Below are 54,981 nucleotides of genomic sequence, written 5' to 3'. Positions count from 1 at the left end.
GAGGCGCTCGAAGGCGGCCTGAGGAAGATCGTCCTCTGGACCGAGCGCCACGGGGCCGGCATCGCGGAATTTTCCTCCGACCCGTTCGATCCCTTCTTCAACATCAACACGCCCGAGGATATCGGCGAGGCCGAGCGGATCGTGGGGGCGGCATGAGGGTCTACGGCGTTACCGGCTGGAAGAACTCCGGCAAGACCACGCTGATGGAGCGGCTGGTGACCGAGATCACCGGCCGGGGTTTCTCGGTCTCGACCGTCAAGCACGCCCACCACGCCACCGAGATCGACCACGAGGGCCGCGACAGCTATCGCCACCGTCAGGCCGGTGCGCGCGAGGTTCTGGTCGCCTCGCCCGTCCGCTGGGCGCTGATGCACGAGCTCAGGGAGGCCAAGGAGCCGCCCCTGGCCGAACTGCTGACGAAGCTCTCCCCGGTCGATCTGGTGCTGATCGAAGGCTACAAGCGCGAGCCGCATCCGAAGGTGGAGGCGCACCGGCGCGAGACCGGGCGGCCGCTTCTGGCGGGCGAGAACGCCTCGGTTCGGGCGGTGGCGTCGAATGCCGCGCCCGAGGGGCTGTCGGTGCCGGTTTTTCACCTCGACGATGTGGGCACCATCGCCGATTTCATCCTGAAGGAGGTCGGGCTGTGAGCGAGCTGATCCCGCCGCGCCTACGCGACGATTGTTTCGCCATGCCGCAGGGCGTGGAATGGGTGCCGGTCGACGAGGCGCTCGCCCGGCTCCGCGACGCGCTCGCGCCGGTCACTCAGACCGAGCGGGTCGCCAGCGCCGCCGCCTCGGGCCGGGTGCTGGCGGCGGATGCCGTAGCCCGCCGTTCGAATCCGCCGCGCCCCAATTCGGCGGTCGACGGCTACGGCTTCGCGCATGAAGCGACCGGGGCCGGCGTGCAGCGCCTGCCGCTCGCCGCGGGTCGCGCCGCCGCCGGGCAGCCCTATGATGGCGCCGTTCCGGCGGGCCACGCGATCCGCATTCTCACCGGCGCGATCCTGCCCGAGGGCGTCGATACCGTGGTGCTGGAGGAGGATTGCGCGACCGATGGCCGGATCGTCGCCTTCGACGGGCCGGTGAAGCCGCGCGCCAATACCCGCAAGGCCGGCGAGGACGTGGCCGAGGGCGCGTTGGCGCTGCCCAAAGGCCACCGGCTCCGCGCACCCGATCTCGCGCTGCTGGCGGCCCTCGGGATCGCCGAGGTCGAGGTCGTGCGACGGCTCCGGGTCGGTGTGCTTTCGACCGGCGACGAGATCGTGGGTGAACCCGCCGAACCCGCCCTGCCGCACCAGATCTACGACGCGAACCGGCCGATGCTGCTGGCGCTCGCCGCCGCCTGGGGCGTGGTACCGGTCGACCTCGGCCATGTCCGCGACGACCCGGCCCTGATCGAGGCGGCGCTCGTCCGCGGCGCGGCGGAGGCGGACGTGATCCTGACCTCGGGCGGCGCCTCGGCCGGGGACGAGGACCACGTCTCGGCGCTTCTGCGCGCCAAGGGCACGCTGTCGAGCTGGCGGATCGCGATGAAGCCGGGGCGGCCCCTGGCGCTCGCGCTCTGGTCCGGCGTGCCAGTCTTCGGACTGCCGGGCAACCCGGTCGCGGCCTTCGTCTGCGCCGCGGTCTTCACCCGTCCCGCGCTCAGCCTGATGGCCGGTGCGGGCTGGGCCGAGCCCTTGGCGGTGACGCTGCCGGCCGGATTCACCAAGTCGAAGAAGGCCGGGCGGCGGGAATACCTGCGCGCCCGGATCGGCGCCGACGGGCGGGTCGAGGTCTTCGCCTCGGAAGGCTCGGGCCGGATCAGCGGGCTCGCCTGGGCTACCGGCCTCGTCGAGCTGCCCGACGAGGCGATGAACGTGGCGCCCGGAGATCCGGTGCGGTTCCTGCCCTACTCCGGGCTCGGGCTCTGAACGGGACACAAATTTTTGGCGAAAATTTGCACGATTCTTCGCCAAAAAATCGCGGCGCCTAACGGCGGCGGATAAGGTAAACTTGGGCACCATCCTGCTCGTCGGTGGCAAGCAGCACATGGCCGGATTCATTGCAGAAATGCGGCACGTCGATCACCGCGGCCGGGTCGGTCGCGATGAGCCGCAGCACTGTGCCGGGCGCCATGCCGATCAGCCGCTTGCGCGCCTTCAGGACCGGCAGGGGGCACAGAAGCCCGGTCGCGTCGATTTCCTGATCCCACTCCATGACGTCGGAGATATGCAAAACGCCGCATCCTGTCCATCACCCTCGCGTGGATCATGAGAAGTATATTCACTGGAATCTGAGCGTTTTGATAGAAGATGCCTATCGGTTGACGGGATCGCGGAATTGATCCGGTCGCGTCGATCTGAGAAAACCGGCGCTCAAGACAGTGGACTGGCCAATCTGGCGGGCAAAGGACGGAAGACGGCTATGGCTTTGGACGACAAGGGCGGTGTCTGGAAATCGGGACGCGGCAAGGGGCGCAAGACGCCGAAGGGGCGGCAGCTCGAGGATCAGGCCTGGGCCGAGGTCCGCGCGCTTCTGGGCGAGGGCCCGCGCCGGCGCGATCTCCTGATCGAGTATCTGCATCTCATCCAGGACAAGTACGGCTGCCTCTCGGCGCCGCATATCCGGGCGCTGGCCGAGGAGCTTGGCACCGGCATGGCCGAGATCTGGGAGGTCGCGACCTTCTACGCCCATTTCGACCCCGTGAAGGAGGGCGAGACGCCGCCGCCCGACCTGACGATCCGGGTCTGTGAATCGCTTTCCTGCGAGCTGGCGGGCTCCGAGCAGCTCATCGCTGCCTTGGAAAAGGGCATGGACCCGAAGAAGATCCGCGTGCTGCGCGCGCCCTGCATGGGCCGCTGCGACACCGCGCCGGTTCTCGAGATCGGCCACAAGCATATCGACAACGCCACGCCCGAAAAGGTCGAGGCGGCGCTGAAGGACGGCCATTTCCACGCCGAGATCCCCGCCTACGAGGACTTCGCCGCCTACCGCGCGGCGGGCGGCTACGAGAAACTCGCCGAGCTTCGCAAGTCCGGCAACTGGGAGAAGGTGCAGGAGACCGTGCTCGCCTCGGGGCTGCGCGGGCTTGGCGGCGCGGGCTTCCCCTCGGGTCGCAAATGGGGCTTCGTGCGCGCCAATCCCGGCATCCGCTACCTCGCCGTGAACGGCGATGAGGGCGAGCCGGGCACGTTCAAGGACCGTTACTACCTCGAGCGCACGCCGCACCTGATGCTGGAAGGCATGCTGATCGCTGCCTGGGCGGTCGAGGCGGAACGCTCGTTCATCTACATGCGCGACGAATATCCGGCGGTTCTGGAAATCCTCCGCCGCGAGATCGCGGCGCTGGAGGACGCGGGCATCATCCTCAAGGGCGAGGTCGAGCTGCGCCGCGGTGCGGGCGCCTATATCTGCGGCGAAGAATCCGCGATGATCGAATCGATTGAGGGCAAGCGCGGTATCCCGCGCCAGCGCCCGCCCTACGTCGCCGCGGTCGGCGTCTTCGACCGGCCGACGCTCGTCCACAACGTCGAGACGCTGCACTGGGTCACCCGGATCGTCCGCGAGGGGCCGGAAGTTCTGAACTCGACCGAGAAGAACGGTCGCAAGGGCCTGCGGTCGTACTCGGTCTCGGGTCGCGTCGCGAAGCCGGGCGTCTACCTCCTGCCGGCGGGCTCCACGATCACCGACATCATCGAAGCCTGCGGCGGCATGGCTGAGGGGCACGCCTTCAAGGCCTACCAGCCGGGCGGTCCGTCCTCGGGCCTCCTTCCCGCCTCGATGGCCGATATCCCCTTGGACTTCGACACGCTCCAGCCGCACGGGACCTTCATCGGCTCCGCCGCCGTCGTGGTGCTGTCGGACAAGGACTCGGCCAAGGCGGCCGCCCTCAACATGCTGCGCTTCTTCGAGAGCGAGAGCTGCGGCCAGTGCACCCCCTGCCGGGTCGGCTGCGAGAAGGCCGTGAAGCTGATGCAGGCCGACAAGTGGGACGCTGACCTCTTGGAAGACCTCTGCCAGGTCATGGGCGACGCCTCGATCTGCGGGCTCGGGCAGGCTGCCCCGAACCCGATCCGCCTGACGATGAAACATTTCCCGGATGAGGTCTGACATGACCGACGCAATCAAGTTCACCCTCGACGGCAAGGACGTCACGGCCCAGCCGGGCGAGACGATCTGGGAAGTCGCCAAGCGCGAAGGCACGGTGATCCCGCATCTTTGCCACAAGGACCAGACCGGCTACCGCCCGGATGGCAACTGCCGCGCCTGCGTGGTCGAGGTGGAGGGCGAGCGCGTGCTCGCTGCCTCCTGCTGCCGCAATCCGGCGAACGGCATGGTCGTCAAGACCGACACCGAGCGCGCGAAGAAGTCGCGCGAGATGGTCATGGAGCTCCTGCTCGCCGACCAGCCGGAACAGGCGAAGGCGCACGACAAGTCGGCGCATCTTTGGGACATGGCCGAGGCCAACGGCGTCTCCACCAGCCGCTTCCCGAAGGTGGAAAAGGAACGGATCCCGCTTCTCGACGACAGCCATGTGGCGATGCGCGTCAACCTCGACGCCTGTATCTCCTGCGGGCTCTGCGTCCGCGCCTGCCGCGAAGTGCAGGTCAATGACGTGATCGGCATGGCCGGTCGCGGCCACGATGCCTACCCGGTCTTCGACATGGCCGACCCGATGGGCCAGTCCACCTGCGTCGCCTGTGGCGAATGCGTGCAGGCCTGCCCGACCGGCGCCCTGATGCCCGCGACGGTAGTCGATGCGGCACAGGTCGGCGACCGCGCCGATTTCGACTCTGAGACCACCTCGATCTGCCCGTTCTGCGGCGTCGGCTGCCAGGTCTCGCTGAAAGTGAAGGACGGCAAGGTCAAGTATGTCGAGGGCATCAACGGCCCCGCGAACGAGGGCCGGCTCTGCGTCAAGGGCCGCTTCGGCTTCGACTACATCCACCACCCGCACCGGCTCACGAAGCCGCTGATCCGGCGCGAGGACGCGCCGGCCAAGGGGCTGAACGTCGATCCGGGCAATTGGCAGAAGCACTTCCGCGAAGCCTCGTGGGAAGAGGCGCTCGACGCCGCCGCGAACGGGCTGAAATCGCTCGCCGACAAGAACGGCGGCCGCGCCATCGCTGGCTTCGGCTCGGCCAAGTGCTCGAACGAGGAAGCCTATCTCTTCCAGAAGTTCATTCGCCAGGGCTTCGGCCATAACAACGTCGACCACTGCACCCGGCTCTGCCATGCCTCCTCGGTGGCGGCACTCTTGGAAAACGTCGGCTCCGGCGCGGTGACGGCGACCTTCAACGAGATCGAGAATGCCGACGTCGCGATCGTCATCGGCTGCAACCCGATCGAGAACCACCCGGTCGCGGCGACCTACTTCAAGCAGTTCACCAAACGCGGCGGCAAGCTGATCGTCATGGATCCGCGGGGCGTTGGCCTGCGCCGCTTCGCCACCCACATGCTGAAGTTCCGCCCCGGCGCCGATGTCTCGATGCTCAACGCGATCATGCATGTCATCGTCGAGGAGGAACTTTACGACCGCCAGTACATCGAGGCCTATACCGAGAACTGGGAAGCCGAGAAGGCGCATCTGGCGAACTTCAGCCCTGAGAAGATGGAGCCGATCTGCGGCATCCCGGCGGACACTTTGCGCCAGGTCGCGCGCGAGTTCGCGGGCGGCAAGGCGGGGATGATCTTCTGGGGCATGGGCGTTTCCCAGCACATCCACGGCACCGACAACTCGCGCTGCCTGATCTCGCTCGCGCTGATGTGCGGTCATGTCGGGCGGCCCGGCGCGGGGCTTCACCCGCTCCGCGGCCAGAACAACGTGCAGGGCGCGTCCGACGCGGGCCTCATCCCGATGTTCCTGCCGGACTACCAGACCGTCACCGACGACTCGATCCGGGGCAAGTTCACCGGCGTCTGGGGCTCGGGCGACTTCTCGAACGAGAAGGGGCTGACGGTCACGGAAATCCTCGATGCCGTCCATCACGGCGACATCAAGGGAATGTACATCCTCGGCGAGAACCCGGCGATGTCGGACCCCGACCTCAACCACGCCCGCGAGGCGCTGGGGATGCTCGAGCATCTCGTCGTGCAGGACATCTTCCTGACCGAGACCGCGAACTTCGCCGACGTGATCCTGCCCGCTGCCGCCTTCTACGAGAAGAACGGCACGGTCACCAACACCAACCGGCAGGTGCAGATCGGCCGAGCCGCCGTGACGCCTCCGGGCGAGGCGCGCGAGGATTGGGCCATCACCACCGCGCTCGCCAACCGGATCGGGCTGGGCTGGACCTATGAGCACCCGTCCGAGGTCTTTGCCGAGATGAAGCAGACGATGAAGTCGCTCGACAACATCACCTGGGAGCGGCTGGAGCGCGAAGGCGCGGTGACCTACCCGTCGCTCTCGCCCGAGGATCCCGGCCAGCCGATCGTCTTCGGCTCGGGCTTCCCGCGCGCCGGCGGCCGGGCGAAGTTCACCCCCGCCTCGGTCATCTCGCCGGCCGAACTGCCGGATACCGAGTACCCGATGATCATGACCACCGGCCGCCAGCTCGAACACTGGCACACCGGCTCGATGACCCGCCGCTCGACGGTCCTGGACGCGGTGGAGCCCGAGGCCAATTGCTCGCTCCATCCCGACACGCTGAAGCGTCTCGGCGTGGCGCCGGGCGAGCGGGTGCGGCTCTCGACCCGCCGCGGCTCGATCGAGATCATGGCGCGGGCCGACCGGGCGATCGCCGAGGACATGGTCTTCGTGCCCTTCGCCTATGTCGAGGCGGCGGCGAACGTACTGACGAACCCGGCACTCGACCCCTACGGCAAGATCCCGGAGTTCAAGTTCGCCGCGGTGAAGATCGAGAAGGCGGATCAGGGCATCGCGGCCGAGTGAGGCCCGCGGGGCGGTGATCGGACCAAGGTCCGGTCGCCCCGTCCGACCATCGCCGCAAGGCTGTGGCGAAGAAGTCCGAAGGCTGCCGGCACCAGTCCCGGCGGCCTTTCCCTATCCGGGCCGCTCATGCGACCAAATCCCTGACGCCGGCACCACGGCGCGCGTTTCAGGGAGACCAGCCATGCAACACGACACCTTCAAACCGGCCCGGTTCGCGGTCCTCTTCGGCGCGGCGGCGATGCTCGTCGCGCTGCCCTTCCAGTTCGGCGTCGCGCCAGAGGGTGGCCTCGTCGCCCTGAAGCCGTCGATGGCGCTCGCCAAGAGCGGCAGCGGCAAGGACGGCGATGGTCGCGATGACGACAACGGCGGCTCCGGCCGCGACGACGACGACGACCGGAGCGGATCGAGCGGCAGCGACGACGACCGTAGCGGATCAAGTGGCAGCAGCGATGACAGCGACGACGATCGCGGCCGGCGGCACGGCGGTCACGGCATCGACGACACCGCGGCCGGCGCCGGCACGGGCGGCGTTACGGGCGGCGGCGCGGGCGGCGGCGGCGTGACGAAGTTCGAGGTGTCGGCCACCGGCGTCGAGGTCACCTTCTCCGACGGCACCAAGCAGGAGATCGAGAACGGCCGCTTCCAGCGCAAGAACTCGGCCGGACGGACGGTGGAGGAACGTCCCGCGACGCAAGCCGATCTCGACCGGCTTCTCGGGCTGAACTGACGGCACGAAATCGCGTATGATTGCCCCGGGCTCCGGCCCGGGGTTTCGCAGGTCCGGCAACGCCGCGGCCCGGGGCCGACAGGAGACAGAAGTGCGCCAAGTCGCGATCCTCATTCTCACCGCCGCGCTCCTCTGGGGTGGGGCGGCCCTTGTCGGCGACCTGACCGGGGCGGCGGTGGGCAGCGCGATGGCCAAGAGCGGTTCGAGCGGCGGCAACAGCGGGCCGGGCGGCGGCGACTCGGATGATGACGGTTCAGACGACAACTCCGGCAGCGGCAGTTCCGGATCCGGCGACAATTCGGGCCCCGGCGGCGGTTCCAGCTCGGGTTCTGGCTCCAGCGGCAGTTCCGGTTCCGGCGGCAACTCCGGTCCGGGCTCCGGCTCCAGCGGCAGTTCCGGCTCCGGGGGCAATTCCGGCCCCGGCGGCGGATCGCCAAGCGGCCGTTCGGGCGGTGGCGTCACGGTCTTCGGCGGCGACGGCATCCATATCCAGTTCGACGACGGCCGCATCGAGCGCATCCGCAACGGCCGCTTCGAACGGCTCGATGCGCGCGGCCGGCTTCTCGACAGCCACGCCGCGCGGCGCAGCGAATTGCGGCGGCTCAGGGCGCTTGGCGCCGAGGTCAAGTCTCGCGGCCGCAAGGGACGGGTCCAGAACGTGGTCGAGGTGAACGAGACCCGCGGCGCGATCGAGATCACCGATTTCCGCGGTTGGCGCGAGAGCCTGTCGAAGGGCTCCTATGTGCTCAAGGATCCGAACGGCCGCACCGTGGCGCGGCGGCCGGTCACCGCCAAGGACGTCGCCCGAATCCGCGCCATGCTGGCGCTCGACTAGGGCGCCTCACTTCTTCCAGCGGTCGCGCGCCATAACCGCCGCCTCGACCCGGTTGCGCACATGCAGCTTCTGCAGGATCGAGGTCATGTAGTGCTTCACGGTCTTTTCCTGCAGGTCGAGCTCGCGCCCGACTTCCTTGTTCGACTTGCCGGCGGCGACGAGGCGCAGGATCTCCTCCTCCCGCTTCGACAGATCGTCGAGCGGATCGGCGGTGGCGGTCGCCCCACCCACCTGCATCGCGCCGAGGATGCGCGCGGCGAGCGAGGGCGAGACATAGGACTGCCCGCGCGCCACGTCCTTGACGATCGCCACCAGCTCCCGCGCGCCGACCCCCTTCAGCACATAGCCGACCGCGCCGGCCTTCAGCGCCTGCATCACGTCGTCGTCCTCCTCCGACACGGTCAGCATCGCGACCTTCGGCGGCGCGTCCTGTGCCATGATCCGGCGCAGCGCCGCGATGCCGCCGCCGCCCGGCATCGACAGGTCGAGGAGCACGACATCGGGCCGGATCCGCTCAACGATCTCCACCGCGCTGTCGGCGTCGTAGCCCTGACCGACGACCGCGATGCCCGAGTCGTCGGAGAGGCTGCGCGCCACCCCCTCGCGGTAGAGCGGGTGGTCGTCGGCGATTACCACGCGAATTTCCTGCATCATGCCCCTCTCATGTCCAATTCCATCCCGATCTCGGCCCCCGCGCCGTCCGCCCGGTTCCCGGCCGTGAAGCTGCCGCCGAGGCTTTCCACCCGGTCGCGCAGCCCGGCGAGGCCGATGCCGCTGAAATCTTCCGTCTCATGCCGTTCCGCGCCCTCGGGCGGGAACCCTGGCCCGGCATCGCGCACCCAAAGGACAAGACGCCCGTCACGGCAGTCGAGACGGATCTCCTGCCCCCTGCCGCTGCCATATCGCCAGGCGTTGTTCAGCCCCTCCTGCACGAAGCGGTAGAGGCAGATCTTCTCCGCCTGCGACAGCACGAACCCCTCGCGCAGGTCGCAAGTGACCTCGACCTTGGTGCCGGTCCGCGCCTCATGCGCCTCGGCGACGCCTGTCACGATCTCGTACGGTCCGCGGTCCTCGATGTCGGGATGGCTGAGTCCCTTGGAAATGCCGCGCACCTCGCGGATCGCGTCCTTCACCGCGCGCTCGACCGCGTCGATCTCCCCGGTCTCGGCAAGCTGGCCGCGCAGCGCGTCGAGCCGGAGTGCGGCGAAGCTCAGAAGCTGGGCCGGGCCGTCGTGGAGGTCCGCGCCGATCCGCCGCAGCGCCCGGTCGTTGGCCGCGGAGGCGCGCGCGGCGGCCTGCTGCACCCGCTCGCGGAGTGCGGTGTTGCGGGTCGAGAGCGCTTCAAGCTCGCCAAGCTGGCGGGTCAGCGCGGCGCGCTGGCGGTCGATGGTGCGGCTGCCGCGCAATACGATGAGGAAGAGCACCCCGCCGATCGCCACGAAGACCAGCGCGACCGAGATCCAGCTGTTGCGGGTGGCTTCGGCGAGGTCGCGTTCGAGCCCGGTCGCGACCTCGTAGAACTCCGCGACGCCGATCACCTCGCCCGACCAGACCTCGCGCACCGGGCTGTAGATCTCGAGTAGCGGCAGGCCGAGCGCGTTCTCGCCCCGGTCCTCCTCGTCGCTGAGGTTCTGGAACTCGGCCCGGACCTCGCCGGCGAAGGCGCGGGCGAGGCTGTCGGTGACCTCGAACCGGCGGCCGACGATGGTCTTGTCGGTGGCCTCGACCACCAGCCCGCCGGGCTTCCAAAGCTTAAACGAGGCGACCCGCTCGCCAAGAGGCGTGTTGGTGAAGATCTCGTCGAGTGCGCGTCTTGCGCCGGGCGGCAGCGTGTCCGCCTCGGCGATGTCCTGGCTCAGCGGCGAGATGATGCTGTCCATGTATTGCGAGGTCGCGAGCGCGCTGTTGCGCACCACGCTCTCCTCGATCCGTGCGGCGACGACGCGGCCGATGAGGAGCATCGACAGGACCATCACCACGCCGCCCGCCAGCGCGAACTGCGCGGCGAGGGAGCGGTCGCTCCAGGACAGGATGGATCGCGGCATGGCTCGTCCGGGTCCCTGGTTTCGCTTCCTTTCTAGGCATTTGCGCCCGGTTGCGAAACGGTCTTTGGTCGTACGACTTGGGTCCGATGCTCAGCCGCCGGCGCGGATCCGGGCGGCGACCTCCTGGACCTTCGCGATCGCATCCCCGATCGGCGCGGTCAGCCGGTGGTCGGAGACGACCCGGCGGCCCCGGGCGAGGACATGGGCCACGTCCTCGCGCCCCGCTGCGTAGACGAGCGCCGAATAGGGATCGTAGAGCGGTACGAGATGCGGCCGGGACGTGTCGATCACAATCAGGTCGGCATCCATGCCGGGGGCCAGCATGCCCTTCCGCGCACCCTGCCCCGCCGCCGCCGCGCCGCCGCGCGTCGCCATGGCGACGATCTCGCGCGCGGGCAGCACCTCGGGCTCGCCGGTGGCGAGGATCTGCAGGAAGGCCGCCTGCCGCATCGCCTTCCACATGTCGAGATCGTTGCCGCTCGACGCGCCGTCGGTGCCCAGGGACAGCGTCACGCCCGCCGCCCTCAGCGCCTTGAGCCGCGCGGTGCCGGAGGCGAGCTTGGCGTTCGAAAGCGGACAGTGCGAGACCGCCGCGCCGCGCTCCGCGAGCAGCGCGATCTCGTCGTCGTCGAGATGGACGGCATGGGCAATGAGAAGGCCGGGCGCGATCAGCCCGGCCGCATCGAGCGCCCGGACCGGCGTCGTGCCGTGTTGATCGGCGACGAGCCGCATCTCCGAGAGCGCCTCGGCCGCGTGGATGTGGACCGGCACGCCGAGCCGGTCCGACATCGCCCTGACCTCGCGGAGTTTGCCCGCATCGAGCGTATAGGCCGAATGCGGCATCAGCATGAGGTCCACGCCCTCGGCGCCGCGATACTCGGCGACCAGGTCCTCGGCGAAGCGGAGCCGGTCCGGCCAGGGCAGGCGGTCGATGCCATCGAAGCCGATGAAGACCGGGCCGGTGGTGAGCCCGAGGCCGACCGCCGCCGCCGCGCGCACCGTCGCGGCGGGGTGGAAATACATGTCGACGACATGGGTGACTCCGCCCAAGGCCATCTCGGCGAAGCCGAGCGTAGCGCCGGCCTCGACCGTCTCGGGCGTGACATGCGCGGCCTCCGCCGCCCAGACCGTCTTGAGGAACCCGTCGAGCGGCCGGTCGTCGGCAATGCCGCGAAAGAGCGTCATCGCGGCGTGGCAATGGCTGTTGACGAAGCCCGGCAGGAGCAGCCCGCCCTTCGCGTCGATCACCTCCGCCGCCCGCGTTCCGGCGGCGTCCGTCATCGGACCGAGTGCCGCGATCTTGCCGTCCGCCACGGCGAGCGAGCCCGACGCGTGTTCGGAGAAGCCCTCGTCCATCGTCAGGATGCGGGCGTTGGTGATCAGCGTGTCGGCGGTGTTCGGGAAGGCGGTCATGGCATTCCTTTCGGCAGGGCGGGGATCAGCCGCTCCAAGAGCGCGACGAGGCGCGGACGGATGGATTTCGCCGCCTCCCAGACCTCGGCCTCGTTGGTCACATGGTCGTCGGCGACGCTCGCCACCGCGATGTTCGTCACCGCCGAGACCGCGAGCACCCGCATCCCCAGATGCCGCGCCGCGATGACCTCGGGCACGGTCGACATGCCGACGAGATCGCAGCCCGCGAGCCGCAGGAGCCGGATCAGCGCCGGCGGCTCGAAGGAGGGGCCGACGACGTGGGCATAGGTGCCGCGCCGCAAGCCTCCGAGTGTCGCCGCGAGTGCCGCAAGCTCGGGATCGTAGGCGCGGTTCATCGAGACGAAACGCTCGCCCATCGCGGGGTCATTCAGCCCGCGCAGAGGATCGAGGCCGGAGGCGACGGCGAGCGACAGGTGATCCTCGATCACCACCAGATCGCCGGTGCGGTACTCCGGGTTCATGCCGCCCGCCGCATTGGTGAAGACCACGGTACCCGCGCCCAGCGCGGCCAGCACGCGCGTCGGGAACACCACCTCCTGGGGCGTATAGCCCTCGTAGAGGTGGACGCGGCCCTGCATCACCGCGACCTCGCGGCCGAAGAGCCGGCCCAGGATCAGCCGCCCCTCGTGGCCCGGCGCGGTCGAGACCGGGAAATGCGGGATCTCCGCGAAGGGGATCGTCACGCCCTCGACCGCCTCGGCCAAGGGCCCGAGGCCCGATCCGAGCACCAGCGCGATTTCCGGCCTGAGCGGGGTCCGGGTCCGGATGAACTCCGCCGCCGCCTCGATCCTGTCCTTCAGCATCCACGCCTCCCCCTTCCTGCGCCCGTCATCGCATCCGGGCTGCACGCCGGCAAGGCTCACAGCACCCGGCGCAGGAATTCACGGGTCCGCGCCTCGCGCGGGGCGGTGAAGATCGCCGAGGGCGGGCCCTCCTCGACGATCCGGCCCTGGTCGAGGAAGCAGACCTTGTCGGCCGCCTCGCGGGCGAAGCCCATCTCGTGGGTCGCGAGCACCATCGTCATGCCCTCGGCCCGGAGCCGCCGCAGCGCGTCGAGCACCTCGCCCACCAGCTCGGGATCGAGAGCCGAGGTCACCTCGTCGAAAAGCATCACCTCGGGCTTCATCGCGAGCGCCCGGATGATCGCCACCCGCTGCTGCTGGCCGCCGGAAAGCTGGTCGGGGTAGTGCCCCATCCGGTCGGCAAGGCCGAACCGCTCGAACAGGGCTTCGACCTCGGGGCGAAGCGCGGCGCGGCTGAGGCGGTGGATGCGGCGCGGGGCGAGCATCACGTTCTCGGCCGCGGTCATGTGGGGGAAGAGGTTGAAGCTCTGGAACACCATCCCGATCCGCTGGCGGATCGGCTGCGGGTCCTGTTCGGGATCGCTGATCTCGACGCCGTCGAGAAGGATCCGCCCCTCGTCGACGGGTTCGAGGAGGTTCATGCAGCGCAGGAGCGTCGACTTGCCCGAGCCCGAAGCGCCGATCAGGCAGACCAGCTCGCCCTCGTTCACGGCAAGGTCGATGCCCCTGAGCACCGGGTTGGAACCGAAGCTCTTCCAGACTTGGGTGAGTTCCAGCTTCGCCGTCACGCCGTCAGCTCCGCGCCCTGTTGGCCTTGGCGATCAGGTGATCGACATAGCGCGTGGCCGGGACCGTCACGCAAAGGAAGATCACGGCTGCGCCGAGATAGGGGGTGAAGTTCGCCAGAAGCGACTTGTAGACGCCGGCCTGGCGCAGGATCTCCACGGGGCCGATGAACGACAGCAGCGCCACGTCCTTCTGGAGCGCGATCAGGAGGTTCATGTTGGCCGGGATCACCCGGCGGATTGCCTGCGGCAGGATCACGTCTCGCATCACATGCCAGTGCGACAGCCCGAGCGACTGCGCCGCCGCGCGCTGGCTCTCGTGGATCGACTCGATCCCGGTGCGGTAGACCTCGGCGACATAGGCCGAATAGGTCAGGACCACCGCGACCGTTCCCCAGATATAAGGACTGTTCCACGGCCGCGGCAGGCCGAGGCCGGGAACGCCGAAGCCGATCAGGTAGATCACCAGTATCACCGGCACGCCGCGGAAGATGTCGTTGTAGAGCATCCCGAAAAGCCGGAGCGGATAGAGCGCGGGCGACCGCGCGTCGCGCGCCAGCGCGATGACGAGGCCGAGGACGGCGATCATCGGCGCGCACCAGGCGAAGATCGCGACATCGAGGAGGAACGCCTTCAGGAGGCCCGGAAAGGTCTCAGCGAAGATCTCGGCGTTGAAAAAGGATTTCTTCACCCGCTCCCAGCCCGGCGCGAGCGGCACCAGCGTCACGACCGCGGCCAACGCGACGGCGGTGCTCGACGCGGCGATGAGGTTCGACCGCCGCCGCAGCCGCCGCTCGCGGATCTGCCGGCGGCTCATCCCCGGCGCGGCCGGCATCGCGCCGGCCGCCTCTCCGTCGGTTCCGGGCATCGGCCGGCTTACTCGACCAGCGGGACGCCGGTCGCCTCCTGCAGCCATTCCGCCTCGATCTTCGCGAGCGCCCCGTCCGCCGCCATCGCCGCGATCGCCTCGTTGGCGCAGTCGCGAAGCGCATTGCCCTCCTCGAAGACCAGCCCGAACGCGTCCGGCGCCTCGCCGCCCTTCGGGAACTGGCCGAGCACCACGCCGTCATCGAGCACCACCGCCGCGGTGTAGAGCGCGGTCGGCAGGTCCATCAGCGTCGCGTCGATCTGGCCCGCCTTCAGCGCCTCGGCGGCGTCGGCGGTGTCGTCGTAGAGGAGCGGGTCCTTCTCGGGGCCGATCAGGCTGCCGATCAGGGCCGGCGCGGTCGTGCCCGCAGCGAGCCCCCATTGCAACGTCTTGAGCGAGGAGGCGGTCGGCGCTGCGCCGGCATCGACCGTGGGCTGGCGCACCAGCACCGCCTGCGCGGCCTCGTAATAGGGGGCCGAGAAGTCGATGGTCTGGTCCCGCTCGGGCGTGATCGAATATTGCTGGAGGTTGAAGTCAAACTCCTTCGGGCCCGGCTGAATTGCCTGGTCGAAGGAAGTCGTGGTCCACTCAACCTCGTCGGCCGCGAAGCCCATGCGCGCGGCGATCTCGTAGGCGACGGCCGCCTCGAAGCCCTTGCCCGAGGCCGGGTCGTTGTCGATCACCCAAGGAAAATAGGCCGGGTTGCCGGTCGCGACCGTCAGGACGCCGTCCTTGAGCGTCTTGCCGGCGGCGCAGTCGCCCTGCGCCAGCGCGGGTCCGGCCGCGAGCGCCATCCCGGACAGGGTGGCGAGGCAGATCATGTTGATTTTCATTTCATTTCCTCCCGTTGTTCCGGTTCCTCCGAGGCCGCGCCGCGCCCGAATCCCGGACGGCGGCCCGCGCGGCGGGGCCGGTTACCGTTGCCACCAGACTTGGCAGGGGCCGGGTCTGTCAATATCCGATCGGCGGCCGTCCCCGCGGTCCGGCCGGACTTCCGTGGCGTCGCCACCGGCAATTCGGCACGCAGATGCCTCGACGTCGGGTGAGGATTTGTTAGGCTCGGCGTTTCGGCGGAGTGCCGAGCACGCCCGGAGGTGAAGCGATGTCCCTGTCCCGCACGGCCGCCCTGATCTGGCTCTGCGCCGCCCCGGCCGTGGCCGAACCGCTCACGGTCGAGATCGTCACGGCGCGGGCAGAGACCGATGTCCGGGTCTACTCCCTGACCGGCGAGGTGCGCGCCCGAGACCGGCTGTCGGCAGCCTTCCCGCTAAGCGGCCGGATCGTCGAGGTGATGGTAGATGCCGGAGCGCGCGTGGCGAAGGGCGCGGTTCTGGCGCGGATGGATTCGGTGCAGCAGGAACAGGCGCTGCGCGCCGCCGAGGCCGGGCTCTCGACCGCGGCCGCCGACCACCGCCAAGCGATCGAGGATCTCGAGCGTCAGGAGGCGCTGCTCACGCGCGGCGCGACGACGCGGGCCAGTCGCGACAGCACCGAGGACGCGCTGAGCGTCGCCGAGGGCGCGCTTGCCCAAGCCAGGGCCGAGCTTGACCGGGCGCGGACCGCGCTCGACGACACCCTGCTCCTGGCCCCCGAGGAGGCGACGGTAACGCGGCGCATGGTCGAGGTGGGCCAGGTCGTCGGCGCAGCGCAGCCGGTCATGGAACTGGCACTCGGAACCAGGTTCGACGCGGTCTTCGACGTGCCGGAGGTGCTGATGACCGTCGGCGCGACGCCCGCGTTGATCGGGCTGAACCGGATCGACCGGCCGGGCGAGCGGTTCGAGGGCCATATCTACGAGATCTCGCCGGTGGTCGATCCGCAGACCGGGACGGTCGCGGTGACGGTGGCGGTCGACGACCCGCCCGCGGGGCTCGACTACGGCGAGGCGGTGCGCGGAACCGCCGAGGTGGTGGGAAAAGCGCGCGTCGTGCTGCCCCATAACGCCATGAGCGCGACCGCCGAGGGGCCGGCGATCTGGACGGTCGACCCCGCGACGATGGCGGTCGCCCTGCGGCAGGTCCGGATCGAACGGTTCGAGACCGGCCGGATCATCCTGGCCGAGGGCATCGAGGAAGGCACGCTCGTGGTTGCGCGGGGCGCGCAGCTTCTCTATCCGGGCCGGATCGTGCAGGCGGCGGAGGTGGTGCAATGAGGTGGATCGCCCTGACCCTCGCGCTGGCGCTGGCGCTTCCCGCGGCAGCCGAGGACGCGCCGGCGCCGGACACCGCCGCGCCGCGGCCGGTGGTCTCGGTCATCGTCAATCCCGAGACCGGCCTGCCGATCAGCTATGTCGGCACCATCGTCGCCCGGATCCGGGCCGATCTCGGCTTCCCGCTGATCGGCACGGTGGCGGAACGACCGGTCTCGGCCGGCGATACCGTCGCAGGGGGCGAGGTGCTGGCCCGGCTCGACCCCGAGGAGCTTGACGCCGACCTGCGCGCCGCCGAAGCCGGCGTGACCGTGGCCGAGGCGCAGCTCAACTCCGCCACCGATGCCCGCGACCGTGCCCGCGAACTGGCCGCCCGCGGTGTCGGCAGCGAGACCCGGCGCGAGGATGCCGAACGCGCCTACGTCGCCGCCGAGGCGCGGCTCGAGCAGGCGCGCGCGGCACTGGCCCGCGCCGAGGACATGCGCGGCCTCGCCACCCTCACCGCACCGCAGGACGGCGTGGTGACCGAGGTCTTCGCCGAGCCAGGCACCCCGCTTGACGCCGGGCAGCCGGTCCTCCGCCTCGCCGCGACCGGCGAGCGCGAGATCGTCATCGACATCAGCGATTCCGACGCCGCCGCCATGAGGACCGGCATGGCGTTCGACGTGACGCTCGCCGCCAATCCCGCGATCACCGCCGCCGCGACTCTGACCCGGATCGATCCGGTGGCCGAGCGCAGCACCCGCACGCGGCGCGCGCATTTGACGCTGACCGAGCCGCCCGATGCCTACCGCCTGGGCGCGCTCGCCCGCGTCACCCCCAGCATCGGCGTCGAGGCAGGCGTCGTCCTGCCGCTCAGCGCGGTGCTTGATCCCGAGGGCGCGGCCGCGGTCTGGACCGTCGACCGCGACGACCACAGCGTGCGCCGCGTGCCGGTGACGCTCGGCCCCGGAACGGGCGACTACGTGCTGATCGCGGACGGCCTGTCGCCGGGCGACGAGGTCGTCGTGAAGGGCATCCATTCTCTTGAGGACGGGCAGATCGTCGGCCCGCGTGTGGCCGAATGAAACGCTTCAACCTGTCCGACTGGGCGCTCAACCACCGCTCCTTCGTCTGGTTCCTGATGATCGTCTCGCTCGCCGCGGGGGTGCTCGCCTATGTAAGCATCGGCCGCGAGGAGGATCCCGACTTCTCGATCAAGACGATGATCATCTCCGCCGCCCTGCCCGGCGCCGACACCGCCGAGACGCTGCGCCAGGTCACCGACAGGATCGAGAAGAAGCTCGAGGATATCGACGAGCTCGACTACACCCGCTCCGTCACCGCGCCGGGCCGGTCCATCGTCTATGTCGAGCTCCTGCCGACCACGCGCCCGGACGAGATCCCGCGGATCTGGCAGCAGGTGCGCAACATGATGGCCGACATCCGGCCCGAATTCCCGGCCGAGTTCGCGGGCTTCCAGTTCAACGACTCGTTCGGCGACGTCTTCGGCAATCTCTACGCCTTCACCTCCGACGGCTTCAGCCCGCGCGAGGTGCGCGATTATGTCGAGCGCATCCGCCGCGCGGTGCAGGCGCTGCCGGATTCCGGCAAGGTGGAGATCTACGGCACCCGCGACGAGGTGATCTATCTCGAGTTCTCGACCGAACGGCTCGCGGCACTCGGGCTGAACCAGCAGGCGGTGCAGGCGACGCTCGCCGCGCAGAACGCGATCCTGCCCTCGGGCGTGATCGACGCCGGCCCGGAGCAGGTGCTGGTGCGGATCGGCGGCCAGTTCTCCGGCACGGAAAGCCTCGAGGACATCAACCTGCGCGTCGGTGACCGCTTCTTCCGGCTCACCGACGTCGCCAATATCCGCCGCACCTACGAGGACCCGCCCGCCGAGATCTTCCGCTACGAGGGGCAGGAGGCGGTGGGCCTCGCCGTCGGCATGAAGACCGGCGCCAACATCCTCGAATTCGGCGCCGAGCTCGACCAGGTGATGGCCATCGCGGCGGCCGAGTTGCCGATCGGGATCGAGATCCACCAGGTCGCCGACCAGCCGCATGTGGTGGACGAGGCGGTGGGGCATTTCCTCCAGGCGCTTCTCGAGGCGGTGCTGATCGTGCTGGCGGTCAGCTTCATCAGCCTCGGTATGCGGGCGGGCTTCGTCGTCACGCTGACGATCCCGCTCGTGCTCGCGATCACCTTCGTGATCATGCATTATTCGGGCTTCACGCTGCAAAGGATCTCGCTCGGCGCGCTGATCATCGCGCTCGGGCTTCTGGTCGACGACGCGATGATCGCGATCGAGACGATGATCGCGCGACTGGAGAAGGGCGACAGCCTGACCTCGGCGGCCTCCTATGCCTGGACCTCGATCGCCTTCCCGATGCTCACCGGCACGCTCGTTACGGTGGCGGGCTTCATCCCCGTGGGCCTCAACGACTCGGCGGCGGGCGAGTTCACCTTCTCGCTCTTCGTCGTCATCGCGGTGTCGCTCCTCGTCTCGTGGATCGTCGCGGTCCTGTTCGCGCCGCTTCTCGGCGTGACCTTCCTGCCTGCGAAGATGGCGCATCACACGGGCGAGCCGGGCCGGGCGCGGCGTGTGTTCCACCGGGTCCTGCGCCAGGCTATGGCGCATCGCTGGATCACCATCGGACTGACGGTCGCGGTATTCGGCCTGTCGATCTGGGGTATGCGCTACGTCGAGCAGCAGTTCTTCCCGAATTCCGACCGGCCCGAGCTGATCATCGACGTGGCCCTGCCGCAGAACGCCGCGATCTCGGCGACCGCGGCCGAGATGGACCGGATCGAGGCGCATCTTGAGGGCAACGAGAACGTGCTCTTCTGGTCCTCCTATGTCGGCCGCGGGGCGCCGCGCTTTCTTCTCGCCTACGACGTTCCGACGCCGGGGCCGAACACCGGACAGATCGTGATCCAGACCCCCTCGGTCGAGGCGCGTGACGCGCTTCGGGCCGAGCTGAACGCGATCGCCGCACGCGACTTCCCCGGCATCGATACCTTCGTCAAGCTTCTGGAAATCGGCCCGCCGGTCGGCCGCCCGGTACAGTACCGCATCTCGGGCCCCGACATCGCGGTGCTGCGCGACCAGGCGCGCGACCTCGCCGCACTGGTCGCGACCGACGACCGGCTTGCCAACCTCGTGATGGACTGGAACGAGCCCGCCCGCGTGGTCCGGGTCGAGATCCTGCAGGACAAGGCGCGCCAGCTCGGCATCACGCCGGTAGACATCGCTGCGGCGCTGAACGCGATCTACGACGGCGCCGGCGTCACCGAGTTGCGCGACGCGGAGTATCTCGTCGACATCCTCGCCCGCGGCGATGAACGCTCGCGCGAGTCGGTCGAGGCGCTCGCGGGCCTGCAGCTCTCGGCGGCAAACGGGCTCACGATCCCGCTCCGCGCCGTCGCCACCTTCCGCTACGAGACCGAGCAGCCGGTGATCCACCAGCGCAACCGGATGCCGACGATCACGGTGAAGGCGGCGATCGCCACCAAGGACCAGCCCGCGACCATCGTCGCGGCGCTCGCGGAGAAGATCACCGCCTTCGACGCCGCACTGCCCTTCGGCTATCACGTCGAACTCGGCGGCGCGGTGGCCGAAAGCGCCGAAAGCCAGGCGCCGATCGCCGCCGTCGTGCCCCTGATGGCGCTGATCATGCTGACGCTGATCATGGTCCAGATGCAGGGCTTCCGCCTCAGCTTCGTGGTGCTCTGCGTGGCACCGCTCGGCCTCATCGGGGTCGTCGCGGCGCTGGTGCCCTCGGGCGCGCCTCTGGGCTTCGTCGCGATCCTCGGGGTGCTGGCGCTCGTCGGCATCCTCATCCGCAACTCGATCATCCTCGTCGACGAGATCGAGGTGCTGCGCGGAAAGGGCCGCCCGGTCTGGGACGCGGTCTTCGAGGCCTCCGACGCGCGCGCCCGGCCGATCCTCCTGACCGCGGCGGCGGCGAGCCTCGCGCTCATTCCGATCTCGCGGCAGATCTTCTGGGGGCCGATGGCCTATGCGATGATGGGCGGCATCATCGCCGGCACGGTGATCACGCTGGTCTTCGTTCCGGCACTCTATCTCGCGGTGTTCCGGGTCCGCCGCCCGGACGGAACCCGATGACCTCCGGGGCCGGGGCGGTGACGCCCCCGCCCCGGCGACTTCGTTCAGCCGAGCACCGTCCTGACCGCCCGGGCGGTTGCCGCGACCACGGTGTCGGCCTCGGCCTTCGTCAGGCAGAACGGCGGCGCGAAGCCGAGGATGTCGCCCTGCGGCATCGCCCGCGCGATGACCTTGTCCTGGGCGAGAAGCGTGGCCGAGACCTGCGGCCCGATCTTCTTGGCCGGGTCGAAGAAGCGGCGCTCGGCCCTGTCCTCGACGAACTCGACCGCGCAGAGCATGCCCTCGCCGCGAATGTCGCCGACATTGGCGTGGTCGCCCAGCGCCTCGGTCATCGTCTTCTTAAGATAAGCCCCGACCTCGCCCGCGTTCTGGACGAGCTTCAAATCGTCGATGAGCTTGAGGTTCGCCACCCCCGCCGCCGCGCCGATCGGATGGGCGGAGTAGGTCCAGCCGTGGCCGATGGCGCCGTTCTCGTCGGTGCCCTTCTCCAGCACCTTCCAGACCTTGTCGGAGACGATCGAGCCCGACAGCGGCGCATAGGCCGAGGTCATGCCCTTGGCGATGGTGATGATGTCGGGCTCCATCCCGTAATGATCCGAGCCGAACATCGTGCCAAGCCGCCCGAAGCCGGTCACCACCTCGTCGGCGATGAGGAGGATGTCATGCTTCCTCAAGACCTTCTGGATCGCATCCCAGTAGCCGGCCGGAGGCGGCACGATGCCGCCGGTGCCGAGTACCGGCTCGCCGATGAAGGCGGCGATCGTGTCGGCGCCCTCGCGTTCGATCAGAGCCTCGAGCTCGGCCACGCAATGGGCGACGAACTCGGCCTCGGACTGGTTCAGATCCTTGCGGCGGTAGTAATAGGGCGCCTCGGTATGGATCACCTGGGCGAGCGGCAGGTCGAACTTCTTGTGGAAGAGCTCGAGCCCGGTCAGCGAACCCGTCACCAGCCCCGAGCCGTGATAGCCGCGCCAGCGAGAGATGATCTTCTTCTTCTCGGGCCGGCCGAGAATGTTGTTGACGTACCAGACGAGCTTGACGTTGGTCTCGTTCGCATCCGAGCCGCCGAGGCCGAAATAGACCTTCGACATGTTCTTCGGCGCCCGGTCGAGGATCATCTTGGCGAGCGTGATCGAGGCTTCGGTGCCGTGGCCGACATAGGCGTGGTAATAAGCGAGTTCCTTCGCCTGCGCCGCGATGGCCTCGGCGACTTCCTGCCGGCCATAGCCCACGTTCACGCAGTAGAGCCCGGCGAAGGCGTCCAGGAGCCGGTTGCCGTCGCGGTCCTCGATGAAGACGCCGGAGGCGGTCTTGATCACCCGGTTGGGGCTTTCGCCCCGCGCGTGCTGGGCGAGATGGGTCGAGGGATGGAAGAAGTTCTCGCGGTCCCACTGGTCCAGTTGGTCGTTTTTCAGCATCTCAGTTCCCCTTCTCCGTCTCGGCCGTAGCGGCCGAGAATTTTTCGAAAAATTCTCGCAAAATCCTTCAAAGGATTTTGCCCGTCAGGCCCAGTCGCGGCAGACGTACTTGATCTCGGTGAATTCCTCCATCCCGAGCCGCGACCCTTCGCGGCCAAGCCCGGACTGCTTCATGCCCCCGAAGGGGATCGGCGCGCCCGTGACCTTGGTGCGGTTCACCGCGACCATGCCGAACTGGAGCGCCCGGGAAAGCCGGTAGATCCGGCGCGGGTCCTGGGTATGGATATAGGCGACGAGCCCGTATTCGGTGGCGTTCGCCCGCGCCGCAACCTCATCCTCGGCATCGAAAGGCAGGACCGCCGCGACCGGACCGAAGGTCTCCTCGCTGAGGATCTTCGCCTCCGCCGGCACGTCGGTCAGCACCGTCGGCTCGTAGAACAGGGGCCCGAGCGCGTGGCGCCTGCCGCCGCAGGCGAGCGTCGCGCCTCTGGCGAGCGCGTCGGCCACATGCTCCTCCTGCTTGGCCACGGCCTTCTCGTTCATCAGGGGGCCGAGGTCGCGATCCTCGAGGCCCGGCCCGATGGTCAGAGCCTGCGTCGCCTCGGTGAAGCGGCGACAGAACTCGGCGTAGACGGGGCGTTCGACGAAGATGCGGTTGGCGCCGAGGCAGTCCTGCCCCGAGGTCGCCCATTTCGCCTTCATCACCTCGGCCACGGCATTGTCGAGATCGGCATCTGCGAAGACGAGGACCGGCGCATGGCCGCCAAGTTCCATCACCAGCCGCTTCACCGTGTCGGCCGACTGCCGGTAGAGAAGCCGCCCGACCTCGGTCGAGCCGGTGAAGGAGAGCGCACGGACGCGAGTGTCCTTCGTCCAGGGTTCGACGATCACCGGCGCGATGCCGGTGACGACGTTGAAGACCCCGGCGGGCACGCCCGCGCGCTCCGCCAACTCGGCCAGTGCCAGCGCCGAGAAAGGGGTCTCGGCCGAGGGGTGGCAGACGACGGTGCAGCCCGCCGCCATCGCCGCCGCCGCTTTGCGGGTCAGCATCGCCGAGGGGAAGTTCCAGGGCGTGATGAGAGCGGCGACGCCCACCGGCTCACGCCAGAGCTCGACCTCGGCATCGGCGAGGTGGCTGGTCACGCCCTCGATGTTCGGGCGTTTCGCCTCCTCGGCGTAGAACTCGACGAAGGCCGCGCCGTAGTCGATCTCGCCCCGCGCTTCCGAAAGCGGCTTGCCCTGCTCCAGAACCATGATCCGGGCGAGGTCCTCCTTGTGGGCGAGGATCAGCTCGAACCAGCGCCGGAGGATCGCCGCGCGCGCCTGCGGCAGAAGCGCGGACCAGCCGGGAAACGCCGCCTGTGCCGCGTCGACGGCGGTGATCGCCTCCGCGGCGGACAGGCTGGCCACCTCGCCGACGATCTCTCCGGTCGCCGGGTCGGTCACGCCGACCGTGGCGCCGGACACGGCGGCGCACCACTTGCCGCCGATATAGGCGAAGCTGCGGACAAGCCGTTTGTCGGCAATGTCCATGCGCGAAGAGAGGGCGGTGTCCAACATCTTGTCCTCCAGCGGGAATGTCCCCCGAAGGATCGGCGAAATCGCCAGCCGAAGAGACTGAACTTCGCCGGACGGGCAGAGGATTCCTCTGCCGTGGGCGGATAATTCAGGCGATCCCGGCGCCGCCACCGGCACGGGACGCGTGTCGCACCGCGCCAACCTGCCGCGTGATCTGGCCAATGTGGCGCCCGTCGGTGCCGCAGCAGCCTCCCCAGACGTTGATGTGCGGAAAGCGCCGGGCGAGATCGGCCATCTGCCCGCCCAATTCCTCCGGGTCGCCGTCCTCGAGATGACCAAGCTTGCAGAGGGACAGCGTGCCCATCGCGACCGCGTTCGGCATGAAGCCGCCAAGCCGCCGGGTCCAGTCTCCGGGGGTCAGGGCGGACTCGAACTCGGTCGGATGGGTGCAGTTGATCATGAAATAGGCCGGTGCGCTGCCGGTCGCGGCATCGACCCTGGCGATCGCCTCCTCCAGCGTCTCGCCGCCCGAGAGGCGCCCGCCCTGCTTGACGAAGAAGGAAATGACGACGGGCATCCCGGCGGCCTTCGCGGCGAGCGCGACACCGATCGCCTCCTCGACGCTCGAAAAAGTCACCGCAGAGACCTGGTCGATGCCGGCCTTCCTGAATGTCTGGATCTGCTCGGAGTGGTAGTCCTCGGCCTCCGCGGCACTCGGCGTGCGCCCGACGTTGTAGGCGTCGCCGCGCGGTCCGATGACGCCGCCGACGCGCATCGGGGTTTCGGGGCTGTCGTATTCTCGGGCGAAGTCCCTGTAGAACTCGATGCCGCGGATGTTGATCTCTTCGAGTCCCTCGCGCGAAAATCCGATCAGTTCGCCCCAGTCGCGGCTCGCGCGGTAGTGCAGGCCCTCGTTGATCACGCCGAACCCGTTTTCCACCGCTGCCTCGACGAGCCTGCGATGATAGTCGGCTAGGCAGGCATGACCGCGCGCGTCGTCGAGAAGCTCGAAGGCGCAGAAGTGGCGGAGAACGAAGCCGTCGACATATTGCAGCCAGGTCTCGAACCCACCACCGCATGTCATCGCGTGCCCGTTCATCTGCGGAAGCTGGCTGTGTTTTGTCATGTCCATCCTCCTCGATCGCTCCGGAGCATGTTAACAGCCGAGCGCCCATGTGTCGCCCAGATCGCAGTCACGCCCCCAGAAGCACGTCGAACGGCGGCGCGCCCCGCCCCTTCACCGGCTTCGTCACGACATAGGTGAAGTAGCGCGCGAGCCCGATCCGCGCGTCGAGCATTTCGTCGATCAGCCGCTGATAGGCGTCGATATCCCGGGTCACGATCTGCATCAGGTAGTCGAAGCCGCCACCGAGCGCCCAGCAGGCGACGACCTCGTCATAGCGCCCGACCGCCGCCTCGAAGGCGCGGAAGCTCGCCGCGGTGTGGTCGGCCAGCTCGGCGGCGACGAAGACCGTGACGTGGGGGCCGAGCTTCTTCAGCGCGATCTCGGCCCGGTAGCCCTCGATCAGCCCGGCTTTTTCAAGCTTCTTCAGCCGGTCCCAGCAGGGCGTCGGCGACAGCCCGATCCGGTCGGCGAGGGCGGCCTTGGTGATCCGGCCCTCGGTCGAGAGGATGCGCAGGATCTCGATGTCGCGGTCGTCGAGCTTCATCCGATCACCGTCGGGCCCATTGGTGCAGTCGTCAGCAGTTCCGGCCCGTCCGGACCGAGGAGCGCAGTGTTCGAGACGAAGAAATTGCCGCGCCCGGTTTCGGTGAACCACGAGAGAAGGTGGAAGCTCATGCCTTCCCTGATCTCCAGATCGCTGTCGTGGCGCAGCCCCGTGACCTTGTTGCCGCCGGTCCAGGAGGGCGGGAAGCCGATTCCGACGAGATAGCCGCAATGGTGGCGGCGGTAGTGCGGCATCCCGGCGGCGTCCACGACCGCCTGCCAGTCGGCATAGACGTCGCGCGCGCGGCGTCCGGGGCGGAGGCCGTTGAACGCCGCATCGAAGGCGCGTTTCGCGATCTCGGCCATCTCCGCATCCTCGTCGCGGATGAACCCGAGATGGATGAGCCGCCCCATCGGCGCATGGTAGCGCGAGACGCAGCCGGCAAGTTCCAGCATCACCCGCTCACCGTTCCGGTAGTTGCCGTCGCCCCAGGTCGTGTGCTCCTCCGCGATGCGGTGGTCGGGGCGGAGGAAGGGGCCGAAACCGGGCGGGTTGGAGCCTGCGCGGATCATCGCGGCGGTGCATTCGGCGGCGACGTCGGCCTCGCGCGCGCCGTCGCGGAGCGCGGCGATGGCGGCGATGGTGCCGGCATCCGAGGCCTTGGCCGCGGCGCGCAGCAGCGCCTGTTCCTCGGGCGATTTCACGAGGCGGAGCGTGTCCGTGAGGTCGGTGATATCGGCCCAGCCGCCCGCGCCCGCCGCCGCCGCGATCTCCTGCCCGGCGGCGAAGGAGAGGCCCGAAGATGCGGTCTCGAGCCCGATCCGCCTGCCCGCAAGCGCCCCCAGTTCGCGCGCCAGATGGCTCGCCGCCGTCACGCTGTCGCTGTGGCCCGAGAAGCGGGCGTTGCGGACCTGGTTTTCGATCGTCACCCGTTCCATCTGACGCGTCACCAGCACCATCTCGCCCTCTGGGCGCACGATCAGATGATGCGGCGCGAAGTAGCCCCAGTGGTCGAGGCCGGTCAGGTAAAAGACGCTTTCGGGCGCGGAAAAGACCGCGAGGTCGAGGCCGCGCGCGGCGATTTCGGCGCGGACGGCCTTGAGCCTGCGAGCGAGTTCCGCATCGGAGAAGGGGTTGCGGAACATCTCACGCCCGGATGATCGTGCCGGCTTTCGGGAACCGGGCGCGGACATGGGTGGCGATGGCGGTGTCCTGCACACCGGTCCCGGTGAGATCGGAGATGGTGATGGCATCCGGCGATCGGCGGCCCGGTTTCTGGCCCGTGATGACTTCGCCGAGCTCCGCCGGCGTGCCCCCGGTCCAGAGCCCTGTAGCCAGCGCGGTTCGAAGCTCGCCAAGGGACTCGCACTGGCTCACGCGGTCGCAGACGTAACTGTCGGCGCGCGACAGAGCTGCGGGGTCGATTTCGTTCTTGTAGTCGGCGTCCGACCCCATCGCGGTGACATGGAGGCCCGGATGCAGCCACTCGGCCTTCAGGACCGGTTCGCGCGCTGGCGTCGTGGTGATCACGAGTTGGCTTTCGGCAACGAGCGAAGCTGGATCATCGACCGCTTCCGCCCCGATTCCGAGCGATCGTGCCAGATCGGCGGCGCAGGCGCGCGCCTTCTCCATGTCGCGGCCGTGGACGAGGACTCGGGTGAAGGGCCGCACCAGATGCGCCGCCTCGGCCTGCAATCGCGCCTGAAGCCCGGTGCCGATCACGCCCGCCGTCTCGACCACCTCGGGCGCGAGGTGGCGTGCCGCGACCGCGCCCGCAGCGGCAGTCCTGACGTCGGTCAGGTATCCGTTGTCCAGAAGGACCGCCTCGACGCGGCCGGTCTTCGCGGAAAACAGGACCATCAGGCCGTTGAGGCTGGGCAGGCCCAGCTTCGCGTTGCCGTAAAACCCCGTGCTGACCTTCAGCGCGAAACTGTCGAAGCCGGGGATGAAGGCGGTCTTGGCGTCGACCTCGCCATGCATCGCCTCGAGTTCCATCGACATGATCGGCGGCATCACCACGCCGCCCCGGGCCAGCGCGGCGAAGGCGGCCTCGATCACGTCGACCGTGGTCAGGTCGAGTTTCACGATCCCGCGCAGTTCCGCCTCGGTAATGATCTGGATGTCATGCGCCATAGCGTCTGCCTTTCACTTCAAGATCGCCGATCCGCACGTCCTCGCCGGCCATGATCCGGTTGAAGACCTGCATGTCGAGATTGCGGCCCGTGACGATGGTGCCGACGGGGCCGTCCACCGTGACGTTGCCCGACAGCACCGCCGCGAGGCCGACGACCGAGCCGCCTTCGGCGACGATCCGGTCCTCGTAATAGAGCACCTGCATCGCGTGGCGGATTTCCTCCTCGGTCACGAGCACCACCTCGTCGAGATGGTCGCGGCAGAGCGGGAACGAAAGCCGGTTCTGAAGCCCGATCCCGCCGCCGAGGCTGTCTGCGAGCGAGGCATATTCCGGCACCTCGACCGGGTGCCCGGCGCGGATAGACTCGTACATCGCGGCGCCGCGCTCCATCGTGATGCCGATGACCCTGATCTTCGGGTTGATCGCCTTCGCCGCGACCGCGACACCGGCCGCGAGCCCGCCGCCGGAGAGCGGCACGAGCAGCGTCGCGAGATCGGGCCGCGCCTCCAGCATCTCAAGGCCGATGGTGCCCTGCCCGGCGATCACCTTCGCATCGTCGAAGGGCGAGATTTCCACCAGCCCCTCGGCCTCGCAGAGTCGCTGGCTTTCATGCATCGCCTCGTCCTGCGTCGTGCCGATAATGCGGACATCGGCACCGAGCGCGCGGATGCCGTTCACCTTGGCCTCCGGCACGAGCTTCGACATGCAGATCACCGCCTTCATGCCGCGCCTCGCCGCCGCGTAAGCGACGCCCCGGCCATGATTGCCGGTGGAGCAACAGGTGACGCCGCCAACCGTATCGGGCAGCGTCATCACCGCGTTGACCGCGCCGCGCAGCTTGAAGGCGCCGATTGGCTGCATGTTCTCGAGCTTCAGAAGGAAATCGTGGCCGGCGGCCTTCGTCATGAAGGGCGAGGGCACGAAGGGCGTCGCATCCGCCACGCCGCGGATGACCCGCCGCGCGGCGAGGATATCGGAAAGCGCGAAATCCATGTCAGTCGGCTTCCTTGACGGCGGACAGGAACTGCTTTGTCCGGTCGCGCTGCGGACTGCCGAACAGCGCGTCGGGCGGCCCCTGCTCTTCAATCTTTCCGGCGAAGAAGAAGCAGATCCGGTCCGAGATGTCGCGGGCGAAGCCCATCTGGTGGGTGACCATCAGCATCGTCAGGTTGTGCTCGCTGACGAGCTTGCGGATCACGTTCGTCACCTCGCCGATCACCTCGGGATCGAGGGCCGAGGTCACCTCGTCGAAGAGCATGACCTTCGGTCGCATGGCGAGCGCGCGGGCGATCGCCACCCGCTGCTGCTGGCCGCCCGAGAGCCGCGAGGGGTGCTGGTCCTTCTTGTCGATCATGCCGACCATTTCCAGCAATTCCTCGGATCGCGCGCGCGCCTCCTTCTTCGAAAGGCCGAGCACCTGCACCGGGCCTTCCATGCAGTTCTGCAGCGCGGTCATGTGGGGAAAGAGGTTGAAATGCTGGAAGCACATGCCGATCGAGGACCGCGCGCGGCGCAGGTACTTCGCATCCGCCGGCACCAGCACGCCGTTCTTCGCCATATGCGTAAGCGGCTTGCCGTCGACGTAGATGACGCCGCCGTTGATCGTCTCCAGCGTCATCAGCATCCGCAGAACAGTGGTCTTGCCGGAGCCGGACGGCCCGATGATCGTCACCATCTCACCCTCGGTCACGTCGAGGTCGAGGCTGTCGAGCACGGTGAGCGACCCGTACCGCTTGGTGACGTTCATGAAGCGCACCATGGGCACGTCCGCCCCGGTCAGCTCCAGCGGATAGCGCGACATGTCTTCCATCAGCTCATTCCCAGTTTGCGGCGGACCCAGGCTTCGAAGGCGCGGATCAAACCGGCCGAGGGCAGCGAGATCAGCAGGAAGACCACGCCGACGATCGTGTAGGGTTCCAGGTAGCGGTAGTGCTGGCCGCCGATCGCATTGGCGGCATGCATGAGTTCGGCGACCCCGATCACCGAGAGCATCGGCGTGTCCTTGAAGATGCCGACGAGGTAATTGCCCATACCCGCGACCGACAGCGGCAGTGCCTGTGGGATGATGATGCGGAAATAGGTCTGGGCGGTCGACATGTTGAGCGCGGTGCAGGCCTCCCACTGGCCCTTCGGAACGCTTTCGATGCCGCCACGGTAGACCTCGGAGAGATAGGCCGCGTAGTGAAGGCCGATGGCGATCATGCCGGCGACCCAGGGGCTGAGCGTCACGCCGTATTGCGGACCGACATAGAAGACGAAGAAGATCTGCAGGACGAGCGGCGTCGAGCGGATGAACTCGACCGCCTCGCGCACGACGAACGTCAGCGGCCGGTACGGGGTCCGCTGCGCCAGCGCGAGGACGAGGCCGAGGACGATGGCGATCGCGTAGCCGATGCCCGCCGCCATCAGCGTATTGAGCGTGGCCCAGAGCATCCGGGGCATGATCTCGAAGGTGAAGTCCCAGCGCCAGTCGAGCATCTCAGGCCCTCCCCATCCGGCGCCGCATCGTGCGTTCGAGCCAGCGCATGAACGGCGTCACCAGAAGCCGCGCGAAGACGTAGTAGATCACCAGCGCGGTGCCGAAGGCCTGCGCCGAGAGATAGGTGGAGCCGTTGATCTGGCGTGCCTCGAACATGAGGTCCGAGACCGCGATCAGCGAGACGAGCGCGGTGCCCTTCAGAAGCTCGATGATGAGATTGCCCCAGGGCGGCAGCATCGCGACGAAGGCCTGCGGCAGGATGATCCGCCGCATCTGGGTCGCGGGCGACATCGAGAGCGCATAGGACGCCTCCCACTGGCCCTTCGGCACCGACTGGATCGCGCCGCGCACCAGTTCGGCCCCGTAGGCGCCGAGATTGAGGCCGACGGCGATGAAACCGGTTGTGAACTTGTCGAAGGTGATCCCGAACAAGGGCAGCACGAAGAATAGCCAGAAGAGCTGCACGAGCAGCGAGGTGCCGCGGAAGAACTCGATATAGGTGACGGCCACGCCCTTCGCGATCGGGTTTGCCGAAAGCTTCATGAGCCCGGCGATAAGTGCGAGCAGGATCGCCAGCACCGCGGCGAGCAGGAACTGGGCGGCCGTGATCAGCGTCCCGTCGATGTAGCGGCCGCCATGTTCGGCCAGGAAATCCAGGTAAGACATGCGCGCTCCGCTCTCTGGCGACGGTCAGACGGGCCCGGCCTGCGGACCCGTCCGTTCAGGCGGTCAGCCGTCCTCAGCGGTTGGCGCAGACCCATTCGGTGGTTTCGTCACCGGGCAGGACCTTGGCGTCGTAGCCGTATTCGGCAACCGAGGCGAGCATCGCGTCGGAGCCGAGATACTTCGCCTGCGCCTCGTTGAAGGCTGCGACGAAATCGGTGTCGTCATGACGGAAGCCGATGCCGACCCAGTTCTGGGTCCATTCGGGCAGCGCGCCGGGATCGGTCACCTCGATCTCGCCGCCGGAGTTCCTGGCAAGTTCCTGCGCGGTGAAGAAGGTCACGGCGCCCGCGGCGGCACGGCCGGCCTTCACGGCGGCGAGGATCTCGGTCGGCCCCGGCACCTGCATGATCTGCGCCTCCGGCACACCTTCCTTCATCGCCGCCTCGATCGTGTTGAAGCCGGCGCCGGTCACCATCGTCGCGTTCTTGGCGACGAAGTCGGTATAGGTCGAGATACCCTCGGGGTTGCCGGTCTGGACGATGAAGGCGTCGGACACCTTCGCCATCGGCTCCGAGAAGGTCACGTTCTCGCAGCGGGAATTGAGGATGTACATGCCGCCGGTGATCATGTCGAAGCGGTTGGCCTGGAGGCCGGGGATGAGCCCGCCCCAGTCGGTCACCACCGGCTCGATATTGTCGTAGCCCATCTCGCCGAGGACGCCGAGCACATAGGCGTTGACGAAACCGAGCGGCGCGTTGCCCTCGCCCGGATAGGCCCAGGGCACCTCGTTGGCAAAGCCGATGCGGATCGATTCGCCGGCGTTGATCCGGTCCATCAGCGCGCCCGCCATCGCCGCGACAGTCGACGCGCCGAGCGCGATTCCGGCCAGAACCGTGGTCATCATCAGTGATTTCTTCATGCCGCCCTCCCTGGCAGTTTTCCGAGCTTTCGAGTCGAAATCCCGAATGTTGTGCACATCATCGGTCGCAAAGCTCTTATGTCAAGGAATAATCGGACAATTCATCCGCTATTGACGCAATCATCTTGCCAACATCGACGTTTCGAACTAGCGTTGTGCACAATTGAGCATCCACATCACCCACGAGGACCACATGGGACTGCCAAACGCTCCCTTCGGCGCGGCCGAATACGCGCGCCGCATCGCCAAGACCCGCGCCGCAATGGAGAAGGTCGGGATCGACGCGATCTTCGTTACCGACCCGTCGAACCAGGCCTGGCTCACCGGCTATGACGGCTGGTCGTTCTACGTCCACCAGGGCGTGATCCTGACGAAGGAGGGCGATCCCCACTGGTGGGGCCGCTACATGGACAGCCTCGGCGCGCTCCGGACCTGCTGGATGGAGGCAGGCACGATCCACGGCTATGCCGACAAATACGTCCAGTCGACGGTGCATCACCCGATGCAGGACCTCGCGGGCCATCTCCGGGCGCTCGGCCTCGAAGGCGCGCGGATCGGCGTGGAGATGGAGAACTACTACTACTCTGCGAAGGCCCATGCCGTCCTGCAGGCCGAACTGCCGAACGCCACATTCGTCGACGCCACCGCGCTTGTGAACTGGCAGCGGCTGGTGAAGTCGGGCGAGGAGGTGGCCTTCATCCGCAACGCCGCGAAGATCTCCGAAAAGGTCATCCGCACCGCGATCGAGAAGGCCGAGCCGGGCCTGCGCAAGAACGAGCTCGTGGCCGAGATCTTTCATGCCGGGATCACCGGCGTCGGCGACATCTGGGGCGACTATCCCGCCATCGTGCCGCTGACGCCCTCGGGGCTCGACGCGACCGCCGCGCACCTGACCTGGAACGGTGCGCCGATGCGCTCGGGCGAGGCGACCTTCTTCGAGCTTTCGGGCTGCTACCGCCGCTATCACGCACCCTTGTGCCGCACGGTCTATCTCGGCACGCCGCCGGCCGAGATGCTGGAGGCCGAGAAGGCCCAGATCGAGGGGATCGCGGCCGGGCTCGACGCCGCGCGGGCCGGCAACCGGACCTGCGACATCGCCAATGCCTTCCTCGGGGTCCTGAAGAAATACGGCATCAAGCGCGAGGGGCGCATGGGCTATCCGATCGGCCTCAGCTACCCGCCCGACTGGGGCGAGCGCACCGCCTCGATCCGCACCGAGGACGAGACCGTGCTCGAACCCGGCATGGTCTTCCACTTCATGCCGGCGCTCTGGATGGAAAGCTGGGGGCTCGAGACCACCGAGACCATCCTGATTACGGAAAGCGGCCCGGCCGAGCCCTTCTGCAACGTCGAGCGCAAGCTCTTCATCAAGGACTGAGACGGTGCATTACCTCGACGACACCAAGGCGCTCCTGCGCCAGCTCATCGCCTATCCGACGGTTTCGCCGGACAGCAATCTGGAGCTGATCGAGTTCCTCGCCGGGCGGCTGGAGGCGGTCGGCGCGCGGGTCGACATCCACCGCGACGCGACCGGGGCGAAGGCCAATCTCTTCGCGACGCTCGGGCCGGACGTGGACGGCGGCATCCTTTTGTCGGGCCATTCCGACGTGGTGCCGGTGACCGACCAGAACTGGTCGACCGACCCGTTCGAGATGGTCGAGCGCGACGGCAAGCTCTACGGCCGCGGCACCTGCGACATGAAGGGCTTCATCGCCGCCGCGGTGGCGATGGCGCCGTTCTATGCCGAGAGGGTCAAGGACCGACCGGTCCATTTCGCCTTCACCCATGACGAGGAGACCGGCTGCCTCGGCGCGCAGGCGCTGGCGCAGATCCTTCGCGCGCAGGGCACCCGCCCCGGCGTCGCGATCATCGGCGAGCCGACCTCGATGCGGATCATCGAGGGCCACAAGGGCTGTTATGAATACTCGACCCATTTCACCGGGCTCGAAGGCCACGGCTCCGGCCCGGACCGCGGCGTCAACGCGGTCGAATACGCGGTGCGCTACGTCGCGCGGCTTCTGGAGCTGAAGGACCAGCTCAAGGCCCGCGCGCCGAAGGACAGCCGGTTCGAACCGCCCTGGACCACGATCAACACCGGCGCGCTCGTGGGCGGGGTCGCCCACAACGTCATCCCCGGCAAGGCGCGGATCGACTGGGAAATGCGCCCGGTCCAGAGCGGCGACGCCGATTTCGTGAAGGCTGACCTCCACGCCTTCTGCACCCACACGCTCCTGCCGGCGATGCGCGCGGTCTCGCCCGACGCCGACATCGTGACCGAGGTGATGGGCGAGGTCGACGGGCTGATCCCGGCAGACGAGAACGAGGCCAAGGACATCCTGATGGAGCTCACCGGCGCCAACGGCGCCGACACCGTGCCCTTCGGGACCGAGGCCGGGATCTTCCAGAGCCTCGGCATGTCGGCCGTCGTCTGCGGGCCGGGCTCGATCGAGCAGGCGCACAAGCCCGACGAATACCTGGCCCTTGACCAGTTGACCGAATGTCTGGTGATGCTGGAGCGGCTGGGCGGCAAGCTCGCCGCGTAAGGGGGAGCGATGCAGACCACGACGGCAACGGACGGGTCGGGCAACGCGGCCTTCTGGCGCGCCGCGCCCTTCGTTTTCCTGCTGTTCTGGTCGGGAGGCTACAGCTTCGCCAAGCTCGGACTTGCGCATATCGAGCCCCTGACCATGCTGACGGTCCGCTACGGCCTGGCGGCGCTGGCGCTCCTGCCGTTCCTGCTGCGCCCGCGCCTGCGCTGGCCCGCGACGGCGCGGCACTGGGGGGCGCTGGCGCTCACCGGATTCCTCATACAGTGCGTCTATTTCGGCCTCGCCTACCTCGCGATGAAGCGCGGCATGAATGCCGGAACGACGGCGATCATCATGGCGCTGCAGCCGATCCTCGTCGCGGCGCTCGCGCCCCTCGTCACCGGCAAGCGCGGCGGGCGCTACCTCTGGGCCGGGCTGGCGCTCGGCTTCCTCGGTGTCCTCCTCGTCATCGTCTCGGGCGGGACGCTCGGCCCGAGCCCCTGGATCGCCGTCGCGCTGGCCTTCGCGGCGCTGCTCGGCATCACGCTCGCCACGCTTTTCGAGAAGTGGCACGGACTCCGGACCGATCCGGCGGTGGGCGGCGCCGTTCAATACGCAGTCGGCTTCGCGGTGCTCCTACCCGCCGCCTGGGCGACCGAGTCCATGGTCATCGACTGGCACCCGGAACTGGTGATCGCGCTCGCCTACCTCGTCATCGCCAATTCGATCATTTCGATCGGTCTCTACATCGCGCTGCTCCAGCGCGGCGACGCGACGCGGATCTCGGCACTCCTTTACCTCGTGCCGCCGCTCGCCATGCTCCTCGCCTGGGCGATCCTCGGAGAGGCGGTCACCCGACTCGCACTCGTAGGCTTTGCGCTCGCCGCCGCCGGAGTTTACATCGTCAACCGCCAGACAACGGGAGGATGAGCACCCCTTGAACGCCCAGACCGACGACATAACGCCCGGCGCCCGTGGCCGGTTCGAGCGCATGCACGCCGAGCTGCGCAACCGCATCTGCCTTCTCGATTACGCGCCCGGGACCCGGCTCTCGGAAGAGGCGCTCGCCGCCGAGTTCGGCGTCAGCAGGACACCGCTCCGCCGCGTGCTGGCAAGGCTCGAGGGCGAGGGGCTGGTGCAGTCGGTCCACGGCGTCGGCACCTTCGTGACAGATGTCGAGATCGACGAGCTGGGGCAAACCTACCGGCTCCGGCTCGAGCTCGCAGAGCTTACCGGCAAGCTCGACCCCGTGCCGCCCGGCCCCGAACTGATGACCGAGTTCGAAAAACTCCTCGTCCGGGCTCGGAAACTGAGCCGAGAGGCGGATCCGAAACCCTATGCCCAGCTCATCATGGACTTCTTCCTCGCGGCGCAGAGGCTGACCGCGAACGAGCCGCTGCGCGAGATCAACGAGCGGCTCTATGTGCGGACGACGCGGATCTGGCTGAAGTCGATCTTTGCCGCGCGGATCGACCTCGCCGAGGAGATGGCGGTCTTTACCCGCGAGGTCGAGGACGTCCTCGCCGCACTGAGGATCGGCGACCTGCATGCGGCGTCGCTGATCCAGCGCGCGCATATCTCGATGAGCTTCGAACGGATGCGGCGCGGGACCGCCGGCTGACCCCGGCAGCCGTCAGGCGCCCTCGAACCGGCCGAGCGCGCTCCGGAACGCCGCCGGGTCGACATTGCCGCCCGAGGCGACGACGATCACCGCCTCGCCCTCCACCGTGTCCGGCCGGAACAGCGCGACGGCGAGGGCGACCGCGCCTCCCGGCTCAAGCACGATGTGCAGCCGGCTGAAGGCCGCGACCATCGCCGCCAGCGCCTCCTCGTCGCTGACCGAAAGACCAGGCCCGGCAAGCCGGGCGAGAATCGGGAAGGTGAGCTGGCCCGGCGCGGGCGTCAGGATCGCGTCGCAGATCGAGCCCGAGCCGCGCTCGTTGCGCAGGATCTCCCCCGCCTCCAGCGAGCGTTTCACGTCGTCGAAGCCCTCCGGCTCCACGGTCCGCACCCTGAGGCCCGGTGCCTTCGCCTGAAGCGCCAGCGCGATCCCCGACGACAACCCGCCGCCGCCGCAGGGCACCAGAACGTCGGCCGCGCCGATCCCGGCTTCGGCCGCCTGCTCTGCGATCTCGAGCCCGGTCGTGCCCTGCCCGGCGATCACAAGCGGCTCGTCGAAGGGCTTGATCAGCGTCAGGCCGCGCGCCTCGGCGAGCGCCGCGCCAATCGCGTCGCGGTCACCGGTGGCGCGGTCGTAAAGCACGACCTCGGCGCCGAGGGCGCGGGTGTTGTCGATCTTCACCCGCGGCGCGTCCGCCGGCATCAGGATCACGCATGGGGCGCCGTGACGGCGCGCGGCGAGCGCCACGCCCTGCGCATGGTTGCCCGAGGAAAAGGCGATCACACCCTGCGTCCGCTCGTCGAGCGGCAGCGCCGAGACCGCCGACCAGCCGCCCCGGAACTTGAACGAGCCGGTCTGCTGCAGGCATTCCGCCTTGACGAAGACCCGCCGCCCGGCGACCTCGTCGAGAAACGGCGAACTGAGCAGCGGCGTCCGCACCGCCTCGCCCGCGAGCCGACCTGCGGCGGCCTCGATCATTTCGATGTTCATGCGGTCTTCTCCAGCCAGTGGCGGATCGCCGTGAGCGCCGCGGGTTCGTCGAGGAAGGGGACGTGGCCACGGTCCGGGACATCGGCGAAAACCATGTCGGGACGTCGGCGGCGCATTTCGGCCGTGGTCCCGCTCGAGAGGAGGTCCGAGTTCGCGCCCCGGATCAGCGCCAGCGGCAGGCCCGCCAGGGTGTCGAACAGCGGCCAGAGATCGGCGGGCGGCGCGTCGAAGGCGGCGAGGAAGCTTGTCCTCAGCTCGGGATCGTAGCGGATGTGAAGCCCCTCGGGCACCTCGGCATAGAGCCGTTCGGCGAAGGCGCGCCAGCGCGTCGCCGGAACGTCCACGAACTCCGGCATGTTGCGCGGCATCCGGGCGACGAGTTCGTCCATCGTCTTCGCGGCCGGGTGGCGGCCGACGTAGTCCTTGATCTTGTCGAGCCCGCTTCGCTCGATCGCCGGCCCGATGTCGACAAGGCAGAGACCGCGGAGCCGGTCGCGCGCCGTGGCCCCGAGCACCATGCCAATGAGCCCGCCGCGCGATGTGCCGATGAGCGCCACGCGGTCGAGCCCGAGATGGTCGAGCAGTTCGAGCGCATCCTTCGCCTCGCGCTCGACCGTATAGGTCGCGGCCCCGGTCCATTCCGACCCGCCCCGGCCGCGATAGTCGGCACGGATCAGCCGGACGTCGGACAGGTGCGGCGCGAGGAAGTCGAAATCGGTCGAAGACCGCGTGAGCCCGGCGAGGCAGAGGACCGGAAGACCGCCGCCCTCGTCGCGATAGGAAAGCCGGGCGCCATCGGAAGCGGTGAAATGCTGGAGGGTCATGCTGTGGCGAGATCCGGAATCTGGCTGAGGTCGGTGAGGATGTGATGCGGGCGTCCGGGCAGCCGGTCCACCGGCGCACCGGCCCGGTTGACCCAGGCGGTGCGGAAGCCGAAGGCCGCCGCCGCCGCCACGTCCCAGCCGTTCGAGGAGGCGAAGAGCACCTCGTCCGGGCGGCAGGCGAACCGCTCGGTCACCATCCGGTAGACCCGCGGATCGGGCTTGAAGACGCCGACGCTCTCGACCGAGAGCGTGTCGTCGAGAAACTCTCCGACACCCGCCGAGCGCACCGCGGCGGCGAGCATCTCGGGCGAGCCGTTCGAGAGGATCGCGGCGCCCTGCCCGGCCTGTTTCAGCCGGGCGAGCATCGCCGGCACCTCGGGGTAGGCGGCAAGCTCCCAGTAGAGCGCCAGAAGCCGTTCGCGCAGATCCGGATCGTCGAGACCGGCCGCCTCCAGCGCCCAGTCGAGACCGTCTTGCGTCACCGTCCAGAAATCGGTGTGCCGCCCCATCACCGCGCGGAGCCAGGTGTATTCGAGCTGCTTGCGCCGCCAGTCCTCGGCGAGCCTGGGCCAGAGCCCGGCCAGCGCCTCGCGCCCTGGCTCGGACGCGGCGACGCGGGCCGCGGCGCTCACGTCGAAGAGCGTGCCATAGGCGTCGAAGATGCAGACGGAGATTGTCATGGCCCTTCCTTTCACACGTCAGACTGGCGCGCGATGCGGCCCGGAGCAAGGGCGCAAATGCAGAGCTTCCGTCACGTCGGCCACCCGGACCGCCACGCCGCGAGCGGGTTGACCCAGATCACGTCGCGGGGAACGTCCGGGTGCCAAGCTGGCCGGCGAGCCGCGACGGGAGGGTCGGGAAATGGCTTCCGCCTTTGAAAAGCTGAAGGCCACGCTGGCCGATCTGCAGGACGAGATCGAACGCGACCTCGCCGAGCGCCGCGCCAATCTGCGTTATCGCTACGAGCGCGGCAGGGTCGTGTTCGAGCAGGACGTCCGCGCAAAGCACCGCGCCGCACGCGTGCGCCTGGGGGATTTCCTGCGCGCCGCGCGCCCCGCAGTGATCCTCTCGGCCCCGGTCGTCTATTCGCTGATCCTGCCGTTCGTGCTCATCGATCTCTGGGTCAGCCTCTACCAGGCGATCTGCTTTCCGGTCTACGGCATCCAGAAGGTCCGCCGCGCCGACCACATGGCCTTCGACCACCGTCACCTGGCCTATCTCAACGGGCTCCAGAAGCTGAACTGCCTCTATTGCAGCTATTGCAACGGCCTCGTGTCCTACATCCGCGAGGTGGCCGCACGGACCGAGCAGTACTGGTGCCCGATCAAGCATGCACGGCGGCTGGACGGGCCGCACGAGCACTATCCGGTCTTCGTCGATTACGGCGACGCGGAGGCCTTCGGCAGCCAGTCGGCCCGGCTGCGGAAGGCGCTGCGCAAGTAGCCCGGCCGTGCCGGATCAGAGATTGTCCTGCTGCGGCATCCCGAGGACGTGGTAGCCGCCATCCACGCGGACGATTTCGCCGGTGGTGCAGGCGCCATAGTCCGACAGGAGATAGACCGCCGTGCCGCCGATCGCCTCGAGCGTCGCGTTGGCGCGCAGCGGCGCATTGGCCTCGGTATGGCGGAAGGTGGCCCGCGCGCCGCCGATCGCGGCCCCGGCCAACGTCTTCATCGGGCCGGGCGAGATCGCGTTGACGCGGATCTTCTGCGGCCCGAGATCGTTGGCGAGGTAGCGCGTGGCGCTTTCCAGCGCCGCCTTGGCGACGCCCATCACGTTGTAGTTCGGCGTCACCCGGTTCGACCCGCCATAGGTCAGCGTAACGAGGCTGCCGCCTTCGGGCATCAGCTCCGCCGCGCGCCGCGACACGTCGATGAACGAGAAGCAGGAGATGTCGAGCGACTGCTTGAAATTCGTCCGGCTGGTGTTGATGAACCGGCCCGTCAGCTCGTTCTTGTCGGAAAAGGCGATGGCGTGGACGAGGAAGTCCATCGTCCCCCAGCGGTCCTTCAGCGCCGCGAAACAGGCGGCGAGGCTGTCGTCGTTCGTCACGTCGACATCGACGAGGAAGTCCGAGCCCACCGAGGCCGCGAGCGGCTCCACCCGCTTGCCGAAGGCCTCGCCCTGGTAGGAAAAGGCCAGTTCCGCGCCCTCTGCCGCGAGCGCCGCGGCGATGCCCCAGGCGATCGACCGCTCGTTCGCGACACCCATGACGAGGCCGCGCTTGCCCTGCATCAGTCCGGCCATGTCACATCACCCGAGATATTTGCTCATCACGAGCGTTGCGTTGGTGCCGCCGAAGCCGAAGCTGTTCGACAGGACGCTGTCGAGCTTCACGCCCTCGCGCAGTTCGGTCACGATCTCGGCCGGGTCGAGGGCCGGGTCGAGGGTCGTGACGTTGGCCGAGGCGGCGATGAAGTCGCCGTTCATCATCAGGAGCGAATAGATCGCCTCATGCACCCCGGTGGCGCCGAGCGAATGGCCGGTGAGCGATTTCGTCGAGGCCGTGGGCGGAGTCGAGCCCTTGCCGAAGATCCGCCGGATCGCCTCCATCTCGGTCACGTCGCCGACCGGCGTCGAGGTGCCGTGCGAGTTGATGTAGTCGATCTTGCGCCCCTCGGGCAGCGTCGAGAGCGCGAGCCGCATCGAGCGTTCGCCGCCCTCGCCGGACGGAGCCACCATGTCGTAGCCGTCCGAGGTGGCCCCGTAGCCCGTGACCTCGCCGTAGATCTTGGCGCCGCGGGCGAGCGCGTGGCTGAGTTCCTCCAGCACCACGACTCCGCCGCCGCCGGCGATGACGAAGCCGTCGCGTGTGGCGTCATAGGTGCGCGACGCGGTTTCCGGCGCGTCGTTGTACTTCGACGACATCGCGCCCATCGCGTCGAAGAGGCACGACAGCGTCCAGTCAAGCTCCTCGCCGCCGCCGGCGAAGACGATGTCCTGCTTGCCCATCTGGATCAGCTCGGTGCCGTTGCCGATGCAATGGGCGCTGGTCGAGCAGGCCGAGGTGATCGAATAGTTCACGCCCTTGATCTTGAACGGCGTGGCGAGGCAGGCCGAGTTCGTCGACGACATGCAGCGGGTCACCATGAACGGCCCCATCCGCTTCGGCGCACCTTTCTCGATGACGATCCGGTGCGCCTCGAAGAAGTTCGAGGTGGACGGCCCGCCCGAGCCCATCACGAGGCCGGTGCGTTCGTTAGAGACGTCGCTTTCCTCGAGCCCGCTGTCGGCGATCGCCTGTTCCATGGCGAGGAAGTTGTAGGCCGCCCCCGGCCCCATGAAGCGCAGGTTGCGCTTGTCGATGTGATCCTCGAGCACGATTTGCGGCATGCCGTGAACCTGGCTGCGGAAACCGTGCTCGGCGTATTCCGGGGCGAACACGATGCCCGACTTGCCGGCGCGCAGGGACGCTTCCACCTCGGCGGCATTGTTGCCGATGGGCGAGACGATCCCGATCCCGGTGATGACGACGCGGCGCATAGGCGCACTCCTTTCTTGGGGGTCAGCTCGCCGAGAGCGCGACCTTCATGTCCTTCACGAGATAAATGGTCTCGCCATCCGCTTCAACGCGTCCGTCGGCCACGCCCATCGTCAGGCGGCGGGTCTGCACGGCCTTGGTGAAATCGACGTAGTAGCGGATCATCTTGCGGTCGGGCCGCACCATGCCGGTGAGCTTCACCTCGCCCACGCCGAGCGCGTAGCCCCGCCCTTCCCAACCGCGCCAGCCGAGGTTGAACCCGGTGAGCTGCCAGAGCCCGTCGAGACCGAGGCAGCCCGGCATGATCGGGTTGCCGGGGAAGTGGCAGGAGAAGAACCAGAGGTCCGGCGTGATGTCGAATTCGGCAACAACATGACCCTTGCCGTGCTCGCCGCCATCGGCGGAGATGTCGGTGATCCGGTCCATCATCAGCATCGGCGGCTCGGGGAGCTGGGCGTTGCCCGGACCGAAGAGCTCGCCGCGCGCGCATTTGAGCAGCTCTTCCTTGTCGAAGCTCGTCGGATATCCGGCCATGCTGCCTGTCCCCATCTGGCAATTCCGTATCAGCCCCCTCTAACACCCGGTTCGGGCTCAGGGCAAGGGCGCTGGCTGGTGGGCGCAGGGCCGCGAAACCGATTGAAAACCGCGGCTCCCGCGGCCTATATATCCCTTTGCGAGGACGACTGGACCCGGACGGTTGCAATGGAGACACTTGCGGCGAAACGCGGAACGCGCTGGCTGGCGCGGGCGGGGCTGAGGCCGACGCGCCAACGGCTGTCGCTGGCGACGCTGCTCGTGGGCGACGGCAAGGACCGCCACGTCACCGCCGAGAGCCTGCATGCCGCCGCGAGTGCCGCGGGCGAGCCGGTCTCGCTGGCGACCGTGTACAACACGCTCCGCGCCTTCTGCGAGGCCGGGCTGATCAACGAGATCTCGGTGGACGGCTCGCGCAGCTATTTCGACACGCGGCTCGACGATCACCCGCACCTCTTCTGGGAGGAGGAGGGCCGGCTCGTCGACGCGCCGGTCGAGGATCTTGAGATCGCGAGGCTTCCGGACCTGCCCGAGGGCGCGGAACTGTCGCGGGTCGATGTGGTGATCCGGCTCAGGAAAAGCTGAGCGCGACCGGCTACCGGCACCTCCGACGGGTGCGCCCCTACGGAACGCATTGCGACGTCATTGCCTGAATCCGACGGCAGGGGTCTGGCGGCGTCAAGCCCTGCCGCCATAACGGCGCGGCCGCACGGATGCGTCCCGCGTCCGCCCTACTCCACGCAGCGGCATCAGAAGCTCGCGGGACCGACCCGACAGGTTAGATCCGACACGCGAACATCGCTACTCGCGGTCGGGAAGGCGGATTTTCGCCGATCTGACAACGATTTCCCGAACAGATCGGGGAACTTCGCACATCCGGCTGCGTTCATTCGCTGAGCGGCCGGGAAGTCTGCACATCGCGGGCTCGACGGGCGCCGAATGTGACCTGAAAAGGAGATTATGATGTTCAGAACGCTTGCAGTGACCACCGGCATTGTCGGACTACTCGGTTCGGGTGCCGCGATGGCGATGGAGTCGACCGCTACCACGGATCTCAACCTGCGGATGGGTCCGGGTCCGAACTATATCGTCTCGGCCGTTATCCCCGCCAACGCCGCGGTCGAGGTCGAAGGGTGCGTCGACGCCGCAAACTGGTGTCAGGTCACCTTCGACGGTCAAACCGGCTGGGCATACGGTGACTACCTGACGACGAAGGTCGGCGAAGAGATGGCGGTGCTCACCGTGGATCGCGCCAAGACGGAAGTCAAAACCGTTGTCCACGAGGACACGAGCGAACGTTCCGCCGCCATCGTCGGCGCGATGGGCGCCGTGGCCGGCGCGCTGATCGCCGGCCCTCCGGGCGCGGCCGTGGGCGCCGTCGCCGGAGCCGCGACCGGGGGCATGGCCGATCCGGGCGAAACCGTGACGACCTACGTCACCGAACATCCCGTCGAATATGTCTATCTGGACGGCGAAGTCGTCGTGGGCGCCGGTATTCCGGAGACCGTGACGATCCATCCGGTGCCGGAGAGCGAGTACTCCTACGCCTATGTGAACGGCGTGCCGGTGGTTCTGAACTCGGCCGACCGCACCATCGTCCACATCGTTCGCTGACGCCCCCCTCGTCGCGATACGGAAGGCGGCCCCCTCGCGGGGTCGCCTTTTCTTCATCGGCCGCGCAAGGTCAGAACCACTGGCCGGGCTCCATCAGCCCGAGGTCCATCAGCTGCTGCGAATGCCAGTCGAACCGGGCCGAGTTGTGCCATACGAAGCTTTCGATCTGGGCGGCCGACGCGGGATTGGTCTTCAGCGCCTTCGCCGTCCTGAACGAGGCGATTACCGCGGTCAGGTTGTTGTGCCACTCGCAGGCGTAGGTGTTGCACTCCTCGATGTTGAAGGTGTGATCATCGCGAAGCTGCAGCCCAGGCTGCGCGCGGAACAGCGCGATCCGGTCGATCTTGCGCCGGTCCCACGGGACGTGCTGCTCGAAGCGCCAGCGCAGGCCGCCAAAGAAGTCGAGCTGGCGGTCCTTCGGCCTTCCCGCCGCCGGGTCATGCCGCGAAAGCGCGTAGTAGCCCGACTGGTCGAGCATCGCCTCCTCGCGGCTGACCGCATTGGGGAACCGGCCGAGATCGGGCGCGTAGAGGTCGACGACGTAGCAAAGCATCGCGTCGCGACGCTCCTCGGCATGGAAGGTCAGCAGTTCGCGGACCGAACGGTGCTCGCAGAACGGGAAGAACAGGTACTCGGCATTGTAGCAGTAGTAGAACCAGACGGTCGGCGGCGCGGCGGCGATGATCGCGTTCACGCCCGGCGCGATCCCCTCGCCGGCGCGGCGCTCGTGGCGGACCCAGTGCGCCGCCGTCTCGGCCTCGGCCGGGATCTCGATGTCGGCAGAGAGGAACACGATGACCCCGGCGAAGCCCGCCTTCGCGTGGTGATCGACGGTCGAGGCAATCTCCACCGCGTCCTCGGCGAAGATCAGCGCGACGGGGCCGCGGGCGAGAAGCGGGCGGCCCCGGGAGAGGAAGTCGTTGAGCGAGGCGAAAATCATCGGCAGTCCCGTCCGGCATCGAAGCGGGCGCAGATTTGAGCAGGGGCGCGGCGAATGCAAGCCGCCCCGGCGATTGCGGGCGGACGCGGTTTGCGTTAGGAACCGCCGATCCCGCAGGAAGTCCGCCATGTCCGCGCCGAAGAAGCTCTACATCAAGACCTACGGCTGTCAGATGAACGTCTATGACAGCGAGCGCATGGCCGAGGCCATGGGCGCCGAGGGCTATGTCACGACCGAGGTGGCCGAAGAGGCCGACATGGTGCTTCTCAACACCTGCCACATCCGCGAGAAGGCCGCCGAGAAGGTCTATTCCGACCTCGGGCGCCTGCGTCCGCTGAAGCTCGCCAAGCCCGATCTCAAGATCGGCGTCGCGGGCTGCGTCGCCCAGGCCGAGGGCGAGGAGATCCTGAAGCGGATGCCGCTCGTCGACCTCGTCGTCGGACCGCAGAGCTACCACCGCCTGCCGGCGATGGCGAAGGCGGCGGACGCCGGCGAGAAGACCGTCGACACCGACTTCCCCGAGGAGGACAAGTTCGATCACTTGCCCGAGCGGCCGAAGGCGGCGGTGCGGCCGACCGCCTTCCTGACCGTGCAGGAGGGCTGCGACAAGTTCTGCGCTTTCTGCGTGGTGCCCTATACCCGCGGCTCCGAGGTCTCGCGCCCGGCCGAGCGGATCATGAAAGAGGCGCGCGGCCTCGTCGAGAAGGGCGTGCGCGAGATCACGCTCCTTGGCCAGAACGTCAACGCCTATCACGGGGCCGGGCCTGACGGCGACTGGTCGCTCGCCCGGCTGGTACGGGAGCTCGCGAAGGTCGATGGGCTGGAGCGGATCCGCTACACCACCTCGCATCCGAATGACATGGAGGACGACCTCATCGCCGCCCATGGCGAGGAGGCCAAGCTCATGCCCTACCTGCACCTGCCGGTGCAGTCAGGTTCCGACCGCATCCTCAAGGCGATGGCGCGCAAGCACACGGCCGACGACTATCTGCGACTGATCGAGAAGATCCGCGCGGCGCGACCGGACATGATGATGTCGGGCGACTTCATCGTCGGCTTCCCCGGCGAGACGGATGCCGATTTCGACGCCACGATGGCGCTGATCCGCGCCGTCAACTACGGCATGGCCTATTCGTTCAAGTATTCCGCCCGTCCCGGCACGCCGGCGGCGGAAAAGCTCCCCGTCCCGGCCGAGATCGCCGACGCCCGGCTCCAGACGCTGCAGGCGCTGATCACCGGGCAGCAACGCGCGGCGCAAGAGGCGATGGTCGGACGCGAGGTCTCGGTGCTCTTCGAAAAGCCCGGACGGCTGAAGGGCCAGATGGTCGGCAAGTCCGACTATCTTCACGCCGTGCATGTCAGGACCGACGCGGCGCCGGGAGAGATCCGGCGGGTGAGAATCACCGCCTCCGCCCCGAATTCTCTCGCGGGCGAGATCGCGGCGGACTGACCGGCGCATTGCCCCGGCAGGCGCGCCGGGAATCGCGGCGAAATATCCGGCTGAATCACGATGTGACACGGAATCTGTCACACTCGGACACATATTCGTCGTCAATACTTGCGTTAATGGAGAACCAGAGGCACCATTTGTAGAGGACCTCCAGTCAAAGGAGACTTGCTTGGGCATCAGCGCCTTGACCCCGCCGCCGCGTCCGGAAGACCTGCACGAAACCCTTCTGGAATTTTCCGACAATCGGCTCCTGATCGACCTGTGCGGCGAATTCGACCGCAATCTGGCACAGATCGAGCATCAGTTGGGGGTCCACATCCTGCGCCGCGGCAACCATGTCGCGGTGGTGGGAAGCGCCCAGGCGCGCGGCCTTGCCGCAGCGGTCCTCCAGACGCTCTACGGAAAGCTCGAAACCGGCCGCCCGATCGACGCGGGCGAGATCGACGCGGCGATCCGCATGGGCGAAGGCGCCACCGCGGTCCCGGCGAGCCTCGACGAGCAGCTCGAGATGTTCGCCGGCGGCAAGTTCGAGATCCGCACCCGCAAGAAGCAGATCGAACCCCGGACCGAGGCCCAGAAGGCCTATGTAAAGAACCTCTTCTCGCACGAGATGGCCTTCGGCATCGGCCCCGCGGGCACCGGCAAGACCTACCTCGCCGTCGCTGTCGGCGTTACCATGCTGATCGGCGGCCATGTCGACCGGATCATCCTGTCGCGCCCGGCCGTCGAGGCGGGCGAGCGGCTTGGCTTCCTGCCCGGTGACATGAAGGAGAAGGTCGACCCCTACATGCAGCCGCTCTACGACGCGCTGAACGACTTCCTTCCGGCCAAGCAGGTCATCAAGCTGATGGAGGAGAAGCGGATCGAGATCGCTCCTCTCGCCTTCATGCGTGGACGGACGCTGTCCAATGCCTTCGTGGTGCTCGACGAGGCGCAGAACGCCACCACCATGCAGATGAAGATGTTCCTCACCCGGCTTGGCGAGGGCAGCCGCATGGTGATCACCGGCGACCGCACCCAGATCGACCTGCCGCGCGGCACCGCCTCGGGCCTGACCGACGCCGAACGCATCCTTGCAGGGGTCGAGGGCGTGAGCTTCAACTACTTCACCGCGAAGGACGTTGTGCGCCACGCGCTTGTCGCGCGCATCATCGAGGCCTATGACCGCGACGATGGAGCCGCTGGTTGACACTTTGATCGAGGATTCGCGCTGGCATGCCGTCGGGCTCGCCGGGCTTGCGGAACGTGTGGCAAGGGCAAGCTTCGCCGAGCTTGGCCTGAGCGAGACCGGGTTCGAGATCAGCCTTCTCGGCTGCGACGACGCCCGCATCGCCGAACTCAACGCCGATTTTCGCGGCAAGCCGAAGCCGACGAACGTGCTCTCTTGGCCCGCCGAGGAGCGCGCGGCCGAGGAGGACGGCGACCTGCCGGAGCCGCCCGAGCCGGGACCGGAGGGGATGGCCGAGGAGCTGGGCAACATCGCCATCGCTTGGGAGACCTGCGAGCGCGAGGCGGCCGAACAGGACAAGCCGCTGACCGATCACGTCACCCATCTTCTGGTCCACGGCGTCCTGCATCTGCTCGGCTACGATCACGTCCGCGACGGCGATGCGGAACTGATGGAGTCGACTGAAATCCGAATCCTTGCAAAAATGGGTATCGCAAACCCATATGACTGAACCGGCCGCACTCGGCCGGGCAAACTGGAAAGGAACGATGGGCGACAGCTTAGACGGGTCTACCATGGCGCAGGACGCGCCCGACCCCTCCGACAGTAGCGGGCAACGCGGCTTTTTCGGCCGGATCATCGATGCCTTCTCTCCTCCTGAGACCGATGCCGATGCAGAGGCCGAACCACGGGAGGCGGCCTCCAGCGCCGCCGCGAGCCCGCGGCTGCCCGGTCTTGGCAACCTGCGCCGGATGCGCGTCGAGGACGTCGCCATCCCCAAGGCCGAGATCGTCGCCGTGCCGGTGACCGCCTCGCTCGATGACGTCGTCGGCAATTTCCGCGAATCGGGTTTCTCGCGGCTGCCAGTCTTCAAGGGTACGCTCGACAGTCCACTCGGGCTCATCCACCTCAAGGATCTGGCGCTCGACCAGGCGTTCACCGAACCGAAACCGCGCTTCAACCTGCGCAAGATGCTGCGGCCGTTGCTTTACGCGCCGCCCTCGATGCCGATCGGCATCCTGTTGCAGAAGATGCAGTCGGAGCGCATCCACATGGCGCTGGTGATCGACGAATACGGCGGTGTCGATGGCCTGGTCACGATCGAGGACCTGATCGAGACCGTGATCGGCGAGATCGAGGACGAGCACGACACTTCCGAGGACGGACTCTGGACCGAGGAGAAACCGGGCCAGTACATCGTCCAGTCGCGCGCGCCGCTGCCGGAATTCGAGGCGGCGATCGGCACAAAGCTCGCCACCGAGGAAGAAGAGGACGAGTTCGACACGCTCGGCGGCCTCGTCTTCATGCTCGCGGGCCGGGTTCCGGCGCGCGGCGAGGTGATCCCGCATGACAGCGGCGCCGAGTTCGAGGTGATCGACGCCGACCCGCGCCGCATCAAGCGGCTGCGCGTCCGCCTGCCGCAGGCCAAGCCCTGACGATGATGACCCAGACCGGCCGCCAGTCCGGGCGCGCGGCCCGCCCCGATATCCGTCGCCTCGCCCTCGCCGCCCTGCTCGGCGCGGGCGTCGCCATGGGCCAGGCGCCGTGGGACCTCTGGTGGGTCGCGCTGCCCGCCCTCGGGGTTCTCACCGCGCTCATTGCCGCGGAACGGTGCGGGCCGCGGATGGTCTGGCTCGGCTGGATCGGCGGGGCGGGCTATTTCGCCGCGGGCCTCTTCTGGATCGTCGAGCCGTTCCAGATCGACGCCGCGCGCGACGGCTGGATGGCGCCCTTCGCGCTTGTCTTCATGGCCTTCGGCATGGCGCTTTTCTGGGCGCTCGCGGGCGGCGTCGCGGCGCTCGGGCGCGGCCCGGCGACCCGTGCCATCGGCTTCGCGCTCGGCCTTGCCGCGACCGACCTCCTGCGCGGCTACATCTTCACCGGCTTTCCCTGGGCGCTCGTCGGCCACATCTGGATCGGTACGCCGGTCATGCAGGCCGCGGCTTTCACCGGCCCGATCGGCTTGAGTGCGCTCGCGACCTTCGCCGCCGCGCTGCCGATGCTCGGCAGACGGCCCGCGACCCGCGCGGGCCTCGCCGCGCTCGCGGTTCTCGCCATCGGCGCGGTCTGGGCCGCGGGCGCCGTCCGCCTCGCGGCACCCGAGCCGCAGCGCGACCAGCCGATCCGGGTGCGGCTGATCCAGCCCAACGCCGCGCAGGCGCTGAAATGGCGCGGCGACATGTGGCGCATCTTTCTCGACCGCCAGATGGCGCAGACCGCCGAACCCGCCGCGGCGCCGCTCGACCTCGTGGTCTGGCCGGAGACCGCGGTGCCGTTCCTGCTCGACGATGCCGGCGGGCTCTTCGCGCGGATCGCGGAAGCCTCCGGCGGCGTGCCGGCGGCCGTCGGGATCCAGCGCGTCGAGGGAATGCGCTACTTCAACAGCCTCGCCGCCGCCGATGGCATGGGCGAGGTCCACGCGGTCTATGACAAGTGGCACCTCGTCCCCTTCGGCGAATACATTCCCTACGGCGACATGATGGCCGAGTTCGGCATCTCCGCTTTCGCCGCGCGCGAGGGCAACGGCTATTCCCCCGGCCCCGGCGCGCAGGTCATGGACCTCGGTCGGGCCGGCAAGGTGCTGCCGCTGATCTGCTACGAGGCGGTCTTCCCGCAGGATCTGCGCGCGGCGCCGGAGCGCGCCGACTGGGTGCTGCAGGTCACCAACGACGCCTGGTTCGGCAATGTCGCCGGCCCCTATCAGCATTATGCACAAGCACGCCTCCGCGCGGTGGAACAGGGCTTGCCGCTCCTGCGCGCGGCCAATACAGGCGTGACCGCGGTGATCGACGCCAAGGGCCGGGTGCTGGACAGCCTGCCTCTCAATACCGAGGGCGTGCTCGACGCCGAGGTACCGGCGGCGCTGGCGCCGACGCCCTATGCGCGGACCGGCGATCTGCCGATGGCGATCCTCCTCGGGCTCGGACTTGTCGCGCTTGGTGCTGCGCGGCGCCGACAATCGGATTGACCGCGCGGGCACGTGGGGATAGGAAGTTCCGTCGAACCGTCACAACGGCTTCCTGGCGTGGCGGGGATCATCCCAATGGAGCACTTTCATGTCCCGTCAGAACTACATCTTTACCTCCGAGAGCGTGTCGGAGGGCCATCCGGACAAGGTCTGCGACCGGATTTCCGACGCCGTTCTCGACGCCTTCCTGACTGAAGAGCCGAACGCCCGCGTCGCCTGCGAGACCTTCGCCACCTCCGGCATGGTCGTGATCGGCGGGGAGGTCGGCCTGTCCGACCAGGAGCGTCTGAAGAACTACATGGGCCGGATCGGCCAGATCGCCCGCGACTGCATCCGCGACATCGGCTACGAGCAGGACAAGTTCCACTGGAACACCTGCCATGTGCTGAACTTCCTGCACGAGCAGTCGGCCCATATCGCGCAAGGCGTCGACCGCGACGGTGCCGGCGACCAGGGCATCATGTTCGGCTACGCGGTCGACGAGACGCCGGAACTGATGCCGGCGCCGATCCAGTATGCCCACGCGATCCTGCGCCGCCTCGCCGAGGCCCGCAAGTCCGGCGCCGAGCCGAGCCTGCGCCCCGACGCGAAGTCTCAGATCTCGCTGCGTTACGAGGGCGGCGTGCCGGTCGAGGTGACCTCGCTCGTGCTCTCGACCCAGCATGCCGACGAGAGCCAGACCTCCGACGACATCCGCGCCATCGTCGAGCCCTATATCCGCGAAGTGCTGCCCGCGGAGTGGCTGACCGAGAAGACCGAATGGTGGGTCAACCCGACCGGCACCTTCGTGATCGGCGGGCCGGACGGTGACGCCGGCCTCACCGGGCGCAAGATCATCGTCGACACCTATGGCGGCGCGGCCCCGCACGGCGGCGGCGCGTTCTCGGGCAAGGATCCGACCAAGGTAGACCGTTCGGCCGCCTATGCCGCGCGCTACCTCGCCAAGAACGTCGTCGCGGCCGGGCTCGCGCGGCGCTGCACGCTGCAGCTTTCCTACGCGATCGGTGTCGCCAAGCCCCTGTCGATCTATGTCGACACCCACGGCACCGGCGTGGTCGAGGAAGCTGCGATTGAGGCCGCGGTGGCGAAGGTCATGGACCTCACCCCGCGCGGCATCCGCAACCATCTCGACCTCAACAAGCCGATCTACCAGCGCACCGCCGCCTATGGCCATTTCGGCCGCGCGCCCGAGGCCGACGGCGGCTTCTCCTGGGAGAAGACCGATCTCGTCGAGGCGCTGAAGAAGGCCGTCTGATCGTCGCGCCGGCGGCACGCGCCGGGGGGTTTGCACCCCCGGCCCCCCGCAGGGTATTTTCGCAATGAAGAAGCAGCGGGCGGCCTTCGGGGTCGCCCGTCGTCTTTTGGGGCGGGGTCTTGACCTCGGGGGGCGGTTCTGACAGGGCGGGGCGTCACTTTCACGGGGGAATACCATGCCCAAGACCGATGTCTCCGGCCTGACCCAGCTTGGGGCCGCGACCGAGCTTCCCGCCTCGCCCGAGGCGGCGGTGCTGGAAAAGGTGCCGGCCGGCCATGCCGGCACCCGGTATGTCGTGCGCTTTACCGCGCCCGAGTTCACCTCGCTCTGCCCGATGACCGGCCAGCCCGACTTCGCCCATATCGTCATCGACTACATCCCTCGCGACTGGCTCGTGGAGAGCAAGAGCCTCAAGCTCTTCCTGCACTCGTTCCGCAACCACGGCGCCTTCCACGAGGATTGCTCGATCCATATCGCCAAGCGGCTCGTGGAGCTTCTCGATCCCGAGTGGCTCAGGATCGGCGCCTACTGGTATCCGCGCGGCGGCATTCCGATCGACGTCTTCTGGCAGACCGGTGCCGCGCCCGAGGGGGTCTGGATCCCGGATCAGGGTGTTTCGACCTATCGTGGGCGGGGCTGAGGAGTATCCGTCAGGCGCCCCGGCGCCCTTGACCGGCGGCGGAGAGAAGGCGTAGTCCCGCACCCATGAGCGACGAGACCCAGACCCCGCCCGAATGGCGCAATTTCTACGGCCGGATCCGGGGCAAGACGCTCCGGTCCAGCCAGAAGACCTATCTCAGCGAGGATCTCGACACGCTGCGCCCCGAGGGCGTGACGCGGGACGAGAACCCCGAGCGGCTGCCGATTGAGCCCGCCGCGCTTTTCGGCGACGACCGCCCGGTCTGGCTCGAGGTCGGGTTCGGCGGCGGCGAGCATCTGGTGCACATGGCCGCGCGCTATCCGGAAGTCGGGATCATCGGGGCCGAGCCCTTCATCAATGGCGTCGCGATGCTTCTGGGCAAGATCCGCGCGGCGGGCGTCACCAACCTCGCCGTCCATCCCGGCGATGCGCGCGACCTGATGGAGGTGCTGCCCGCGGCCTCGGTCGCGAAGGCCTTCCTCAACTATCCGGATCCCTGGCCGAAGCGCCGTCATCACCGCCGCCGCTTCGTCACCGCCGAGCATCTTCTGCCGCTCGCGCGGGTGCTGCGTCCGGGGGCGGAGTTCCGAGTCGCGACCGACATCCCCGACTATGTGCGCCAGACGCTGATCGAGGTGCCGAAGGCCGGGTTCGCGCTCGTCGCCTCGGTCGCGACGCCCTGGGAGGACTGGGTCTCGACCCGTTATGAGCAGAAGGCGCTGCGGGAGGGCCGGGTGCCGCACTACGTGACCTTCCGCAGGCTCTGAGTGCGGGCGCCTCCGGCGGGGGTATTTTCGCAATGAAGATGCCCGGAGGCATGGACCGGCCGCGGGGCTTGCGCTATCAGCGGAGCGATTTTCGCGAGGGAGAGAGCATGTCCGGCCACGGCGAACCGATACCGATGACCGCCCGCAAGTCCGGGCCGCTGAAGGGCGTGGCCGAGGTGCCGGGCGACAAGTCGATCTCGCACCGCGCGCTCATCCTCGGTGCGATGGCGGTGGGCGAGACCCGGGTGACCGGGCTCCTTGAGGGGCAGGACGTGCTCGATACCGCCAAGGCGATGCGTGCCTTCGGCGCCGAGGTGACGCAGCTTGCCCCCGGCGAATGGTCGGTCCGGGGTGTCGGGGTCGGCGGCTTCGCCGAACCGGCCGAGGTGATCGACTGCGGCAATTCCGGCACCGGGGTGCGGCTGATCATGGGCTGCATGGCGACCTCGCCGATCACCGCGACCTTCACCGGCGACGCCTCCCTGCGCAAGCGACCGATGGGGCGGGTCACCGATCCTCTGGCGCTCTTCGGCGCGCGCGCCTATGGCCGCCAGGGCGGGCGGCTGCCGATGACGATCGTCGGCGCGGCCGAGCCGGTGCCGGTGCGCTACACCGTACCGATGCCCTCGGCGCAGGTGAAGTCCGCCGTACTGCTCGCCGGGCTGAACGCGCCGGGCCAGACCGTGGTGATCGAGAAGGAGCCGACGCGGGATCATTCCGAGCGGATGCTCAGGGGCTTCGGCGCCGAGATCACGGTCGAGGATACCGACGAGGGCCGCGTCATCACCCTGACCGGCCAGCCGGAACTGAAGCCGCAGACCGTCGCGGTGCCGCGCGATCCGTCCTCGGCAGCCTTCCCGGTCTGCGCGGCGCTGATCGTCGAAGGCTCGGACATCCGGGTGCCGGGCGTCAGCCAGAACCCGACCCGCAACGGACTTTACACCACGCTCGTCGAGATGGGTGCCGATATCGCCTTCGAGAACCCGCGCGAGGAAGGCGGCGAGCCGGTCGCCGACCTGCGGGTGCGGTTCTCGGCGCTGAAGGGCATCGAGGTGCCGGAGGCGCGGGCCGCGAGCATGATCGACGAATACCCGATCCTCTCGGTCGTTGCCGCCTGTGCCGAGGGCACGACGGTGATGCGCGGCGTCAAGGAGTTGCGGGTGAAGGAGAGTGACCGGATCGACGCGATGGCGCGGGGCTTGGAGGCCTGCGGCGTGCGGGTCGAGGAGGAGGAGGACGTGCTCATCGTCCACGGCATGGGGCCGGGCGGGGTGCCGGGCGGCGCCACCGCGAAGACCCATATAGACCACCGGATCGCGATGTCCTTCCTGGTGCTCGGGCTCGCGGCGCAGAAGCCCGTGAGCGTGGATGACGGCTCGCCGATCGCGACCTCGTTCCCGGTCTTCGAGGGGCTGATGGCCGGCCTTGGCGCCGAGATCGTGCGGGCGGGCGCGTGATCTTTGCCGGCCCCTTATTTCATCCTTGAGGCGACGTAAGCCGTCGACCAAGAGTGACCTGATGCCTCGGCCATGGCAACGGCCTCCGTCACCCGCCCGTCGCGCACCAGGAAACGCGCGAGGTCTGCCCTCAGATCGCGCAAGGCGATTTCGGTGTCGGGCAGGCCCTCAAGTTGCTTCAGGGTGGCAAGGACACCGGGCAAATCGCCGGCCCTGACCTGCGCCCGGCCCAACGCACCAAGGGCCTTCGGCAGGTAATCGGGCGGAAGAAGGGCCAAGAAGGCCTCGACCTTCGGCTGACTGGAAAAATACAGGGCCTCGACAGAGTCGGACACGGCTTCTTCCTGCCACAAGCGTTCCGTCAAATGCGCGAGACCTATCCGGGCCGCGTCGAAATCCAACGCGACGGAAGCGGCGATGATGCGGATTCTGTCGCCTCTGGCGATTCCTCTGTTGACCGCTTCAAACTGCCGCAAGTAGGCCAGCGCACGGTCTCTGTCGCCGCCGCGGGCGTAAACCTCGGCAAGAATTTCGAGAACCCAGAATTTCTTCCAATGCCGTCCGCGCAACAACGGCTCATCTGCGATGGCGAGTGCGTCGGACAGACGGCCCGCTTCGGCCATCTTCAGCGCGACCTTGGCCAGAGCTTCTGCCCGGTCGGTGCGGTCGGCAAAGCGCCGCACAAGAGCCAGCGCTGCATCCAGACCCTCGGTTTGCAGGACATGGGCAAGGGATGCCTGGCCAATTCGGGTGGCGATATCGCGGTCAGGCACCAGCCGTAGCAGACCGAAGGCGGCATCGATCTGGCCGATGGCGATCAGGCCCCTTGCAGCGTTGAGGGTGAAGTCCTTGCGGTCATGCCAGCGTGCCGCCGCGATCTCGGCTTCGATACCGGACACGTCATTGCCAAGGCCAAGCTGGTAGAGCCTGAAATCGGCCTCCTTTTCCGGATCGGCCTTGCGGTCATAGATATCGGCGACCATTTCGCGCAGGGCGGATATTGTTTTCGGCGCGCGGCCGGGCTCGGGCATGCCGGAGAACTCCTGGCTAATGCCCAGTCCAAACAGCGCGAAACCCAGATCTGTCCGGGCCTGCCGCGGGTCGGCCGCGCGGGCGGTGACCGAGGGCCAAAGCAAGTCCAGCGTGGCAGCCCAGTCGTCGCGACCCGAAGTTTCCTGGAACATGGCGGTCACGATTAGGCTCCAGACTCATTGATCGTCAAAGCCAGAACAGGACGGTTGCGGCGAGTGCGACGGCGGAAAGGAAGGTCTTGGCGCATCTGTCGTAACGGGTTGCGACCCTGCGCCAGT

General features: G+C 68.2%; 53 protein-coding genes, 1 pseudogene and 1 riboswitch (1 of these 55 only partly in view). Of the genes and pseudogenes, 26 read left to right on the top strand and 28 right to left on the bottom strand.

Annotated features, from left to right (window positions below; translation table 11 throughout):
- The 3 genes in view from mobA to OM960_RS19800 are tightly spaced (each overlapping or abutting the next) and all read left to right on the top strand, a layout consistent with a single transcriptional unit that may run on beyond the window.
- On the top strand, window positions 1–156 hold the final stretch of the coding sequence (gene mobA / locus OM960_RS19810; RefSeq protein ID WP_264773169.1) for a molybdenum cofactor guanylyltransferase MobA. 456 nt of this gene lie to the left of the window's left edge; only the last 156 of its 612 coding nucleotides appear in the window; the start codon falls outside the window, past its left edge; it ends in the stop codon at window positions 154–156.
- The gene (mobB, locus tag OM960_RS19805) at window positions 153–647 is read left to right on the top strand and encodes a molybdopterin-guanine dinucleotide biosynthesis protein B (RefSeq protein ID WP_263336699.1); all 495 of its coding nucleotides are present in this window, start codon (window positions 153–155) and stop codon (window positions 645–647) included. Before mobA ends, mobB begins: the two co-directional genes overlap by 4 nt.
- On the top strand, window positions 644–1,912 hold the full coding sequence (locus OM960_RS19800; protein WP_263336700.1) for a molybdopterin-binding protein: 1,269 nt from the start codon (window positions 644–646) through the stop codon (window positions 1,910–1,912). The genes mobB and OM960_RS19800 overlap by 4 nt, the downstream gene beginning before the upstream one ends.
- Window positions 1,913–1,970: 58 nt before the next feature.
- Here OM960_RS19800 and OM960_RS19795 read toward each other — a convergent pair whose 3' ends face one another.
- Window positions 1,971–2,198, bottom strand: coding sequence for a sulfurtransferase TusA family protein (locus tag OM960_RS19795; protein ID WP_263336954.1), 228 nt, complete (start codon window positions 2,196–2,198; stop codon window positions 1,971–1,973).
- 207 nt (window positions 2,199–2,405) lie between these two features.
- Here OM960_RS19795 and OM960_RS19790 point away from each other — a divergent pair, with 207 nt between their 5' ends.
- The 4 genes from OM960_RS19790 (at window position 2,406) to OM960_RS19775 (ending at window position 8,435) form a co-directional block, all read left to right on the top strand.
- The gene (locus tag OM960_RS19790) at window positions 2,406–4,091 is read left to right on the top strand and encodes an NAD(P)H-dependent oxidoreductase subunit E (protein WP_263336702.1); all 1,686 of its coding nucleotides are present in this window, start codon (window positions 2,406–2,408) and stop codon (window positions 4,089–4,091) included.
- A gap of 1 nt (window position 4,092) precedes the next feature.
- Window positions 4,093–6,873 (top strand): formate dehydrogenase subunit alpha, encoded by a 2,781-nt coding sequence (gene fdhF, locus OM960_RS19785; protein ID WP_264773168.1) that lies wholly within the window; start codon window positions 4,093–4,095, stop codon window positions 6,871–6,873.
- Between the two features lie 181 nt (window positions 6,874–7,054).
- Complete coding sequence (locus OM960_RS19780) at window positions 7,055–7,600, top strand: hypothetical protein (RefSeq protein WP_264773167.1); 546 nt, start codon at window positions 7,055–7,057, stop codon at window positions 7,598–7,600.
- 91 nt (window positions 7,601–7,691) lie between these two features.
- Window positions 7,692–8,435, top strand: a complete 744-nt coding sequence (locus tag OM960_RS19775; protein WP_264773166.1) for a hypothetical protein — start codon at window positions 7,692–7,694, stop codon at window positions 8,433–8,435.
- 6 nt (window positions 8,436–8,441) lie between these two features.
- Here the strand turns inward: OM960_RS19775 and OM960_RS19770 are convergent, their stop codons facing one another.
- The 7 genes from OM960_RS19770 to OM960_RS19740 form a co-directional block, all read right to left on the bottom strand.
- Complete coding sequence (locus OM960_RS19770) at window positions 8,442–9,089, bottom strand: response regulator (protein WP_264773165.1); 648 nt, start codon at window positions 9,087–9,089, stop codon at window positions 8,442–8,444.
- On the bottom strand, window positions 9,086–10,480 hold the full coding sequence (locus OM960_RS19765; protein WP_264773164.1) for a sensor histidine kinase: 1,395 nt from the start codon (window positions 10,478–10,480) through the stop codon (window positions 9,086–9,088). Before OM960_RS19765 ends, OM960_RS19770 begins: the two co-directional genes overlap by 4 nt.
- Window positions 10,481–10,570: 90 nt before the next feature.
- Window positions 10,571–11,893 carry an amidohydrolase family protein gene (locus tag OM960_RS19760; RefSeq protein WP_264773163.1) on the bottom strand — a complete coding sequence of 441 codons (1,323 nt, stop codon included), beginning with the start codon at window positions 11,891–11,893 and terminating at the stop codon, window positions 10,571–10,573.
- Window positions 11,890–12,717 (bottom strand): purine-nucleoside phosphorylase, encoded by an 828-nt coding sequence (locus OM960_RS19755; protein ID WP_264773162.1) that lies wholly within the window; start codon window positions 12,715–12,717, stop codon window positions 11,890–11,892. The genes OM960_RS19760 and OM960_RS19755 overlap by 4 nt, the downstream gene beginning before the upstream one ends.
- Window positions 12,718–12,773: 56 nt before the next feature.
- Window positions 12,774–13,505: an amino acid ABC transporter ATP-binding protein gene (locus tag OM960_RS19750; RefSeq protein WP_263336717.1), complete on the bottom strand. Its 732-nt coding sequence runs from the start codon at window positions 13,503–13,505 to the stop codon at window positions 12,774–12,776.
- Window positions 13,506–13,509: 4 nt separating this feature from the next.
- A complete protein-coding gene (locus OM960_RS19745) occupies window positions 13,510–14,370 on the bottom strand; it encodes an amino acid ABC transporter permease (protein WP_263336718.1) in 861 nt (286 codons plus the stop codon).
- Between the two features lie 8 nt (window positions 14,371–14,378).
- Complete coding sequence (locus tag OM960_RS19740) at window positions 14,379–15,203, bottom strand: ABC transporter substrate-binding protein (protein ID WP_263336721.1); 825 nt, start codon at window positions 15,201–15,203, stop codon at window positions 14,379–14,381.
- A gap of 269 nt (window positions 15,204–15,472) precedes the next feature.
- On the opposite strand from OM960_RS19740, the gene OM960_RS19735 reads away from it, so the two are divergent.
- Genes OM960_RS19735 through OM960_RS19725 form a run of 3 tightly spaced genes read left to right on the top strand, consistent with a single transcriptional unit; the run spans window position 15,473 to window position 20,630 of the window.
- Window positions 15,473–16,522 (top strand): efflux RND transporter periplasmic adaptor subunit, encoded by a 1,050-nt coding sequence (locus tag OM960_RS19735; protein WP_263336723.1) that lies wholly within the window; start codon window positions 15,473–15,475, stop codon window positions 16,520–16,522.
- Window positions 16,519–17,586, top strand: a complete 1,068-nt coding sequence (locus OM960_RS19730; protein ID WP_263336724.1) for an efflux RND transporter periplasmic adaptor subunit — start codon at window positions 16,519–16,521, stop codon at window positions 17,584–17,586. The genes OM960_RS19735 and OM960_RS19730 overlap by 4 nt, the downstream gene beginning before the upstream one ends.
- A complete protein-coding gene (locus OM960_RS19725) occupies window positions 17,583–20,630 on the top strand; it encodes an efflux RND transporter permease subunit (RefSeq protein ID WP_263336726.1) in 3,048 nt (1,015 codons plus the stop codon). The genes OM960_RS19730 and OM960_RS19725 overlap by 4 nt, the downstream gene beginning before the upstream one ends.
- A gap of 44 nt (window positions 20,631–20,674) precedes the next feature.
- On the opposite strand, the gene OM960_RS19720 is transcribed toward OM960_RS19725, so the two are convergent.
- From OM960_RS19720 to OM960_RS19670, 11 genes are all read right to left on the bottom strand, one after another.
- Window positions 20,675–22,048 (bottom strand): aspartate aminotransferase family protein, encoded by a 1,374-nt coding sequence (locus OM960_RS19720; RefSeq protein ID WP_263336729.1) that lies wholly within the window; start codon window positions 22,046–22,048, stop codon window positions 20,675–20,677.
- 84 nt (window positions 22,049–22,132) lie between these two features.
- Entirely contained in the window at window positions 22,133–23,608 is a 1,476-nt protein-coding gene (locus OM960_RS19715; RefSeq protein WP_264773161.1) for an NAD-dependent succinate-semialdehyde dehydrogenase, read from the bottom strand.
- A 106-nt stretch (window positions 23,609–23,714) separates the two neighbouring features.
- Window positions 23,715–24,692, bottom strand: coding sequence for a homocysteine S-methyltransferase family protein (locus tag OM960_RS19710; RefSeq protein WP_264773160.1), 978 nt, complete (start codon window positions 24,690–24,692; stop codon window positions 23,715–23,717).
- Window positions 24,693–24,759: 67 nt separating this feature from the next.
- Complete coding sequence (locus OM960_RS19705; RefSeq protein ID WP_264773159.1) at window positions 24,760–25,236, bottom strand: Lrp/AsnC family transcriptional regulator; 477 nt, start codon at window positions 25,234–25,236, stop codon at window positions 24,760–24,762.
- Window positions 25,233–26,381: a M24 family metallopeptidase gene (locus OM960_RS19700; RefSeq protein WP_264773158.1), complete on the bottom strand. Its 1,149-nt coding sequence runs from the start codon at window positions 26,379–26,381 to the stop codon at window positions 25,233–25,235. The genes OM960_RS19705 and OM960_RS19700 overlap by 4 nt, the downstream gene beginning before the upstream one ends.
- Before the next feature lies 1 nt (window position 26,382).
- Complete coding sequence (locus OM960_RS19695) at window positions 26,383–27,369, bottom strand: cyclodeaminase (RefSeq protein ID WP_263336739.1); 987 nt, start codon at window positions 27,367–27,369, stop codon at window positions 26,383–26,385.
- Entirely contained in the window at window positions 27,359–28,363 is a 1,005-nt protein-coding gene (eutB, locus tag OM960_RS19690) for a hydroxyectoine utilization dehydratase EutB (protein WP_264773157.1), read from the bottom strand. The genes OM960_RS19695 and eutB overlap by 11 nt, the downstream gene beginning before the upstream one ends.
- Before the next feature lies 1 nt (window position 28,364).
- Complete coding sequence (ehuA, locus tag OM960_RS19685) at window positions 28,365–29,180, bottom strand: ectoine/hydroxyectoine ABC transporter ATP-binding protein EhuA (RefSeq protein WP_290428718.1); 816 nt, start codon at window positions 29,178–29,180, stop codon at window positions 28,365–28,367.
- Window positions 29,180–29,848: an ectoine/hydroxyectoine ABC transporter permease subunit EhuD gene (ehuD, locus tag OM960_RS19680; protein WP_264773156.1), complete on the bottom strand. Its 669-nt coding sequence runs from the start codon at window positions 29,846–29,848 to the stop codon at window positions 29,180–29,182. Before ehuD ends, ehuA begins: the two co-directional genes overlap by 1 nt.
- Window position 29,849: 1 nt before the next feature.
- A complete protein-coding gene (gene ehuC, locus OM960_RS19675) occupies window positions 29,850–30,515 on the bottom strand; it encodes an ectoine/hydroxyectoine ABC transporter permease subunit EhuC (RefSeq protein WP_263336746.1) in 666 nt (221 codons plus the stop codon).
- A 73-nt stretch (window positions 30,516–30,588) separates the two neighbouring features.
- Window positions 30,589–31,434 (bottom strand): transporter substrate-binding domain-containing protein, encoded by an 846-nt coding sequence (locus OM960_RS19670; protein WP_263336749.1) that lies wholly within the window; start codon window positions 31,432–31,434, stop codon window positions 30,589–30,591.
- Between the two features lie 193 nt (window positions 31,435–31,627).
- On the opposite strand from OM960_RS19670, the gene OM960_RS19665 reads away from it, so the two are divergent.
- From OM960_RS19665 to OM960_RS19650, 4 genes are read left to right on the top strand one after another with little or no spacing between them, the layout of a single operon-like run.
- Window positions 31,628–32,812, top strand: coding sequence for a M24 family metallopeptidase (locus tag OM960_RS19665; protein ID WP_263336751.1), 1,185 nt, complete (start codon window positions 31,628–31,630; stop codon window positions 32,810–32,812).
- 4 nt (window positions 32,813–32,816) lie between these two features.
- A complete protein-coding gene (argE, locus tag OM960_RS19660) occupies window positions 32,817–33,977 on the top strand; it encodes an acetylornithine deacetylase (RefSeq protein ID WP_264773155.1) in 1,161 nt (386 codons plus the stop codon).
- 9 nt (window positions 33,978–33,986) lie between these two features.
- Window positions 33,987–34,892, top strand: a complete 906-nt coding sequence (locus tag OM960_RS19655) for a DMT family transporter (RefSeq protein WP_263336756.1) — start codon at window positions 33,987–33,989, stop codon at window positions 34,890–34,892.
- Between the two features lie 7 nt (window positions 34,893–34,899).
- Window positions 34,900–35,583 carry a GntR family transcriptional regulator gene (locus OM960_RS19650; protein ID WP_263336757.1) on the top strand — a complete coding sequence of 228 codons (684 nt, stop codon included), beginning with the start codon at window positions 34,900–34,902 and terminating at the stop codon, window positions 35,581–35,583.
- Window positions 35,584–35,595: 12 nt separating this feature from the next.
- Here the strand turns inward: OM960_RS19650 and OM960_RS19645 are convergent, their stop codons facing one another.
- The 3 genes from OM960_RS19645 to OM960_RS19635 are packed head-to-tail and all read right to left on the bottom strand — an operon-like array spanning window position 35,596 to window position 38,077.
- Window positions 35,596–36,573: a threonine ammonia-lyase gene (locus tag OM960_RS19645; RefSeq protein WP_264773154.1), complete on the bottom strand. Its 978-nt coding sequence runs from the start codon at window positions 36,571–36,573 to the stop codon at window positions 35,596–35,598.
- Window positions 36,570–37,397 (bottom strand): alpha/beta fold hydrolase, encoded by an 828-nt coding sequence (locus tag OM960_RS19640; protein WP_264773153.1) that lies wholly within the window; start codon window positions 37,395–37,397, stop codon window positions 36,570–36,572. The genes OM960_RS19645 and OM960_RS19640 overlap by 4 nt, the downstream gene beginning before the upstream one ends.
- Window positions 37,394–38,077 carry a haloacid dehalogenase type II gene (locus OM960_RS19635; protein WP_263336765.1) on the bottom strand — a complete coding sequence of 228 codons (684 nt, stop codon included), beginning with the start codon at window positions 38,075–38,077 and terminating at the stop codon, window positions 37,394–37,396. Before OM960_RS19635 ends, OM960_RS19640 begins: the two co-directional genes overlap by 4 nt.
- Before the next feature lie 181 nt (window positions 38,078–38,258).
- Between OM960_RS19635 and OM960_RS19630 the strand changes: the two genes are divergently transcribed.
- Window positions 38,259–38,840: a hypothetical protein gene (locus tag OM960_RS19630; protein WP_264773152.1), complete on the top strand. Its 582-nt coding sequence runs from the start codon at window positions 38,259–38,261 to the stop codon at window positions 38,838–38,840.
- Window positions 38,841–38,855: 15 nt separating this feature from the next.
- On the opposite strand, the gene OM960_RS19625 is transcribed toward OM960_RS19630, so the two are convergent.
- The 3 genes from OM960_RS19625 to fabA are packed head-to-tail and all read right to left on the bottom strand — an operon-like array spanning window position 38,856 to window position 41,412.
- On the bottom strand, window positions 38,856–39,644 hold the full coding sequence (locus OM960_RS19625) for an enoyl-ACP reductase FabI (protein ID WP_263336770.1): 789 nt from the start codon (window positions 39,642–39,644) through the stop codon (window positions 38,856–38,858).
- A 6-nt stretch (window positions 39,645–39,650) separates the two neighbouring features.
- Window positions 39,651–40,880, bottom strand: coding sequence for a beta-ketoacyl-ACP synthase I (gene fabB, locus OM960_RS19620; RefSeq protein ID WP_263336773.1), 1,230 nt, complete (start codon window positions 40,878–40,880; stop codon window positions 39,651–39,653).
- A gap of 22 nt (window positions 40,881–40,902) precedes the next feature.
- On the bottom strand, window positions 40,903–41,412 hold the full coding sequence (gene fabA / locus OM960_RS19615) for a bifunctional 3-hydroxydecanoyl-ACP dehydratase/trans-2-decenoyl-ACP isomerase (RefSeq protein ID WP_263336775.1): 510 nt from the start codon (window positions 41,410–41,412) through the stop codon (window positions 40,903–40,905).
- 168 nt (window positions 41,413–41,580) lie between these two features.
- Between fabA and irrA the strand changes: the two genes are divergently transcribed.
- Both irrA and OM960_RS19605 read left to right on the top strand, forming a co-directional pair.
- Entirely contained in the window at window positions 41,581–41,997 is a 417-nt protein-coding gene (irrA, locus tag OM960_RS19610) for an iron response transcriptional regulator IrrA (protein ID WP_264773151.1), read from the top strand.
- 378 nt (window positions 41,998–42,375) lie between these two features.
- Window positions 42,376–43,026 carry a DUF1236 domain-containing protein gene (locus OM960_RS19605; RefSeq protein WP_264773150.1) on the top strand — a complete coding sequence of 217 codons (651 nt, stop codon included), beginning with the start codon at window positions 42,376–42,378 and terminating at the stop codon, window positions 43,024–43,026.
- 70 nt (window positions 43,027–43,096) lie between these two features.
- Here the strand turns inward: OM960_RS19605 and OM960_RS19600 are convergent, their stop codons facing one another.
- Entirely contained in the window at window positions 43,097–43,966 is an 870-nt protein-coding gene (locus OM960_RS19600; protein WP_264773149.1) for a hypothetical protein, read from the bottom strand.
- A 127-nt stretch (window positions 43,967–44,093) separates the two neighbouring features.
- On the opposite strand from OM960_RS19600, the gene miaB reads away from it, so the two are divergent.
- The 9 genes from miaB (at window position 44,094) to aroA (ending at window position 53,671) form a co-directional block, all read left to right on the top strand.
- Complete coding sequence (miaB, locus tag OM960_RS19595; protein WP_264773148.1) at window positions 44,094–45,416, top strand: tRNA (N6-isopentenyl adenosine(37)-C2)-methylthiotransferase MiaB; 1,323 nt, start codon at window positions 44,094–44,096, stop codon at window positions 45,414–45,416.
- A gap of 169 nt (window positions 45,417–45,585) precedes the next feature.
- Window positions 45,586–46,605, top strand: coding sequence for a PhoH family protein (locus OM960_RS19590; RefSeq protein ID WP_263336784.1), 1,020 nt, complete (start codon window positions 45,586–45,588; stop codon window positions 46,603–46,605).
- Entirely contained in the window at window positions 46,589–47,095 is a 507-nt protein-coding gene (gene ybeY / locus OM960_RS19585; protein WP_264773177.1) for an rRNA maturation RNase YbeY, read from the top strand. Before OM960_RS19590 ends, ybeY begins: the two co-directional genes overlap by 17 nt.
- Window positions 47,096–47,132: 37 nt before the next feature.
- Window positions 47,133–48,020, top strand: coding sequence for a hemolysin family protein (locus OM960_RS19580; protein ID WP_264773176.1), 888 nt, complete (start codon window positions 47,133–47,135; stop codon window positions 48,018–48,020).
- A gap of 5 nt (window positions 48,021–48,025) precedes the next feature.
- Entirely contained in the window at window positions 48,026–49,552 is a 1,527-nt protein-coding gene (lnt, locus tag OM960_RS19575; RefSeq protein ID WP_264773147.1) for an apolipoprotein N-acyltransferase, read from the top strand.
- A 33-nt stretch (window positions 49,553–49,585) separates the two neighbouring features.
- Window positions 49,586–49,635, top strand: a riboswitch (SAM-SAH riboswitch).
- A gap of 5 nt (window positions 49,636–49,640) precedes the next feature.
- Window positions 49,641–50,807 (top strand): methionine adenosyltransferase, encoded by a 1,167-nt coding sequence (gene metK, locus OM960_RS19570; RefSeq protein ID WP_264773146.1) that lies wholly within the window; start codon window positions 49,641–49,643, stop codon window positions 50,805–50,807.
- Between the two features lie 175 nt (window positions 50,808–50,982).
- Window positions 50,983–51,447 carry a preQ(1) synthase gene (gene queF, locus OM960_RS19565; protein ID WP_263336792.1) on the top strand — a complete coding sequence of 155 codons (465 nt, stop codon included), beginning with the start codon at window positions 50,983–50,985 and terminating at the stop codon, window positions 51,445–51,447.
- A 65-nt stretch (window positions 51,448–51,512) separates the two neighbouring features.
- Complete coding sequence (gene trmB / locus OM960_RS19560; RefSeq protein WP_263336794.1) at window positions 51,513–52,214, top strand: tRNA (guanine(46)-N(7))-methyltransferase TrmB; 702 nt, start codon at window positions 51,513–51,515, stop codon at window positions 52,212–52,214.
- Between the two features lie 107 nt (window positions 52,215–52,321).
- Entirely contained in the window at window positions 52,322–53,671 is a 1,350-nt protein-coding gene (gene aroA, locus OM960_RS19555) for a 3-phosphoshikimate 1-carboxyvinyltransferase (RefSeq protein WP_263336963.1), read from the top strand.
- Between the two features lie 14 nt (window positions 53,672–53,685).
- Here the strand turns inward: aroA and OM960_RS19550 are convergent, their stop codons facing one another.
- Together OM960_RS19550 and OM960_RS19545 are read right to left on the bottom strand one after the other, a co-directional pair.
- Complete coding sequence (locus OM960_RS19550; protein WP_264773145.1) at window positions 53,686–54,864, bottom strand: hypothetical protein; 1,179 nt, start codon at window positions 54,862–54,864, stop codon at window positions 53,686–53,688.
- Window positions 54,865–54,889: 25 nt separating this feature from the next.
- A pseudogene (locus OM960_RS19545) lies at window positions 54,890–54,981 on the bottom strand (IS5/IS1182 family transposase); the annotation flags it as partial.

The sequence above is a fragment of the Defluviimonas salinarum genome, from assembly GCF_026013545.1.
In the GTDB taxonomy this organism is placed as follows: Bacteria; Pseudomonadota; Alphaproteobacteria; order Rhodobacterales; family Rhodobacteraceae; genus Albidovulum; species Albidovulum salinarum.
Note: the sequence above shows the minus strand (reverse complement) of the source record. Positions and strands in the feature narration are given on the sequence as shown.

Excerpts from the sequence above, each read along its gene's own strand:
- mobB (WP_263336699.1), top strand. The coding sequence starts at position 153 with ATGAGGGTCTACGGCGTTACCGGCTGGAAGAACTCCGGCAAGACCACG.
- OM960_RS19795 (WP_263336954.1), bottom strand. The coding sequence starts at position 2,198 with ATGGAGTGGGATCAGGAAATCGACGCGACCGGGCTTCTGTGCCCCCTG.
- OM960_RS19790 (WP_263336702.1), top strand. The coding sequence starts at position 2,406 with ATGGCTTTGGACGACAAGGGCGGTGTCTGGAAATCGGGACGCGGCAAG.
- fdhF (WP_264773168.1), top strand. The coding sequence starts at position 4,093 with ATGACCGACGCAATCAAGTTCACCCTCGACGGCAAGGACGTCACGGCC.
- OM960_RS19780 (WP_264773167.1), top strand. The coding sequence starts at position 7,055 with ATGCAACACGACACCTTCAAACCGGCCCGGTTCGCGGTCCTCTTCGGC.
- OM960_RS19770 (WP_264773165.1), bottom strand. The coding sequence starts at position 9,089 with ATGATGCAGGAAATTCGCGTGGTAATCGCCGACGACCACCCGCTCTAC.
- OM960_RS19765 (WP_264773164.1), bottom strand. The coding sequence starts at position 10,480 with ATGCCGCGATCCATCCTGTCCTGGAGCGACCGCTCCCTCGCCGCGCAG.
- OM960_RS19760 (WP_264773163.1), bottom strand. The coding sequence starts at position 11,893 with ATGACCGCCTTCCCGAACACCGCCGACACGCTGATCACCAACGCCCGC.
- OM960_RS19755 (WP_264773162.1), bottom strand. The coding sequence starts at position 12,717 with ATGCTGAAGGACAGGATCGAGGCGGCGGCGGAGTTCATCCGGACCCGG.
- OM960_RS19745 (WP_263336718.1), bottom strand. The coding sequence starts at position 14,370 with ATGCCCGGAACCGACGGAGAGGCGGCCGGCGCGATGCCGGCCGCGCCG.
- OM960_RS19740 (WP_263336721.1), bottom strand. The coding sequence starts at position 15,203 with ATGAAAATCAACATGATCTGCCTCGCCACCCTGTCCGGGATGGCGCTC.
- OM960_RS19735 (WP_263336723.1), top strand. The coding sequence starts at position 15,473 with ATGTCCCTGTCCCGCACGGCCGCCCTGATCTGGCTCTGCGCCGCCCCG.
- OM960_RS19730 (WP_263336724.1), top strand. The coding sequence starts at position 16,519 with ATGAGGTGGATCGCCCTGACCCTCGCGCTGGCGCTGGCGCTTCCCGCG.
- OM960_RS19725 (WP_263336726.1), top strand. The coding sequence starts at position 17,583 with ATGAAACGCTTCAACCTGTCCGACTGGGCGCTCAACCACCGCTCCTTC.
- OM960_RS19720 (WP_263336729.1), bottom strand. The coding sequence starts at position 22,048 with ATGCTGAAAAACGACCAACTGGACCAGTGGGACCGCGAGAACTTCTTC.
- OM960_RS19715 (WP_264773161.1), bottom strand. The coding sequence starts at position 23,608 with ATGTTGGACACCGCCCTCTCTTCGCGCATGGACATTGCCGACAAACGG.
- OM960_RS19710 (WP_264773160.1), bottom strand. The coding sequence starts at position 24,692 with ATGACAAAACACAGCCAGCTTCCGCAGATGAACGGGCACGCGATGACA.
- OM960_RS19705 (WP_264773159.1), bottom strand. The coding sequence starts at position 25,236 with ATGAAGCTCGACGACCGCGACATCGAGATCCTGCGCATCCTCTCGACC.
- OM960_RS19700 (WP_264773158.1), bottom strand. The coding sequence starts at position 26,381 with ATGTTCCGCAACCCCTTCTCCGATGCGGAACTCGCTCGCAGGCTCAAG.
- OM960_RS19695 (WP_263336739.1), bottom strand. The coding sequence starts at position 27,369 with ATGGCGCATGACATCCAGATCATTACCGAGGCGGAACTGCGCGGGATC.
- eutB (WP_264773157.1), bottom strand. The coding sequence starts at position 28,363 with ATGGATTTCGCGCTTTCCGATATCCTCGCCGCGCGGCGGGTCATCCGC.
- ehuA (WP_290428718.1), bottom strand. The coding sequence starts at position 29,180 with ATGGAAGACATGTCGCGCTATCCGCTGGAGCTGACCGGGGCGGACGTG.
- ehuD (WP_264773156.1), bottom strand. The coding sequence starts at position 29,848 with ATGCTCGACTGGCGCTGGGACTTCACCTTCGAGATCATGCCCCGGATG.
- ehuC (WP_263336746.1), bottom strand. The coding sequence starts at position 30,515 with ATGTCTTACCTGGATTTCCTGGCCGAACATGGCGGCCGCTACATCGAC.
- OM960_RS19670 (WP_263336749.1), bottom strand. The coding sequence starts at position 31,434 with ATGAAGAAATCACTGATGATGACCACGGTTCTGGCCGGAATCGCGCTC.
- OM960_RS19665 (WP_263336751.1), top strand. The coding sequence starts at position 31,628 with ATGGGACTGCCAAACGCTCCCTTCGGCGCGGCCGAATACGCGCGCCGC.
- OM960_RS19655 (WP_263336756.1), top strand. The coding sequence starts at position 33,987 with ATGCAGACCACGACGGCAACGGACGGGTCGGGCAACGCGGCCTTCTGG.
- OM960_RS19645 (WP_264773154.1), bottom strand. The coding sequence starts at position 36,573 with ATGAACATCGAAATGATCGAGGCCGCCGCAGGTCGGCTCGCGGGCGAG.
- OM960_RS19640 (WP_264773153.1), bottom strand. The coding sequence starts at position 37,397 with ATGACCCTCCAGCATTTCACCGCTTCCGATGGCGCCCGGCTTTCCTAT.
- OM960_RS19635 (WP_263336765.1), bottom strand. The coding sequence starts at position 38,077 with ATGACAATCTCCGTCTGCATCTTCGACGCCTATGGCACGCTCTTCGAC.
- OM960_RS19630 (WP_264773152.1), top strand. The coding sequence starts at position 38,259 with ATGGCTTCCGCCTTTGAAAAGCTGAAGGCCACGCTGGCCGATCTGCAG.
- OM960_RS19625 (WP_263336770.1), bottom strand. The coding sequence starts at position 39,644 with ATGGCCGGACTGATGCAGGGCAAGCGCGGCCTCGTCATGGGTGTCGCG.
- fabB (WP_263336773.1), bottom strand. The coding sequence starts at position 40,880 with ATGCGCCGCGTCGTCATCACCGGGATCGGGATCGTCTCGCCCATCGGC.
- fabA (WP_263336775.1), bottom strand. The coding sequence starts at position 41,412 with ATGGCCGGATATCCGACGAGCTTCGACAAGGAAGAGCTGCTCAAATGC.
- irrA (WP_264773151.1), top strand. The coding sequence starts at position 41,581 with ATGGAGACACTTGCGGCGAAACGCGGAACGCGCTGGCTGGCGCGGGCG.
- OM960_RS19605 (WP_264773150.1), top strand. The coding sequence starts at position 42,376 with ATGTTCAGAACGCTTGCAGTGACCACCGGCATTGTCGGACTACTCGGT.
- OM960_RS19600 (WP_264773149.1), bottom strand. The coding sequence starts at position 43,966 with ATGATTTTCGCCTCGCTCAACGACTTCCTCTCCCGGGGCCGCCCGCTT.
- miaB (WP_264773148.1), top strand. The coding sequence starts at position 44,094 with ATGTCCGCGCCGAAGAAGCTCTACATCAAGACCTACGGCTGTCAGATG.
- ybeY (WP_264773177.1), top strand. The coding sequence starts at position 46,589 with ATGGAGCCGCTGGTTGACACTTTGATCGAGGATTCGCGCTGGCATGCC.
- OM960_RS19580 (WP_264773176.1), top strand. The coding sequence starts at position 47,133 with ATGGGCGACAGCTTAGACGGGTCTACCATGGCGCAGGACGCGCCCGAC.
- lnt (WP_264773147.1), top strand. The coding sequence starts at position 48,026 with ATGACCCAGACCGGCCGCCAGTCCGGGCGCGCGGCCCGCCCCGATATC.
- metK (WP_264773146.1), top strand. The coding sequence starts at position 49,641 with ATGTCCCGTCAGAACTACATCTTTACCTCCGAGAGCGTGTCGGAGGGC.
- queF (WP_263336792.1), top strand. The coding sequence starts at position 50,983 with ATGCCCAAGACCGATGTCTCCGGCCTGACCCAGCTTGGGGCCGCGACC.
- trmB (WP_263336794.1), top strand. The coding sequence starts at position 51,513 with ATGAGCGACGAGACCCAGACCCCGCCCGAATGGCGCAATTTCTACGGC.
- aroA (WP_263336963.1), top strand. The coding sequence starts at position 52,322 with ATGTCCGGCCACGGCGAACCGATACCGATGACCGCCCGCAAGTCCGGG.